The sequence below is a fragment of the Herbaspirillum aquaticum genome (genome assembly GCF_002213425.1).
GTDB lineage: Bacteria > Pseudomonadota > Gammaproteobacteria > Burkholderiales > Burkholderiaceae_D > Herbaspirillum > Herbaspirillum aquaticum.
The window spans coordinates 1-56,551 of record NZ_NJGV01000015.1 but is presented as its reverse complement, the minus strand read 5'-3'; the positions used below and the strand labels follow the sequence as shown (position 1 = coordinate 56,551).

At 63.0% G+C, this 56,551-nt stretch carries 48 protein-coding genes (1 of these 48 cut by a window edge); 25 read left to right on the top strand and 23 right to left on the bottom strand.

Annotated features, from left to right (window positions below; all coding sequences use genetic code 11):
- Together istA and CEJ45_RS15825 are read right to left on the bottom strand one after the other, a co-directional pair.
- Positions 1-294, bottom strand: partial view of an IS21 family transposase gene (gene istA, locus CEJ45_RS15830; protein WP_158214919.1) — the beginning only. Its footprint begins 1,269 nt before the window's first position; 294 of the gene's 1,563 nt are visible here — the first part of the coding sequence; its start codon is at positions 292-294; its stop codon lies off the left edge, out of view.
- A gap of 241 nt (positions 295-535) precedes the next feature.
- On the bottom strand, positions 536-802 hold the full coding sequence (locus CEJ45_RS15825; protein ID WP_088756037.1) for a hypothetical protein: 267 nt from the start codon (positions 800-802) through the stop codon (positions 536-538).
- A 295-nt stretch (positions 803-1,097) separates the two neighbouring features.
- On the opposite strand from CEJ45_RS15825, the gene CEJ45_RS15820 reads away from it, so the two are divergent.
- A complete protein-coding gene (locus CEJ45_RS15820) occupies positions 1,098-2,015 on the top strand; it encodes a hypothetical protein (RefSeq protein WP_088756031.1) in 918 nt (305 codons plus the stop codon).
- Positions 2,016-2,207: 192 nt separating this feature from the next.
- Here CEJ45_RS15820 and CEJ45_RS15815 read toward each other — a convergent pair whose 3' ends face one another.
- Entirely contained in the window at positions 2,208-2,411 is a 204-nt protein-coding gene (locus CEJ45_RS15815) for a hypothetical protein (RefSeq protein WP_241517356.1), read from the bottom strand.
- A gap of 430 nt (positions 2,412-2,841) precedes the next feature.
- Between CEJ45_RS15815 and CEJ45_RS15810 the strand changes: the two genes are divergently transcribed.
- Complete coding sequence (locus tag CEJ45_RS15810; RefSeq protein ID WP_088756030.1) at positions 2,842-4,563, top strand: methyl-accepting chemotaxis protein; 1,722 nt, start codon at positions 2,842-2,844, stop codon at positions 4,561-4,563.
- Between the two features lie 219 nt (positions 4,564-4,782).
- Here the strand turns inward: CEJ45_RS15810 and CEJ45_RS15805 are convergent, their stop codons facing one another.
- Positions 4,783-5,796, bottom strand: coding sequence for a MerR family transcriptional regulator (locus CEJ45_RS15805; RefSeq protein ID WP_088756029.1), 1,014 nt, complete (start codon positions 5,794-5,796; stop codon positions 4,783-4,785).
- A gap of 251 nt (positions 5,797-6,047) precedes the next feature.
- On the opposite strand from CEJ45_RS15805, the gene CEJ45_RS15800 reads away from it, so the two are divergent.
- From CEJ45_RS15800 to CEJ45_RS15790, 3 genes are all read left to right on the top strand, one after another.
- Positions 6,048-7,793, top strand: a complete 1,746-nt coding sequence (locus CEJ45_RS15800; RefSeq protein ID WP_088756028.1) for a methyl-accepting chemotaxis protein — start codon at positions 6,048-6,050, stop codon at positions 7,791-7,793.
- A gap of 13 nt (positions 7,794-7,806) precedes the next feature.
- Entirely contained in the window at positions 7,807-9,627 is a 1,821-nt protein-coding gene (locus CEJ45_RS15795; protein ID WP_088756027.1) for a sensor domain-containing phosphodiesterase, read from the top strand.
- A 124-nt stretch (positions 9,628-9,751) separates the two neighbouring features.
- Positions 9,752-9,979 carry a hypothetical protein gene (locus tag CEJ45_RS15790; RefSeq protein WP_088756026.1) on the top strand — a complete coding sequence of 76 codons (228 nt, stop codon included), beginning with the start codon at positions 9,752-9,754 and terminating at the stop codon, positions 9,977-9,979.
- Between the two features lie 18 nt (positions 9,980-9,997).
- On the opposite strand, the gene CEJ45_RS15785 is transcribed toward CEJ45_RS15790, so the two are convergent.
- The 4 genes from CEJ45_RS15785 to CEJ45_RS15770 form a co-directional block, all read right to left on the bottom strand.
- Entirely contained in the window at positions 9,998-10,324 is a 327-nt protein-coding gene (locus tag CEJ45_RS15785; protein ID WP_088756025.1) for a type II toxin-antitoxin system HicB family antitoxin, read from the bottom strand.
- Positions 10,312-10,593 (bottom strand): type II toxin-antitoxin system HicA family toxin, encoded by a 282-nt coding sequence (locus CEJ45_RS15780; protein WP_088756024.1) that lies wholly within the window; start codon positions 10,591-10,593, stop codon positions 10,312-10,314. The genes CEJ45_RS15785 and CEJ45_RS15780 overlap by 13 nt, the downstream gene beginning before the upstream one ends.
- A gap of 177 nt (positions 10,594-10,770) precedes the next feature.
- Positions 10,771-13,491, bottom strand: coding sequence for a hybrid sensor histidine kinase/response regulator (locus CEJ45_RS15775; RefSeq protein ID WP_088756023.1), 2,721 nt, complete (start codon positions 13,489-13,491; stop codon positions 10,771-10,773).
- 10 nt (positions 13,492-13,501) lie between these two features.
- A complete protein-coding gene (locus CEJ45_RS15770; RefSeq protein WP_088756022.1) occupies positions 13,502-14,296 on the bottom strand; it encodes a response regulator transcription factor in 795 nt (264 codons plus the stop codon).
- Positions 14,297-14,824: 528 nt separating this feature from the next.
- Here CEJ45_RS15770 and CEJ45_RS15765 point away from each other — a divergent pair.
- Positions 14,825-15,466: a response regulator transcription factor gene (locus CEJ45_RS15765; protein WP_229296866.1), complete on the top strand. Its 642-nt coding sequence runs from the start codon at positions 14,825-14,827 to the stop codon at positions 15,464-15,466.
- Positions 15,467-15,483: 17 nt separating this feature from the next.
- Here CEJ45_RS15765 and CEJ45_RS15760 read toward each other — a convergent pair whose 3' ends face one another.
- The 3 genes from CEJ45_RS15760 to CEJ45_RS15750 form a co-directional block, all read right to left on the bottom strand.
- Positions 15,484-16,086: a flavin reductase family protein gene (locus tag CEJ45_RS15760; protein WP_088756020.1), complete on the bottom strand. Its 603-nt coding sequence runs from the start codon at positions 16,084-16,086 to the stop codon at positions 15,484-15,486.
- 96 nt (positions 16,087-16,182) lie between these two features.
- A complete protein-coding gene (locus CEJ45_RS15755) occupies positions 16,183-16,896 on the bottom strand; it encodes an Imm52 family immunity protein (protein ID WP_141107010.1) in 714 nt (237 codons plus the stop codon).
- Positions 16,897-17,145: 249 nt separating this feature from the next.
- Positions 17,146-18,066, bottom strand: a complete 921-nt coding sequence (locus CEJ45_RS15750; RefSeq protein ID WP_088756018.1) for a dihydrodipicolinate synthase family protein — start codon at positions 18,064-18,066, stop codon at positions 17,146-17,148.
- 129 nt (positions 18,067-18,195) lie between these two features.
- On the opposite strand from CEJ45_RS15750, the gene CEJ45_RS15745 reads away from it, so the two are divergent.
- The 6 genes from CEJ45_RS15745 to CEJ45_RS15720 all read left to right on the top strand — a co-directional run bounded on the left by CEJ45_RS15745 (position 18,196) and on the right by CEJ45_RS15720 (position 25,300).
- Entirely contained in the window at positions 18,196-19,146 is a 951-nt protein-coding gene (locus tag CEJ45_RS15745) for a LysR family transcriptional regulator (RefSeq protein WP_088756017.1), read from the top strand.
- A 469-nt stretch (positions 19,147-19,615) separates the two neighbouring features.
- On the top strand, positions 19,616-20,953 hold the full coding sequence (locus tag CEJ45_RS15740) for an MFS transporter (protein WP_088756016.1): 1,338 nt from the start codon (positions 19,616-19,618) through the stop codon (positions 20,951-20,953).
- Positions 20,954-21,023: 70 nt separating this feature from the next.
- Complete coding sequence (locus CEJ45_RS15735; RefSeq protein WP_088756015.1) at positions 21,024-21,854, top strand: phosphogluconate dehydrogenase C-terminal domain-containing protein; 831 nt, start codon at positions 21,024-21,026, stop codon at positions 21,852-21,854.
- 12 nt (positions 21,855-21,866) lie between these two features.
- A complete protein-coding gene (locus CEJ45_RS15730; protein ID WP_088756014.1) occupies positions 21,867-23,111 on the top strand; it encodes a ribulose-bisphosphate carboxylase large subunit family protein in 1,245 nt (414 codons plus the stop codon).
- Positions 23,108-24,496: a 3-oxo-isoapionate kinase OiaK gene (gene oiaK / locus CEJ45_RS15725; RefSeq protein ID WP_088756013.1), complete on the top strand. Its 1,389-nt coding sequence runs from the start codon at positions 23,108-23,110 to the stop codon at positions 24,494-24,496. Before CEJ45_RS15730 ends, oiaK begins: the two co-directional genes overlap by 4 nt.
- Positions 24,497-24,592: 96 nt before the next feature.
- Complete coding sequence (locus CEJ45_RS15720; protein ID WP_088756012.1) at positions 24,593-25,300, top strand: transcriptional regulator NanR; 708 nt, start codon at positions 24,593-24,595, stop codon at positions 25,298-25,300.
- A 20-nt stretch (positions 25,301-25,320) separates the two neighbouring features.
- On the opposite strand, the gene CEJ45_RS15715 is transcribed toward CEJ45_RS15720, so the two are convergent.
- Positions 25,321-26,178, bottom strand: a complete 858-nt coding sequence (locus CEJ45_RS15715; protein WP_088756011.1) for a hypothetical protein — start codon at positions 26,176-26,178, stop codon at positions 25,321-25,323.
- Between the two features lie 122 nt (positions 26,179-26,300).
- The gene (locus CEJ45_RS15710; RefSeq protein ID WP_088756010.1) at positions 26,301-26,966 is read right to left on the bottom strand and encodes a helix-turn-helix transcriptional regulator; all 666 of its coding nucleotides are present in this window, start codon (positions 26,964-26,966) and stop codon (positions 26,301-26,303) included.
- Between the two features lie 159 nt (positions 26,967-27,125).
- On the opposite strand from CEJ45_RS15710, the gene CEJ45_RS15705 reads away from it, so the two are divergent.
- On the top strand, positions 27,126-28,565 hold the full coding sequence (locus tag CEJ45_RS15705) for an MFS transporter (protein ID WP_088756009.1): 1,440 nt from the start codon (positions 27,126-27,128) through the stop codon (positions 28,563-28,565).
- Positions 28,566-28,679: 114 nt separating this feature from the next.
- On the opposite strand, the gene CEJ45_RS15695 is transcribed toward CEJ45_RS15705, so the two are convergent.
- Positions 28,680-29,270, bottom strand: a complete 591-nt coding sequence (locus CEJ45_RS15695) for an IMPACT family protein (RefSeq protein ID WP_088756007.1) — start codon at positions 29,268-29,270, stop codon at positions 28,680-28,682.
- Between the two features lie 13 nt (positions 29,271-29,283).
- Positions 29,284-30,183 (bottom strand): ParB N-terminal domain-containing protein, encoded by a 900-nt coding sequence (locus CEJ45_RS15690; RefSeq protein WP_088756006.1) that lies wholly within the window; start codon positions 30,181-30,183, stop codon positions 29,284-29,286.
- A gap of 156 nt (positions 30,184-30,339) precedes the next feature.
- Here CEJ45_RS15690 and CEJ45_RS15685 point away from each other — a divergent pair, with 156 nt between their 5' ends.
- Positions 30,340-31,314 carry a patatin-like phospholipase family protein gene (locus tag CEJ45_RS15685; protein WP_088756036.1) on the top strand — a complete coding sequence of 325 codons (975 nt, stop codon included), beginning with the start codon at positions 30,340-30,342 and terminating at the stop codon, positions 31,312-31,314.
- Positions 31,315-31,405: 91 nt separating this feature from the next.
- Here the strand turns inward: CEJ45_RS15685 and CEJ45_RS15680 are convergent, their stop codons facing one another.
- A complete protein-coding gene (locus CEJ45_RS15680) occupies positions 31,406-32,008 on the bottom strand; it encodes a C40 family peptidase (protein WP_088756005.1) in 603 nt (200 codons plus the stop codon).
- Positions 32,009-32,359: 351 nt separating this feature from the next.
- On the opposite strand from CEJ45_RS15680, the gene CEJ45_RS15675 reads away from it, so the two are divergent.
- From CEJ45_RS15675 to greA, 4 genes are all read left to right on the top strand, one after another.
- Positions 32,360-32,767, top strand: a complete 408-nt coding sequence (locus tag CEJ45_RS15675; protein ID WP_008326828.1) for a GlcG/HbpS family heme-binding protein — start codon at positions 32,360-32,362, stop codon at positions 32,765-32,767.
- Between the two features lie 321 nt (positions 32,768-33,088).
- Positions 33,089-34,252 carry a glutamine-hydrolyzing carbamoyl-phosphate synthase small subunit gene (carA, locus tag CEJ45_RS15670; protein WP_058894666.1) on the top strand — a complete coding sequence of 388 codons (1,164 nt, stop codon included), beginning with the start codon at positions 33,089-33,091 and terminating at the stop codon, positions 34,250-34,252.
- Complete coding sequence (gene carB / locus CEJ45_RS15665) at positions 34,245-37,478, top strand: carbamoyl-phosphate synthase large subunit (RefSeq protein WP_088756004.1); 3,234 nt, start codon at positions 34,245-34,247, stop codon at positions 37,476-37,478. The genes carA and carB overlap by 8 nt, the downstream gene beginning before the upstream one ends.
- Before the next feature lie 407 nt (positions 37,479-37,885).
- The gene (greA, locus tag CEJ45_RS15660; RefSeq protein ID WP_013233401.1) at positions 37,886-38,362 is read left to right on the top strand and encodes a transcription elongation factor GreA; all 477 of its coding nucleotides are present in this window, start codon (positions 37,886-37,888) and stop codon (positions 38,360-38,362) included.
- Positions 38,363-38,517: 155 nt separating this feature from the next.
- Here the strand turns inward: greA and yhbY are convergent, their stop codons facing one another.
- Positions 38,518-38,976: a ribosome assembly RNA-binding protein YhbY gene (gene yhbY, locus CEJ45_RS15655; RefSeq protein WP_034340366.1), complete on the bottom strand. Its 459-nt coding sequence runs from the start codon at positions 38,974-38,976 to the stop codon at positions 38,518-38,520.
- Between the two features lie 76 nt (positions 38,977-39,052).
- On the opposite strand from yhbY, the gene CEJ45_RS15650 reads away from it, so the two are divergent.
- From CEJ45_RS15650 to CEJ45_RS15630, 5 genes are all read left to right on the top strand, one after another.
- Positions 39,053-39,700 carry an RlmE family RNA methyltransferase gene (locus CEJ45_RS15650; RefSeq protein ID WP_088756003.1) on the top strand — a complete coding sequence of 216 codons (648 nt, stop codon included), beginning with the start codon at positions 39,053-39,055 and terminating at the stop codon, positions 39,698-39,700.
- Between the two features lie 379 nt (positions 39,701-40,079).
- Positions 40,080-41,969, top strand: a complete 1,890-nt coding sequence (gene ftsH, locus CEJ45_RS15645) for an ATP-dependent zinc metalloprotease FtsH (RefSeq protein ID WP_088756002.1) — start codon at positions 40,080-40,082, stop codon at positions 41,967-41,969.
- A 255-nt stretch (positions 41,970-42,224) separates the two neighbouring features.
- On the top strand, positions 42,225-43,073 hold the full coding sequence (folP, locus tag CEJ45_RS15640; RefSeq protein ID WP_088756001.1) for a dihydropteroate synthase: 849 nt from the start codon (positions 42,225-42,227) through the stop codon (positions 43,071-43,073).
- Between the two features lie 147 nt (positions 43,074-43,220).
- Complete coding sequence (gene glmM / locus CEJ45_RS15635; RefSeq protein WP_088756000.1) at positions 43,221-44,555, top strand: phosphoglucosamine mutase; 1,335 nt, start codon at positions 43,221-43,223, stop codon at positions 44,553-44,555.
- Positions 44,556-44,580: 25 nt separating this feature from the next.
- Positions 44,581-45,273 (top strand): winged helix-turn-helix domain-containing protein, encoded by a 693-nt coding sequence (locus tag CEJ45_RS15630; protein ID WP_088755999.1) that lies wholly within the window; start codon positions 44,581-44,583, stop codon positions 45,271-45,273.
- A gap of 68 nt (positions 45,274-45,341) precedes the next feature.
- Here the strand turns inward: CEJ45_RS15630 and CEJ45_RS15625 are convergent, their stop codons facing one another.
- The 3 genes from CEJ45_RS15625 to CEJ45_RS15615 all read right to left on the bottom strand — a co-directional run bounded on the left by CEJ45_RS15625 (position 45,342) and on the right by CEJ45_RS15615 (position 50,362).
- Positions 45,342-46,643 (bottom strand): c-type cytochrome, encoded by a 1,302-nt coding sequence (locus tag CEJ45_RS15625; protein WP_088755998.1) that lies wholly within the window; start codon positions 46,641-46,643, stop codon positions 45,342-45,344.
- Positions 46,640-47,374, bottom strand: a complete 735-nt coding sequence (locus CEJ45_RS15620) for a c-type cytochrome (RefSeq protein ID WP_420913301.1) — start codon at positions 47,372-47,374, stop codon at positions 46,640-46,642. Before CEJ45_RS15620 ends, CEJ45_RS15625 begins: the two co-directional genes overlap by 4 nt.
- Positions 47,375-47,887: 513 nt before the next feature.
- Positions 47,888-50,362, bottom strand: a complete 2,475-nt coding sequence (locus CEJ45_RS15615) for a penicillin-binding protein 1A (protein WP_088755996.1) — start codon at positions 50,360-50,362, stop codon at positions 47,888-47,890.
- Between the two features lie 327 nt (positions 50,363-50,689).
- Between CEJ45_RS15615 and CEJ45_RS15610 the strand changes: the two genes are divergently transcribed.
- A complete protein-coding gene (locus CEJ45_RS15610; protein ID WP_088755995.1) occupies positions 50,690-52,612 on the top strand; it encodes an ATP-binding cassette domain-containing protein in 1,923 nt (640 codons plus the stop codon).
- Positions 52,613-52,627: 15 nt separating this feature from the next.
- Here CEJ45_RS15610 and CEJ45_RS15605 read toward each other — a convergent pair whose 3' ends face one another.
- The gene (locus CEJ45_RS15605; RefSeq protein ID WP_088756035.1) at positions 52,628-53,476 is read right to left on the bottom strand and encodes a SirB1 family protein; all 849 of its coding nucleotides are present in this window, start codon (positions 53,474-53,476) and stop codon (positions 52,628-52,630) included.
- Between the two features lie 111 nt (positions 53,477-53,587).
- On the bottom strand, positions 53,588-55,141 hold the full coding sequence (murJ, locus tag CEJ45_RS15600) for a murein biosynthesis integral membrane protein MurJ (protein WP_088755994.1): 1,554 nt from the start codon (positions 55,139-55,141) through the stop codon (positions 53,588-53,590).
- 374 nt (positions 55,142-55,515) lie between these two features.
- Here murJ and rpsT point away from each other — a divergent pair, with 374 nt between their 5' ends.
- Positions 55,516-55,782: a 30S ribosomal protein S20 gene (gene rpsT / locus CEJ45_RS15595; protein WP_006463174.1), complete on the top strand. Its 267-nt coding sequence runs from the start codon at positions 55,516-55,518 to the stop codon at positions 55,780-55,782.
- Between the two features lie 165 nt (positions 55,783-55,947).
- On the opposite strand, the gene CEJ45_RS15590 is transcribed toward rpsT, so the two are convergent.
- A complete protein-coding gene (locus tag CEJ45_RS15590; protein ID WP_088755993.1) occupies positions 55,948-56,430 on the bottom strand; it encodes a DUF192 domain-containing protein in 483 nt (160 codons plus the stop codon).
- Positions 56,431-56,551: the final 121 nt, after the last annotated feature.

Here is a 56,551-nt window from a genome sequence, read left to right as displayed (position 1 = left end):
TACCCATTCCTGATGAAGGATTGCAAGAGTGGCTCCTGCCTTCTTCATTTCAAGATCAATATGGGCGAAATCGATCGTTCCGTAGGCGGATCGGTCTCGCCTTTTCGGGTAGATCAGTCCATCAAGCTTCTTATCGTCAATGTCGGCAGGCATTGGCCAGCTCAGACCTTGCTTGTCGAACTGTTTCAGAATGCGGTCGATTGCCTTCCTACTCAAGCCAGTCATGGTGGCAATCCGCCGCTGAGAATAGTTCATGTCGAACGTATATCTCAGGACGTCACGTACGATGCGCACGTTGGTTCTCCTTTTAACCATAGTCATATCCAGCGCGGCAATGCGCGCAGAAAAGAGGCTTCAGGCGCGGGGAGATGTACGGGCGTACAACTTCCCCTCGGCCAAAGCAAGGTGTTGACACGGATGGTATGAAAGGGGGATACTGGGCGCGGAGAAACCAATTTTCCAGCGCTGTTGAAAAGGCTAGTGACTGCAATCACTGGCCTTTTTTGTGTCCCCTTTGCATGTCGAATGAACTAGCTCATGGGACGGCTCCTTTCTCGGTTTCACTCTTCTGTGCGGCCTTCGTCCGCTCCTGAACCAACCAGCGCGCAACGTCGATGGTTAGTGCGAATTTTCCTCTTCTGTTTTCGATCTCGAATACAAGCACCGGCAAGGTCTTGCGTGCCATCGCCTGACGGTAGGCTTCTTTAGTCGAATATCCCAACACTACTCTCAAGCGATCACCGGATAGCAGTGGGCCATATTGGCGCGTGAGTTCGCGAGCCATCAGGACGTCTAGATCCATGTCGGTTTCAGAGGGCTCGAATTCGTTTGTCACAGCTAGTTACTCATTCAAAGGGGGTATATGCGTATCTCGCGAGAATAGCGACGGCTGTGCCTACTGACTACCCGACAGAATAGGCGGGAAATCCGAGTTTTCTCGAAACACCGTTCGCCGGCAACGGTAATTCCAGACGTACTTTGAGTACGCTCGGCTTTGCGACCGTACTGGTTAAAATGTCTGGTTCTTCTAAAGCAATATTTCCCGAAGAAATTGCGCCAAACGCAATTTGGACGGTCTTTTTCGTTGAAAATGAGATATGACGGCAGAACGGCAACCGCGCAAAGACATCGAGGTTGATCGCATTCGATCAATTTCCTGGTTCTATTTGATCGCTGACGCAGTCGGCTCAGACAAGGCTACGGAAGTGCGCAAGGCACTTGAGCCCCACAAGAACACCGTTAATCGCCTCGGGCAAGACGATAAAAATGAGAAATTTGCGCACTACCGCAGCGGCAAGCGGATGCCCAATGCTACTTTGATCGAGTACGCAAACAGACGAGTGCCTGGGACGCAGGCCTACGTTGAACACACCGTGTGGCGAGTGTTACGTTATCGCGGGCCTATTCAAAGTGAGGCGATAGTTTGGATAGGATCACTCTCCAGCCGCGCTCAGAACTTGATGCTGTCAAGCAAAAGGGAAGTTGTTGCGTCCGCACCGCCCCTCCAGCTAGAAGCCCTGATAAAGGACAGAACGCTCGATGGCTTGGCCGCGCTCACGATTCTTCTCAGGTTGGCGCTGGATCGCGATGACGGAATCGTGGCATGGAAATGCGCAATCGCTATCTTCCAGGCACTGGTGTTGATGAGGAATGAGTTAGTGGCATTGAATGTGGGGCAACTGCTCTATGAGCTATACGCCCGTCGATACCTATCAAGTGCCTCAAAATACAGTTACGTAAGAGCGTGGGATGCGTTCCGATTTGACCTTGGGTCTGAGGTCATCCATCTCTACGCGGAATTGTCTCGAAAAAAGATCAATGGACGAATGCGCCATCCTGATTTTTACCTTATCCAAGCCATGAGTGAATCTGAGCCGCGGCATCAAGATGAATTTTTACCAATGCTCATTCCTGATCTTGAAGTTGGCCCTCCTACCGAAGTAGGTTGCCAGATGCTCCAAGAACGCTCTGAACTGAGGCTGCGTCTCGGTATGGCATCGTCTGGTGCCTCTTAAGAATATTGGGTGGTGCTACTTAGAGATAATGGCTGGCCTCGATGGCGAGATGGCACTTGCACCATTTGGAGAGATCGGCTGGTCCGTCTAATTGATATCGGGTGGTGCCAACTAATGCCGCCAGATGGCTCCCGTCGTGGATAGTGCCTGGTTCCTATTAAATCGGCGAGGTGGTGCTTTGACGGAGAATACTCAGTCGGCCGCGCGAAAGCTCAGGTTGACCTGGGTCGACAAGCCCGTGGCGATGTTGAGGGTGGCGGTTTCCCCGCTTTTGAGGGCCGCTTCCCTGCTGGTCAGGCTGCCATTGAGCAGCGCATAGCCAAACAGTGCGCTGCCGAGGATGGCCAGCACCAGCGAAGTGATCCTGACCTTGTTGTTGAGACGTTTGAGGGGCATGGCTTACTCCGGGCTGACTTCTGGTGAGTCATGTCAATCTGGAATCAAATTAATCAAATTCACCATTTGTATTTTACTGCAGATGTATTTTGATTTCCTTTTTTGCAATACAAATTGATCCGGAAAGCATGTGAAGTTTGATGTACGTTAAGCCCGGTGTTGCTTTTGGGGGAAGTCCGGCTTGTTGCTTTGCACCAGTATTTTCCCTGCGGAACGGGGTTTTCCGCGCGTCAATCCTCACCGTTGATCACGCTTGAATAATCGGCTTGGCAACTCTGCCGTGAAAAAGCCACGAAAAATCGCCCTAAAAACATTTTTGTCGAATCCGTTAAATAAATCGTTTATAGTCAACTCGTTTCGGTGCCGACAGGCGTGCCGGGACCAGGGGTTTCTTGGGATGGCTCAGGTGTAAAACGATCAAGGGGGTAGTATGAAAATTTCGGATATCAAGATCAGTGTTCGGCTCGGCGCGGCCTTTGCTGGACTCATCGTGGTGATGTGCGTGATCGGGTTTGTGGCGGTGAAGAATCTGTGGGCGGTCAGCGCCATCACCGACGAAATCGTCAATGACCGCTACGTCAAGGTGGCGCTGGTGAACCAGATCAACGACAAGGTCAATACGGCCGCTCGCGCCTTGCGCAACGCCATCATCGCCCCTGACCAGGCAAACGTGGATAAATATGTGGAGCGCGCATTGAACAATACGCGCGAGGTCAGCGAACACATGGCGGAGCTGGAGAAGCGCCTCAATACGCCGCGCGGCAAGGAGCTGTTCGCCAAGCTCAGGGATGTGCGTGCCGAGTATGCAAAACCGCGTGACCGGATGCTTGAATTGCTGCGCCAGCAAAAGAAAGCCGAGGCGGGAGATTTCCTCTTCAAGGAATTGATCCCGGCGCAGGATAAATACTTGGCCGCACTGAAGGAATTGATCGCCTTCCAGGTGTCGATCATGGATCAGAGCGTGGTCAAGGGTGTGGATGTCTCGTCCAATGCCGTCAATACGGTGATCGTGTTGTCTGCTGTAGCGATCTTTATCTCGGTGCTGTGCGCTGTAATGATCACGCGCTCCATCACCCGTCCGCTCAACGAGGCGGTGCACGTAGCCACGGCGGTGGCCGCCGGCGACTTGACGGTGCAGATCAACGATACCGCCAAGGATGAAACCGGCGCACTGCTGGCGGCGCTCAAGGCCATGAATGACAACCTGCATCGCATCGTGACCGAAGTGCGCCAGGGCAGCGATACCATCAACACGGCCTCCGCCGAAATCGCCACCGGCAACCTGGACCTGTCTTCGCGTACCGAGCAGCAGGCCGGCGCCCTGGAAGAGACCGCCTCGGCCATGGAGGAACTTACCTCCACCGTCAAGCAGAATGCCGACAATGCCCGTCAAGCCAATACCCTGGCCGCGACCGCTTCGCAGGTCGCGATGCAAGGTGGCAGCGTGGTCGGTGAAGTGGTGCAGACGATGGGCCAGATCAATGATGCCTCGCGCAAGATCGTGGACATCATCAGCGTCATCGACGGCATCGCCTTCCAGACCAATATCCTGGCCCTCAATGCGGCCGTGGAAGCGGCACGGGCCGGCGAGCAGGGTCGCGGCTTTGCGGTGGTGGCTTCCGAAGTGCGCACGCTGGCCCAGCGCAGCGCGGCCGCAGCCAAGGAAATCAAGTCCCTGATCGATGCGTCGGTGGAGCGCGTCGATAGCGGCAGCCGGCTGGTCGAGCAGGCCGGCACGACCATGGATGAAGTGGTGGCCAGCGTCAAGCGCGTCACCGATGTGGTGGCCGAGATCACCGCCGCCAGCAGCGAGCAGAGCGATGGCATCGAACAGATCAACCAGGCCATCGTGCAAATGGATGAAGTGACCCAGCAGAATGCCGCGCTGGTGGAAGAGGCGGCAGCGGCGGCGCAATCGCTGCAGGAACAGTCCGGCCGCCTGGTGCAAACGGTCAGCATCTTCAAGCTGAGCAGCCATGAAGGGCATCGTGCGGCACCCGTGAGTGCGCCGCGCACGGTGGATGTCACGCCGCGTGCGGCGGCCTTGCCGCGCAAACCTGCACCCAAGGCGAGTGCCCCCGCCAAGGTCTTGCCGGCGGCGCAACCGGCCTTGAAGCCGGCGGCAGCGGAGGGAGATTGGGAGCAGTTCTGAGCTTGCGCTAGCCCGGTAGCACAGTGTGAACAAGCAGCGCGTCCATTGGGCGCGCTGTTTTTTTACGTCTTCGCGGCCCAATGGTGGCCGGCATCAAGGCCAGGATTCAGGCGTGAATTGAGCGCAGAATTCGGGGCCGAATTCAGGTGTCAATTAGCGCGTCTGTTCGGACCGGAATTGGGGACGTGATTTCTTCGACGCCTCTTTCCGCATTCCTGCCTAGCCCAGTGCAATCCCCTTGAAGCGGACCAGCTTCTGCAAGGCATCTTCCAGGGGCAGCCGCGCGCGTCCGGCGGCGATGCGCAGTTCGCGGTGCAGTTCGGCTTCTTCTGCGGTGTCATCCTCGCATTGCCGGCTGTAGCGCTCGAAGCCGGCCAATGCCGTCAGCAGTTCCGCCAGATGGCGCGGACATTCGCATTGCATGCGATCGGACTGCTCCGACACAGAGGCCAGGGTGCTCTCGCTGAAGCGCGGCTCCGGCAAGGCGTCCTCCTCGCCCCCGGCGTGGCCGGTGGCCGGCTCCATGCGTCGGATCATCTCGCACAGCCATTCCACATCGATTCCTTCCACGGCCTTGCGCACGACCCGATGCCCGGCCTCGGTCAGGCGCGTCACCATGTCTGGCGAGCCAAAACGATACAGGATCAGCATGGGCAGCTTGACGGAGTCGCTGTAGAGGCGCTCAAGACGCAGGTCGAGATCGCTGTCGAGGACCGTGCTTTCCAGCACGAGCAGCTCGGCGTCGACCTGTGCAAGGTCGAGTTCATCAAGACTTTCGACGGCAGCCGCTACGCGCAGTTGCCGATGCTCCAGTGCCTGCGCCACCGCCTTGACGGCCATCCACGGGCCGACCAGCACCAGCCGCGTGGGCGGGTGCGAAGGGTGCTCGCCATGACCTGCGCCTGCCGTCGCGTAAGCCTCTGCGGGCAGGGCCTGTGCCAGCGCCTGCAGGTCTTGCGGGGCCAGGGTGGCCAGCTTGCCGATGCGATGGCCGGCATCCACCAGGGCCTTGATCCACACCAGGCGTTGCAGGTCTTCCTGCGAATACAGGCGCTGCCCCCCGCCGCTGTGCTGCGATGAGGTGATGCCGTAACGATGTTCCCAGGCGCGCAGGGTCTCGACAGACATGCCCAGCTGGCGCGCTACCGCGCCAGGGCGCAGCAGCGGCAGGTCGGACAGCTCCATCGTCTCGGCGGCTGCCGGGGGAGGAGAGGGGGCTTGTTTGTTCGTCATTGTCATGTTTTTAACGAAAATATTTTCAAAATGTACGGATATTTTTTAAATATATCTGTTCAGAGTCGTTGCAAAGCAAATTTGTTGCAAGAGATTGGTAAATATTTCTGTTTGTTTTTGTGATTTTTGCCAGTATGTCACGCTTTTGCTTGGATGTGAAACATCGTGATCAACAACAAGAATCGGCCCGCTCCCCGTGGACACGTGTCGATCCATTCGAGAAACCTTGCAGTCCCCCTGAAAGAACCATCATGAAACTATCGGACCTGAAAATCGGCACCCGCCTTCATATCGGCTTCGGCATGATTTCCGCCATCCTGGTCATCCTGGTCAGTGTGGCGTATGCCAATTTCGCGCGGCTGGGTGCAGCCAATGACTGGAACGTGCATACCTATGACGTGCGCGACCAGCTGCAGGGCATGATCGAGAGCCTCATCAACATCGAGACCGGCCAGCGTGGATTTTCGCTCACCGGCAATGAGGCCTCGCTGGAGCCGTACCAGCTGGGCAACGCCAACTTCAAGAAATACCTGGAAAGAGCCCGTGAGCTGACCGCCGACAATCCGGCCCAGCAGCAGCGACTGCAGCTGATCACGGAGGCCGAACAGCGCTGGCTCAATACCGCCATCGAGCCGGCCATCACCCTGCGCCGTGCGGTGCGTGAGGGGCGCGAGCAGATGGCGGCCGTGAGCACGCTGGAGCAGGCCGGAAAGGGCAAGACCGAGATGGACAACATGCGCCGCCTGTTGGGCGAGATGGACAATGCCGAGTCCTCGCTGATGGCAGCCCGCGCTGAGGAAGCCGCCGCCCTCAAATCGGTGACCGGCAATACGCTCATCATCGGCGGCATCATTTCGGTGGCGCTGGCCATGCTGCTGGCCTGGTGGCTGGCCAACAACATCACCCGTCCGCTGGCGCTGGCCGTACGCCTGGCCCGCCAGGTGGCCGGCGGTGACCTGACCGCGCGCATCGAGGTGCGTTCGCGTGATGAGACCGGTGAACTCCTGGGCGCCCTCAAGGACATGAATGCCAGCCTGGTGCATATCGTTTCCGGCGTGCGCCGTGGCACCGACATGATTGCCACTGCCTCTTCGCAGATCGCCAGCGGCAACCTGGACCTGTCCTCGCGTACCGAGCAGCAGGCCAGCTCCCTGGAGGAAACCGCCTCCTCGATGGAAGAGCTGACCTCCACCGTGCAGCAGAACAGCGCCAATGCCCGTGAAGCCAACCGCATGGCGCAGGCCGCTTCCGACATCGCCAGCAGCGGTGGCGGCGTGGTCAGCCGCGTGGTGGAAACGATGGAAGAAATCAATGCGTCCTCGCGCAAGATCGTGGACATCATCAGCGTCATCGACGGCATTGCTTTCCAGACCAACATCCTGGCGTTGAATGCCGCCGTGGAAGCGGCGCGCGCCGGCGAGCAGGGCCGTGGCTTTGCGGTGGTGGCCACCGAAGTGCGCAGCCTGGCGCAGCGCTCGGCGGCCGCTGCCAAGGAAATCAAGTCCCTCATCAGCGACTCCGTGGCCAAAGTGGAGTCCGGCAGCGTGCTGGTCAACGAAGCCGGCGACACCATGCGCGAGATCGTCGAGAGCGTGCAGCGTGTGACCGGCATGATCAACGAGATCAGTGCTGCAGGCGAAGAGCAGCGTTCCGGCATCGAACAGGTCAGCCAGGCGGTGGGGCAGATGGACCAGGTCACGCAGCAGAACGCAGCCCTGGTGGAAGAAGCCGCTGCCGCCTCGCAAGCGCTGCAGGAACAGGCACAGGAACTGGCGCAGGCCGTCAGTGTGTTCCGCCTGGATGGCCATGCTGAGCAGGACCTCGCCGTGGATGCGGTCGCTGCTGCACCAGCGCCGGCCAGCGTGCCCGCCAAGCCGGCTGCGCTTGCCGTGACCCCGCGTGCACCGGTGCGGGAGCCGCGCCTGGGCAAGCCGCTGGCACCCGTCCTGGCGAGCCGCCACGCGGCCGGCGCCTCTGACGAATGGGTCACTTTCTGAACAGGGCGACCACATGCACGCAGACCTCCTCCGCCTGTCGCCCGCGCTGACGGCGACCCTCCAGCAGGACGCGCCAACGCCGCATGAGCAGCAGCGCCTTGCGGTACTGGATAGCTACTGTGTGCTGGACACGCAGCCCGATGTGCTCTGCGATCTTGTGACGGAACTGGCTTGTTCGCTCTTCGGGACCGAGATTGCGCTGGTCTCGCTGGTGGCCGAGCAGCGTCAGTGGTTCAAGTCCCGGCGCGGCCTGGAGGCACCCGGCACGCCGCGCTCGCAATCCTTTTGCAGCCACGCCATCGAGCAGGACGAAGTGATGGTGGTGCCGGATGCCTGCCAGGATGCGCGATTTGCCGCCAATCCGCTGGTGACCGGTGCACCTGGCATCCGCTTCTATGCCGGTGCCCCGCTGCAGACGGCCGACGGCGTCAGGCTGGGTACGCTGTGCGTGATCAGCACCTCCCCGCGTACGGAATTCACCCGGGCCGAGCGGCTGACGCTGCGGCAGCTGGCGGCCGTGGTGATGGCTCGCCTGGATACGCTGCGGGCAGCCAGCTACATGGATAGCCTGACTGCGCTGCCCAACCGCAGCCGCCTGGATGCGGACCTGCAGGAGCTGGCCGCGTTCGGGCCGGAAGGCGGGAGGCAGTCGGGCAAGCTCACGGCGGTGGCGGTCGACATCTGTGACCGGATCTACCTGCGCGACATGATCAAGGCGCTTGGCTGGGACTATGTCGAGGGCTTCCTGATCCAGGCCATGGACCAACTGCGGCAGGCGCTCGGGGAGGTTGCGCTCTATCGCATCGGCACCACCACCTTCGCCTACCTGGAGCGCAGGGATCGCTGGCAGCCCCAGGTCGAGCGTGTAGAGCGCGCCTTTGCCGGCACGGTGGAGCACCAGGGCATTCCGCATCGGCTGCAGATTTCAGTCGGGATCGTGCCCCTGGCCCAGTGCGGTGAAGTCGGTGAACTGGTGCCTTCCCTGCTGACGGCCGCCGACATGGCCCGCGAGTCCGGCGTGCTGCACTGCAGTTACGAGCAGCCGCTGGGACGCCAGCAGAAACATTCCTTCGAATTGCTCTCGGCCATTCCGGGAGCATTGCTGTCGGCAGACCAGCTGTGGCTGGAATTCCAGCCCAAGATTGCGCTGTCCTCGGGCCAGTGCGCCGGGGTGGAAGCGCTGCTGCGCTGGCGCCATCCTGTACATGGCGTGGTCTCGCCGGCGCTCTTCATTCCACTGGCCGAGAAGACCGCGCTGATTCGCCAGGTCACCTTGTGGGTGCTGCAGCATGGCATCGAACAGGCCGCGGCCTGGGCTCGCCAGGGGCGGGCCATTCCAGTGGCCATCAACGTCTCGGCGCGCGACTTCGACAACGATGACCTGGTGCAGACGCTGGCAGTGCAGTTGCGTCGCCATCGCATTCCGGCTGGCCTGATCGAGATCGAGTTCACCGAAAGCGCGATGAGCAAGAACCCGGAGAAACTCTACGGCCGCATCCAGGAGATCAAGCGCCTGGGCGTAAAGGTAGCCATCGATGACTTCGGTGCCGGATTCAGCAACCTCAGTTATCTCAAGAACATTCCTGCGGATTACCTGAAGATCGACCAGTCCTTCATTCGCAGCATGGAAAGCAATTATTCGGACCAGCAGATCGTGCCCTCGATGATCCACCTGGGCCAGAAGCTCGGGTTTGCGGTGGTGGCCGAAGGCGTGGAGACCGAGAAATGCCGCCGCATCCTCCATCATCTCGGTTGCGAATTCGGTCAGGGCTATGGCATCGCGCGCCCGATGACGGCGGCCGATACCTGGGACTGGATCGCGGCCCGGGATTGAGCGCCTGGGCCTCCCTCCCGCGGTGACGGGCCCGCTGAGCGCCAGCAGCGCCGGAACAGAGACTTGCAGTGAGTATTTGTGAGGGGTATATTGCCGGATAGAAATATAAATTTGGAGACTATCCGTGACAATCCAACCGGCCCCCCTCCCGTTGGCGTCGATCGCCGTCCTGGTCCTGGCTGTGTTGCTGCCCTTGACGCTGGGGGCATGCAGCCGTTCGCCCAAGGAGCAACTGGCCTTCCAGCATGCCGAGGAGCAGTACCAGATCAACCAGCGCAATGCGGAACTGGCGCGCAGCCGTCCCGAGGGCGAATCATCGCGGATGGATGAACGCAGCCGGGAGCGGGATTGATTTTCCGCCCGGGTCTTGTCAGCGATAGAGCGCGAGTGCTTGTGCCGCCCAAGCGTTCAGGCTCATGCCGCGTGCCTCCGCCATCGTGGCTGCGTGCGCGTGGATTTCAGGTGTGACGCGCACCATGAACTTTCCCGAAAACGGTTTCTGCGGGGCCCTGCCCACCTTGGCGCAGGCTTCCAGATAATCGTCGACCGCCTCTTCGAACGCCGCCTTCAATGTGACAACAGAGTCACCGTGGAATCCGACGACATCCTGAATTCCGGCGATACGGCCGATGAAACTTTCGTCTTCATCGCTGTATTCGATTCGGGCCGCGTAGCCCTTGTAGATCATTGTTCCCATTCCCTCATTCCTTTCTCCGGGTCGAATCCTGCGTTGCGCAGGAAGGTACGGGCATCTCGGATCTGGTAAGGCTTTGCATCCTTGGCCGGATGTGGACGGTGAAATGTCCCCATGGCGTCACCGAGCATGAAGCGCACGCGCGATCCGCGTCCCTCTACCAGCTGCGCACCGATGGCCAGGAAAAGCATTTCGATCTGGCGCCACTGGAGCGAACGTGCCATCGGATCGCTGAAGATGGCCAGAAGAGTTCGTCGATGGATGCTTTTCATGGCTTGGGTTGATATCAAAAAATGATATCATATTTGTTCTTCAGGGATAAGCCCTGCGATCCCCGCAATTCATCATCCAATCTTCATTTTTTTCGATCAAGTTACTTTGCTGTCCCATTGGCGGACTGCCCCGGCAGTATCTGGATGGGCGTTAGCGGCCATCGCATCGCGCTCCCCTCATTCATCGACGGATTGCACCGGCTGATCCGTCTGGCACAGCGCCTCCAGCGTGCTCAGGTCCGCATCCATGACCAGTTGCCGCGCCATGGTCACAAAACCCGTCCAGACCGGGTTCCTTCGTTGCAGCGTATCGCACCAGTCCAGCAAATCCGACACCGCCCCCATCTCGATGAGCGCCAGCGCCTCCTGCAGGTCGGCCGGAGCGGGGCGCTGCAAGGGCGGGGCGGTACCGTCCTCGCAGAAGGGCTCCTGTTTCTGCAGGCCCAGCAGCCGGCCGATGGTCTCCTGCAGTTCCAGGAAATTGACCGGCTTGAGCAGGCAGGCATCGAACTGTCCACCGTCCTCCTGGCCGCGTTCGGGCTGCAGCGTGGCTGACAGCAGCAGGACCGGTATGCCGGGCAGCAGTCGCCGCGCCGCCTCCAGCACGGCATCGCCATGCAGGCCCGGCAACTGGAAATCGGTCATCACCAGCGCCACGGCGGGCGCATCGGGCGCGGCCATGCGGGCGATGGCGCGCTCGGCATCGGCATACAGCTCCACCGCGAAGCCGACGCTGCCAAGCTGGTCGCCCAGCAACTGGGCGATGTCGGCATGGTCTTCCACCACCAGCACCAGGCGCCCCTCGCCATCGATCAGGAGGCGGCCGCTGGCGTCTTCCGGGGCGTCATGGCGGGCCACGTCGTGCTCGCTGCCGATGGCCGCCGGCAGGCGCAGCGTCATCGTGGTGCCTTCGCCGGGCCGGCTCGACAGTGCCACCTGCCCGCCCATCTGCTGGATCCACTGGCGCACGATGGCCAGGCCCATGCCGATGCCCGGCTGCGAGCGGTCCGCATGGGCGCGTTCGAAGGGTTCGAACACCCGTTTCTGGAAATGCAGCGGAATGCCGCAGCCGGTGTCGCGCACCTGCATTTCCATGACCCCCATGCCGGATTGCGCCGAGGCAGGATGCCATTGCACCTGCAGCACGATGCGGCCATCGCGGGTGTACTTGGCGGCGTTGTCCAGCAGGTTGCCGAGGATACGCCGCACGCGGCGCGCATCGAGCGTGAGTACCGGCGGTAGCGTCGGCGCCACCTGCAGGCGGAAGGCGTTGTGCTGGCGCTGGGCCAGCAGGCTGGCTTCCTGGCCGATCTCCTGCAGCAGGGCGTGGACGTAGACCGGGGCCGGGTGCGGCAGGTCGGGCCGGTCGCCGCGTGCATAGTCGATCAGGTCATTGACCATGGCCAGCATGTGCCGCGCGCTGCGCACGATGATGCGGCCGTGGCGCGCGCGCTCGTCGCCGCCGGTCTGCAGCATGTCGGCAAAGCCCAGGATCGAAGTCAGCGGCGTGCGCAGGTCATGGCTGATGCGGGTGAGGAAGCCGGTCTTGGCGCGGTTGGCCTGGTCGGCCGCCTCCAGCGCTTCGCGCAGTTCGCGGGTGCGCGCGGCCACGGCTTGTTCCAGCTTCAGTTGCTCACGTACCCGCAGGTAGAGCATCGCCCATTGCATCTGGTCATGCTTGCGGTGCAGTTCCAGCGCGCGGCCGATGATCACCAGGGCCGTCATGCACAACAGTCCGATCTGGAACAGCGCCGCGAAATGCCAGTCCGGCAGCAGGCTGCGATCAACCAGCCCGTTCAGTTCCAGCAGCTTGACCGACATGCCCAGCCAGGCCAGGGCGAAGGACAGCGTCAATACCCGGGCATGGGGCAGGCCAGCGCGCCAGGCGTGCAGCAGCGAGGCCAGCCACATCACATAGGCTAGTGCAGCGGTGGCGTTGGCCAGCGGGGCGGTGACGCGATAGTTGCCCAGTGCGGTTGCGCCGATCACCGCGATCAGCAGCGCCTGGATGACGGCATAGACGCTGTTCCAGGGGCGCAGGCGCTGCAGCCCGACCAGCACATAGCTCATGCGCACGTACAGCAGTGTGGCCAGGCAGCCCAGGGTGGCCGGTGTGCGCACCAGCCAGGCGCCGCCTTGCGGAAACAGATACAGCTGCAGATACCCCTGGAAGGTCCAGATGTACGCCAGCGCCGTCACGATCCACGCGGCCATGAGCACGAAGCCGCGGTCGTGCCAGGCCATGCCCTGGATCAGCGCATAGGTCACCAGCAACACCGACACGCCCAGCACGAAGGCCTGGATGGACAGTTCGCGTCCTTCATCCTGCCGGAACGCGGCGCTTTCCCAGAGCGCCACATTGAGATCGATGGCTGAATCGCCGGCCACCCGCAGCACCCACTGGCGTTCTTCACCCGGGGCCAGCGTCAGCGGGAACAGGGGAGTGCGGCTGGCGATTTCACGCCGGGCGATCGGATGCAGGGTACCGGCGTAGCGCGGGATGAGCTCATCGACCGTGTTCGCGGACGATGAGGGTAGAGCGGGCAGCCAGTACAGCCGCACGTCCTGCAAGCGTGCCGACCCCATCGCCAGCCAGCGCGTGACATGCTCGCTGCTGTCGTTGCGGACCTGTCCGCGCAGCCAGAAGGCGCCGGTGCTGTAGCCCTCCTGCAGCATGGGTATGTGGATGGCTTCCCATGGACCGCTGGCCAGCGCGGTCGAGAGCAGCTCGCTGGCGCGGGCGTCGCGCAGCACCTGCAATTGCGGCGTGATGACCTGGTGGGTGGCGATGCTGGCCAGCTCGATGGAGGGCGGTGCGGGTGAGGCCAGCACCAGGGGCGACAGCAGGCTGCACAGCAGCAGCCAAGACCACAGCAGTGCTGCGCGCAAGCGTGACATCGTCCTCTCGTCAGCGCCGGAACTGGCTGGGCGGCATGCCGAAGCGTTCGCGGAAGGCCGTGGAAAAGTTGGCCGTGTTGCTGTAGCCCAGCGCCAGCGCAATGGCGCCGATGTCGAGGGTACTTTCAGAGAGCAGGCGGCGGGCTTCCTTCATCCGCTCTTCGCGCAGGAAGTCGAAGACGGTCACTCCGGCACAATGCTTGAAGGCGCTCGACAGCCGCCGCGCATTGGTGCCCACCGCCGCCGCCAGGGCATTGAGGCCCAGCGGCTGGTCGAGCTTGTCCATCATGAGGCGGCGCGCTGCCTGGAACAGCACCATGTCGAAGGTACTGGAGCCGCCTTGTGGCGCCGGACCGACGGGCGTCTGGGTGACCGGTGGCAGGTCCACATGCACGGGTGAGCGCAGGTGCACGCATAGCCGCAGCCGCACTTCCTCGAAATCGAAGGGTTTGGTGATGTAGTCCACGGCACCGACGCTCAGGCCATTGACCTTTTCCTCGGTGGCCGCAGCCGCCGAGAGGAAGATCAGCGGAATGTTGCGCGTGGAGGAATTGGCCTTGAGCAGGCGCGCGCTGGTGAGTCCGTCATAGACCGGCATGCGGATGTCCATCAGGATCAGGTCCGGCCGCACCGTCTGCGCCTTGCGATAGCCATCCTGTCCATCGCGTGCCACGTACAGCCGCGCACCATGGCGCAGCAGGAAGTCGGAGAGCAGCATGCGATCTTCCTCGGCGTCGTCGACGACCAGGATGCGCTGCCCCGCCAAAGGCCCGGCGTACACCGGGTGTATCGATTTGTAGACCATGTTCGCCTCATCTTGAATGAGCGGGAAGTTACCGCGAAATGTTCGAGACACGAAGCGAAAATGGCCTGGCAGGAAATATTTTTCCTGCGATCAAAACTATGCGGTCGATGGGCAAAACATCGTCGAGGAAATTGTCGAAAAAATTCGATATCGATGAACTGCCATCTTGTGATTTTCAGGCAGTGGCCGGCTCAGCAGATGCTAGGGCCTGTTCACATTAAATCTGCGCACTCGCAGATTTAATGTGAACAGGCCCTAATTGGTACTGCCAAATATTCTTCCCTGAAGCAAACCCAGTCGGCGACCCCGCAAAAACCTGGAGAGAAAATCACGGGCTTCTTGCGCTAGATTGCCTCTCCGTGGTGAGCATGGCATCGCTGCCGCTGCCGGGACCGATCCCTGCAACTGCGATGGCGTCCCTTCTCACCATCAGAACGGACCGGTGTCCAAGGTCCGCCATCGAACATGCGTCGCTATGAGATCAGGGAGAGACAAATGGCCAGCATATTGTTGGTAGAAGATATTTTGATGAACTATCGCAACCGCAATCTTTGCACTTTTCTGGAAGAGCAGGGGCACAGTGTTAGCCGGGTACGCGCCGAGGGTGAGCAGTTGCTGATGCCGATACGCAAGAGCGATATCGCCATCATCCACGTCGGATGCGCCAGCGCGGCGGGCTACCAGCTCACGCAGCAATTGCGCAGCGCCGATGCCCGCATGGGCATCCTGCTGCTGGCAGCCACGCATGAGAGTGCGACGGTGCGCATCACGGGACTTGAGCGCGGTGCCGACTTCTGCGAAGTGTTGCCGCACCGGCTCGAACTGCTCAACGCCTACCTCGATGCCATGCTGCGGCGGGTCATGCCGCAGGCGTGGCAACTGGATGTGGGCGCACGCACGCTGCGCGCGCCACGGCATGACGCGGTGGGCATCAATTCGCGTGAAGTGGCGTTGTTGAAGGCCTTGGCCGAGAGCTCCCGGCATGCTGCCGACCGCTGCGCCATCGCGCATGCCTTCGGGATGGAGTGGGTCAGCTTCGACGAGCGCATCCTGGAAAAGACCGTCAGCCGGCTGCGCCGCAAATGGCGCGACAGCACCATGTGTGACCTGCCGCTGCGCACCCTGCATGGCGTGGGCTACTGCTTCACCGAAGCGATCCAGGCCTGCTGAGGCTGCTGCCCGACTCCTCAGTCCTGGCGTGCCTGGAGCTGGTTGCCGGCCACCACGAACTTGCCCGCGCCCAGGTGGTGCAGGGTGTGGAGGTCGGCGTTGTCTTCGGTGAAGTTCCAGTGGCCGTTCTCGAAGATGCGCACATCGGCAGCGGCACTGACGACTTCACCGAACAGGGTGTCGTAGGCATCTTCGGTCTGGCCCTGCGGCAGCCAGCGGCATTCCAGCCAGGCCGCACAGCCTTGTTCCAGGACCGGCATGCCCAGCACCGGGCCGGTGCGGGCAGCAATCTGGTGGCGGGCGAACTTGTCTTCGTCGCGTCCGCTGGCGCTGCCGACCGCGTAGGTCAGGTCCATCCGGGCCGCACCGGGAACGATGATGCCGAAGCTGCCTGACTGCTTGACCAGTTCACGCGTCCACGTGCTCTTGTCGATCACCACGGCGATGCGCGGGGGAGTGAATTCGACCGGCATCGACCAGGCGGCTGCCATGATGTTGCGATGCGCGCCATGGGCGCTGCTGATGAGCACCGTCGGGCCGTGGTTGATGAGGCGGCTGGCGTGTTCCAGGGCGACCGGACGGAAGTGCTCGGAAGCGGTAGCGGCAAGGGGCTGCGACATGAATTTTCCTCTGCAGGGATAAAGGGCAAGCATGCCACAGAACCGCCTGCTGCGTGCTTGCCCGCCCTGTTGCAAGTTGTCCTGCGCGGGCTGCATTCATTGCCACGCGGCGAGTTCGCGGGCGGCTTGGCGGTGCGCCTCATTGGCGGGATCAAACCTGTCCGTATCCACCGCCAGGACCAGCGTTCCCAGCCGGCTGCCATCGGCCGCATGAACCGCATGCAGGCGGTTGCTGCCAGGGACTTCAGACGCATCGATCACCCGCGGAAGATAGCGCATCCAGATCGCACCGAGGGGATCATCGAGGAGGGCATTCTCATCGTGCCCCGCGTCCTCTTCTTGCGGACTGCTGATGCCGATCTCCACCCGGGACGCCGGCCACCATTGCACCAGGGCGCTGACCAGGGCGAGCAGCGTATCCTGCTGTTCCAGTTGCGGGAGGAACTGGCTTTGCAACAGCAGGTGGCATGGCTCGCCGTAGCGCTGCGTGCCCAGGGTATGCAGCAGGAAGGCACCGGCGCCGTCTTCTTCACCGCTCCACAAGGCCAGCGGGCGCAAACGGTCGTCGTCCCGCATCGCGTCCTCATCATGCAGGACCGCGATGGCGGCGGCTGTGGGCGCATGTCCGGCGAAGGCGGGCGGGCAGGCCGGGTATTCCGGCGAGCCGGCTTCCGCGGCCGGCGCATACCAGTTTTCCACGGCGAGTCCTTGCAGTGCCAGCCAGTCAAGCAGCGGCAGCAACTGGCGCAGATGATCGGCCACGCCGGGTAGCGTGGCATGCGGCGAGGGGTAGCTCAATTCGAGATCCATGGTCTTCACAGGGGAGCAGTTCAGGAAATCCGGAGGCAAGCCAGGAGAGGGCGTCCGGTGTGAAGGCGCGATGATGGGGGAGAGGACGGCCGTTGTTGGAAATGACGGCAATGTTTTGGGGAAACTACAAACTATTTTGATGCACGTGAAGTCTTTGCACCCATGTGGCCGCCCAATGAACAACGGGAGCCGCAGCTCCCGTTGTTCATGATGCAGATCGCCTCCTGCGCATGGCAGGCGTGAGCGCTCTTACTTGCCCCAGCTCAGGACCATCGGGTCCAGGCGGCGCGCCACGCGCAGCAGGCCTTCGCGCACCTTGGGATGCATCGGGGCTTGCGGATGGCGCAGCATGTCGGACTTGATCACGCCGCCTTCAAGCATGAGCGCCTTGCACGCCGCCAGGCCGCATTGGCGGTTCTCGTAGTTGATCAGCGGCAGCCACTGCATGTACAGCTCGGCGGCCTTCTCGGTGTCGCCCGCGAAATACGCGTCGACGATCTTGCGGATGCCGTCCGGATAGCCGCCACCGGTCATGGCACCGGTCGCACCGCCATCCAGGTCGGGGATCAGGGTGATGGCTTCTTCGCCATCCCACGGGCCGACCACGGCGTCGCCGCCCAGCTCGATCAGTTCGCGCAGCTTGGAGGCGGCACCGGCGGTCTCGATCTTGAAGTAGGAGACGTTCTCGATCTCCTTGGCCATGCGGGCCAGGAACGGCGCCGACAGGGGCGTACCGGCCACCGGCGCATCCTGGATCATGATGGGGATGTCGATGGCGTCGGAGACGCGGCCAAAGAACTCGTAAATCTGTTTTTCCGACACGCGGAAGGTGGCGCCATGATACGGCGGCATCACCATCACCATGGCCGCACCGGCATCTTGCGCCGCACGGCTGCGCTCGGCACAGATCTGGCTGCCGAAGTGGGTGGTGGTGACGATCACGGGGATGCGGCCGGCCACGTGCTTCAAGACCGTGTCCTGCACCAGCACGCGCTCTTCGTCGGAGAGCACGAACTGCTCCGAGAAGTTGGCCAGGATGCAGATGCCGTTGGAGCCGGCATCGATCATGAAGTCGATGGCGCGCTTCTGGCCTTCCAGGTCCAGCTTGCCGTTTTCGTCAAAGATGGTCGGGGCGACCGGGAATACGCCGCGGTAAATGGGGGTGCTCATGGAGTCTCCGTCTTGGTTGTCGTGGGCCATCACAGCGATGGCGGTGTGCGATGGCGTTGAATATACGTGGGGCCCGATGGACTGTATAGTGAAGACTTTCCATCATGTGATCGCTTTTTGGAATCACCCATGAAACCCGCGCCCAGCCAGCAAAGCCTCCACAGTCTCCTGTCCCGCCTGCGCATGAAGCAGCTGCAGTTGCTCATCGCCCTGGATGATCACCAGTCCCTGCACAAGGCCTCCAGCGCCCTGGCCATGACGCAGTCGGCGGCCAGCAAGTCGCTGGCCGAGCTCGAATCGATGCTGGATGCGCAATTGTTCGAGCGCACCAAATCCGGCCTGATCCCCAACCAGTTCGGCCACTGCGTGATCCGCTACGCGCGGCTGATGGCCACCGATCTCGGGTCGCTCTGCGAAGAAATGGCGCAGATCCGCTCCGGACGCGGCGGACGCCTGGCCATCGGGGCGGTCATGGGGGCCTTGCCGGAGCTGGTGGTGCCGGCCGTGGATGCCTTGCAGCGACGCCATCCCGAGCTTTCCATCGATATCGTGGAAGAGACCAGCGTGCAGCTGCTGAGCCTCCTGGACGAAGGCCATCTCGATTTGCTGGTGGCGCGTGCCAGCGTCTCGGACAATCCTGGCAAGTATCACTACCAGCCCTTGTCGGAAGAGCCGCTCTCGGTGGTGGTCTCGGGCGAACATCCCCGAGTGCGCGGCAAGCAGATGAGCCTGGCGGCGCTGGCAGGCTATCGCTGGGTCACCTATCCCAGCCACATGCCGCTGCATGCGGTGCTGGAGCGCGAGATGGACCTGGCCGGGGTGAGCATGCCCGGCAATGCGATTTCCACCGCCTCCACCTTCGTGACGGTGGCCCTGCTGCAGCAGGGCACTGACATGGTCTCCATCCTGCCCACGGCGGTGGCCGAGATGTTCGTCAAGCGCGGCATGCTGCGCATCCTGCCGGTGACGCTGCGGTCGATGTCGCAGACCATCGGCATCGTTACGCGCAAGGGTGGGCAGTTGTCCAGGGCGGGGGAGGCCTTCGTGGGCTTGCTGCGCCAGGGCGCCAAGGCTGCCTGAACCTGTCCGGGTGCCCGGCCGTCGCTGCACGTAGCGGCCAGGGAGGGGTGGTCTCCATCCGGCCCCGTATTTCTCTGTCCTCTCGCTGAGGCGCAGTGCTTCACCTGCGCCGTCCAGGCGGCCGTTGCCGGCCGCGCTCGTTCGCCCTTGTCCCATGCCCTGTTCGAATACTGCCACGTCGCAAACCGCCGTGCGACGGCAGATGCAGGGCGAGGTGAAAGGATATTCACCTCATCCATGCAAATAATTCGGGTAGCCTGTTCTAGTGTAATGGTATAGTGATTATACCAGTTGGGCTTCTCAGAGTTGATCTGTGTGTTGCCTTCTGGAAAAACAAAGAAATAACAAAGAAGCAACCAAGGCAGCCAGGCGACCGCGAGGCGCACAGCCCCCGCTTTTCCTGGCCTCACCCGCAGAGGTTGTCGTTGAACAGGCACAGCCTCTCAACCCGACAGGAGACAAGACAACAATGGAGACGCCCCAAAGCGCCGTCGAAAGATCGGCCATCCGCAAGGTCGCAATGCGGCTCGTGCCCTTCGTGGGCCTGATGTTTTTCATCAACTTCCTGGATCGCACGGCGATCTCGTTCGCCGGCCCCAATGGCATGAGCCGTGACCTGGCCCTGACCGCCGCCCAGTTCGGGTTTGCGGCCGGGGTCTTCTTCATCGGCTACGTGCTGCTGGAGATCCCCAGCAACCTGGCCCTGCACAAATACGGCGCGCGCCGCTGGCTGGCCCGCATCATGGTGACCTGGGGCATCGTGGCGTTGCTCTTTACCTGGGTCAGCAGCGTGGAGGGCCTGTACGTGCTGCGCTTCCTGCTGGGCGTGGCCGAGGCCGGCTTCTTCCCCGGTGCCATCCTCTACCTGAGCCTGTGGGTCCCTGCACGACACCGCAGCCATATCCTGGCCCTGTTCTACCTGGCCCAGCCGCTGACCATCGTCATCGGGGCACCGGTGGCGGCCCTGCTGATCGAGGCACACGGCCTGTTCGGCCTGGAAGGCTGGCGCGTGATGTTTGCCGGGGTGGCGCTGCCGGCCATCGTGGTGGGCGTGATCGCCTGGTTCTACCTGGCTGACCGCCCGGCCGACGCCAAATGGCTGGAGCCGGCCGAGCGCCAATGGTTGACCGCCGCCCTGCAAGCCGAACAGAGCAGCAAGCGCGTCGAGCACGTGGCCCATGCCGGGGCGGCGCTGATGAATCCGCGCGTGTGGCTGCTGGCACTGGTGTATTTCGGGCTGATCTATGGCCTCTATGCCCTGGCCTTCTTCCTGCCGACCATCATCGGCGGCTTCGAGGCGCAGTTCGGCAGCAAATTCAATGTCTTCCAGAAGGGCCTGATCACGGCCATCCCCTACCTGCCGGCCGCTGTCGCGCTGTTCCTGTGGAGCCGCGACGCCACCCGGCGCGGGGTGCGCAGCTGGCACGTCGGCCTGCCCGCCTTGATGGGCGCCATCAGCATCCCGGCCGCACTCTACATGGAAAGCCCGGCCACGACCGTGCTGGCCATTACCGTGACCGCCTGCGCCATCTTCTCGGCCTTGCCGGCCTTCTGGTCGATTCCGGCGCGCTTCCTCTCGGGGGCAGCTGCGGCGGCGGGCATTGCGCTGATCAACACCGTGGGCAACGCCGCCGGCTTCATGGCGCCCTTCATCACCGGCGCCATCAAGGATGCCACCGGCAACTACCAGGCGCCGATGTTCGTGGTAGGTGCGCTCATGGCGGTATCGGCCCTGGTGATCTTCGCCATCGGTGCCGGGGCAAGGCAAGAGGCCAGCGAGTTGCAGGGACGCGTGATCGCCGAGTGAGATCGGTACGTGGAAACAATCGGCCCGCTCAACGAAGGAGCGGGCCGCCAACGATGACAGGAGAAATGATATGAAGGAAAAAATTGCACTCTTCGGCGCAGGCGGCAAGATGGGCGTGCGCCTGGCGAAGAACCTGAAGAAATCCGACTACCGCGTGGCCCATGTGGAAGTCAGCGCGGCCGGCCAGCAGCGCCTGCGCGATGAAGTCGGCGTGGAGTGCGTCGGCATCGACGCCGCGCTGGACAATGTGGACGTGGTCATCCTGGCCGTGCCCGATACCCTGATCGGCAGGATCGCCGCCGAGATCTCGCCCAAGCTGCGTGCCGGCGTGATGGTGATGACGCTGGACGCCGCCGCGCCCTTCGCCGGCCACCTGCCGGACCGGCCGGACCTGGTCTACTTCGTGGCGCACCCATGCCATCCACCCATCTTCAACGATGAAACCACGGCCGAAGGCCGACGCGATTTCTTCGGCGGTGGTGCGGCCCGGCAATCGATCACCAGCGCCCTGATGCAGGGGCCGGAGTCGGCCTTCGATCTCGGGGAAGACGTGGCCAAGGTCATCTACCAGCCCATCCTGCGCAGCTATCGCCTGACCGTGGAGCAGATGGCCATCCTCGAACCGGGGTTGTCGGAGACGGTCTGCGCCACGCTGCTCTACGCGATGAAGCAGGCCATGGACGAGACCGTGCGCCGCGGTGTGCCGGAAGAGGCGGCACGCGACTTCCTGCTGGGCCACATGAATATCCTGGGCGCGGTGATCTTCAAGGAGATCCCGGGCGCGTTTTCGGATGCCTGCAACAAGGCCATACAGAACGGCTTGCCACGTCTCTTGCGCGATGACTGGCTCAAGGTCTTCGACCACGACGAGATCGCGGAGAGCATCCGCCGCATCACCTGACCGGGAGCGCGCATGGAACGCATCTACGCCAGCTACTGGCTGGAAACGGGTGATGATCCGGCCCGCGCGGCCGAGGTCATCGCCGGCGAACAATCCAGCGGCACCTTCGTGGCCCTGGCCACCGAAACGCCCGCCCTGAAGGAGCGCTCCGGGGCGCGGGTGGAAAAGCTGGAGATCCTCGGCCACAGCACCACGCCCAGCCTGCCGGGCGGCATGCCCGCTGCGCGCTATACGCAATGCCGGCTGGAACTGTCATGGCCCCTGGAAAACACCGGCGCCTCGCTGCCCAACCTGATGTCCACGGTGGCCGGCAACCTGTTCGAATTGCGCCAGGTCTCGGGCCTGCGGCTGACCGGGCTACGCTTGCCGCGCGCCTTCGTGGAGGCCTATCCCGGCCCCGCCTTCGGCATCGCCGGCACCCGCAAGCTGACCGGCGTGACCCACGGCCCGCTGATCGGCACCATCATCAAGCCCAGCATCGGCTTGTCGGTCGAGGAGACGGTTGAGCAGGTGCGTGAACTGGTGGCCGGTGGCATCGACTTCATCAAGGACGATGAATTGCAGGCCGATGGTGGCCGCTGTCCCTTCGATGAACGGGTGCGTGCGGTGATGCGGGTGGTCAACGAGCACGCCGAGCGTACCGGAAAGAAGGTGATGGTGGCCTTCAACCTGACCGGCGACCTCGACCAGATGCGCCGTCGCCACGACCTGGTGCTGGCCGAAGGCGGTACCTGCGTGATGGCGGTCCTGAATTCCATCGGCCTGGTCGGCTTGCAGGAATTGCGTCGCCATGCGCAGTTGCCGATCCACGCGCACCGCGCCGGCTGGGGCTATCTCACGCGCAGCCCGCAACTGGGCTGGGACTACGCGCCCTGGCAGCAGCTGTGGCGACTGGCCGGGGCTGACCACATGCATGTCAATGGCTTGCGCAACAAATTCAGCGAACCGGACGACAGCGTGATCACCGCGGCGCGTTCGGTACTGCAGCCAGTGGTCCCCGGTGTCGAGATGGTCAGTACCATGCCGGTGTTCAGCTCGGGCCAGACCGGGCTGCAGGCCGCTGATACTTACGCGGCCATCGGCTGCGCCGACCTAATCCACACGGCTGGCGGCGGCATCTTCGGCCATCCGCAAGGCGTGGCCGCCGGTGTGCAGGCCCTGCGCGAGGCTTGGGTGGCGGCCATCGAAGGCGTGCCGCTGCAGCAGCATGCGGGCAAGCATCCGGCCCTGCAGGCAGCACTGGAGTTCTGGAAATGAGTCTGCTGACCGATCCTGACGGCCTGCCACCGGGTTTGCTGCTGGCGTATTACGGTGACGACTTCACCGGCTCCACCGATGCCATGGAGGTGATGAGCGCGGCCGGCTTGTCGAGCGTACTGTTTTTGCGTACGCCCGATGCGGCACTGCTGGCGCGGTTCCCCGAGGCGCGCTGCATCGGCATCGCGGGTGCCTCGCGCGGACGTTCGCCACAGTGGATGGATGAACACCTGGGCGCGCCCTTTGCCGCGCTGGCCTCGCTGCGTGCTCCGCTGATGCAGTACAAGGTGTGCTCCACCTTTGACTCTTCGCCCGCCATCGGCTCCATCGGTCGTGCCATCGACCTGGGTGTGCGCCACATGCCCGGCGACTTCTCCCCCATGATCGTGGGGGCGCCACGGCTGAAGCGCTATCAGGTCTTCGGCCATCTCTTTGCGGCCGTCGACGGTGAAGGCTACCGGCTTGATCGCCACCCCACCATGGCCCGTCATCCCGTCACGCCCATGGACGAGTCCGATCTGCGCCGCCACCTGCGGCGCCAGACGGCGCGCCGCATCGAACTGGTAAACATGTTGCAGTTGCGCGAGGGCGCGGAGGCTGCGCATGCCCGCTTGCCATCCTTGCGTGGCAAGGATGTACCGGTGGTGATGATCGACGTGCTCGATGAGGAGACCCTGCGCGAAGCCGGGCGGCTGGTCTGGGAAGGGCGCGGGGCGGGCGTCTTCACGGCCTCTTCATCGGGGTTGCAATATGCGCTCACGGCCTATTGGCGTGCCCGTGGCTGGATCTCGCCCGAGTCCGGGTTGCCGCAGGCTGGCCCGGTGCCGGTGATCGCGGCCGTCAGCGGCAGTTGTTCGCCGGTCACAGCAGGGCAGATCGGCTGGGCGCGCGAGCATGGCTTCGTCTGCTTGCGCATGGACCTGCCGGCGGTCTTGTCCGAGGCCACGCGCGAGACCGAACTGGCGCGGCTGGTCTCGGCCGCCGTGGCGGCACTGCGGGAAGGCCGCAGTCCGTTGGTGTTTTCAGCGGAAGGGCCGGATGACCCGCAGGTGACCGGCTTTGATGCGATGGCCGCTGCTGCCGGGCTGGCGCGCCAGGAGGCAGCGCAGAAGGTAGGCTTGGCACTGGCCGCCACGATGCGCCGGCTGCTCGATGCGAAGCCCTTGCAGCGCATCGCCATTGCCGGCGGCGACAGCTCGGGCGAGGTGGCCAGTGCGCTGGACATTGCGGCGCTGTCGGTCTGCGCCGGGCTGGCACCCGGGGCGCCCTTGTGCCGGGCGTGCTCGGACCATCCGGGGCGTGATGGCCTGCAGCTGGTGCTCAAGGGCGGGCAGGTCGGTGCACGCAGCTTCTTCGGCGATGTACTGGAGGGACGGCGCAGCTGAAACAAGAGGATCGACGGGCGGCCGCAATCACAGTCCTGGCGCGGGATTGTGATAGAGTGCGCGTCCAACGAAACCTACAATTGAGACAGTGCTGCCATGCCGGAACCGATACAGCGACGCAAGCTATACCAGGAAGTCCTGGAGCGCCTGATGGCGCGCATTCATCAAGGGGAATTTCCGCCGGGGTCCCAATTGCCTTCCGAACGCGACCTCATGGACCAGTACGGCGTCGGCCGCCCGGCCGTGCGTGAAGCGCTGCAGGCCATGGAGCGCTCGGGTTTCGTGGAGATTGCCCATGGTGAACGGGCGCGTGTGGTCGACCCCACGGCCGACCGCCTGATCGCCCAGATCGCGGCTGGTGCGCAGCATCTCTTGCGCACCAAGCCGGACATGCTCAGGCATATGAAGGAAGCGCGCGTGTTCCTGGAAACCAGCACCGCCCGCATGGCGGCCGAACGCGCCACCGAAGAGCAGGTCGCACGCCTGCGCGAGGCCATCGCCGCGCACCGCGCTTCGATGGTCAACCTGGAAGAATTCATTGAACGCGACATGGCGTTTCACCGCGAGATCGCCGACGTCAGCGGCAATCCGATCTTTCCCTCGGTGGTGGAATCGATGTTCCGCTGGGCCAGCGAGTTCTACACCACCCTGGTGCGCGCGCCCGGCGCCGAGGAACTGACCCTGGCCGAGCACCAGCGCATCGTCGACGCCATCGCCGCGCATGACGGCGATGCCGCCGCCGAAGCCATGCGCGCGCACCTGATGCGGGCCAATGACCTGTACCGGGAACTGGGCCAGCAGTAAAGCAGCGCAGTGAACAGGCGCTAGCGCAACATGCCGTGCCAGGTCGGCTGTTTTTCTTCGTGATAATAAGGGCGGGTCAGCGGTGCCGACATCACCGCCGCATCGGCCAGCACCGTGACCGTGAACAGGCCGGGCGGACCGTCATAGCGGCGGCAGGCCTGGGCTGAATTGCGGTTGTTGTGCATGTCCACCACCAGCAGGCGTTTCTCCTGTTCGCTCATGCCAGGCAGGGGCGGCGGCGCCATGCGCTTGGGCGGGATCACCAGGGCGTCGCCCGGTTCCACCCACAGGTCGGCCAGGCTGATTTCATTGACGTAAGGACGCCAGCGCGCCACCGTGATCACCAGCGGCTCGGGTCCGCGCGAAAAGAAGATGTGCGCGAAATCGTGATACTCCAGGTCGGTGGCGTTCCAGGTCAGCAGCTCGCGGCTGCGGCCATCGCCCAGGTAGGGCGATTCATAACCGGCCCACTTGCCGTAGGTGTATTCGGCCATGACCAGGCCCTCGTAGGGAAAGTACAGGCACTGGCCGTCGCGCAGCAGGGTCGCGCCGAAAGCCTGGGCGTTCTCCGGGGTCGCGGGCAGCGGCTCGTAGCGCACCTCGGGAACACGGAAATCGAATTCGGTAATCTCGTAAGGGGGCCAGTCCTTGGGCGTGACGGTGCGCTGCCAATGGGCGATGTCGCGGTAGGTCGCACCGCGTTCCAGGTCCGGCGCTTCCGGTGCCAGCGTGATGGGCACGCCGACAGGGGTCTCGATCTGGCTGCCCACGCCCCTGTCATTGAGCATGTAAGGATATTGCTTGGGATCGCGCAAGGGCGTTGACGGCCCATCCTTGATGAAGAGAACGGGATCGAAATCACTCTGGTCTGGCGGCATGGCTTCCCCTGGCGGTGGTGCGTTGGTGCGGTGGCGTGGTGACGATGGCCGTCCGGCCTCCCCCGAGGCGGTGCGGCGAGCGCGATCTTCGCACATTTCCGGCCGTGCCGGCAGTCCCCCGCTCAACGTGCGGGCAAGCGCCGGATGCGATAAACGCAGCGCCTGCCCCCTGCGGGCAGGTGTTCCTCGCGGGTGATGGCGAACTCCTTGCCCAGCACCTCGCCAAAGAGCTGCAACTCCGAACGGCAAAACCCCTGGCAAGTGCTGGCGGCGGCGCAGATGGGGCAGTGGTCTTCGACCAGCAACCAATCCCTTCCATCCTTTTCCACCCTTGCCATGTAGCCCTCGGCGGTGCGCAGCTCGGCCAGTCGCTGCAGGCGCTTGGCGGGCGCCGTGATCCCGTCGCACTGCAGCAGGTAGTCCGCGCGCATGTCCTGCTCGCGCTGGTCGATCAGCTTGTTCAGGCCGGGCTCGCCAAAGAGCTGGCGGATCGAGCCGATCAATTGCACCGTCAGCTGGGCGTGGGTGTCCGGGAAGCGGCGATGGCCGGCACCGGTCAACTCCCAATCCTGGCGCGGCCTTCCGGCTCGCACCGTGGTCTGGACCTGGCGCGGACAGATCAGGCCTTCGGCCGCCAGCTTCTGCAATTGCTGGCGCGCCGCCTCGGGCGTGACCTGCAGCTCGCCTGCCAGTTCGGCGGTGGATGCCGGCCCACGTGTCTTCAGGCGCAGCAGGAGACGTTCGGCCGTGCTGGGGCCGGTGTCGGCAGCAGAGCTTTCTTCGCGCATGTTATTTTCCAAGTGTTTACTTGTTTAATTAAAAAAATGCTCTTACCATCTGGGGTAATTAAGCAAGGAATGGCTTGCATAATATCCCGGTGCCTCGTCCTTGTCGATGCGGTCCCGGGCCACGCATCGTGTTTGCTGCATAAAGAAAGGTTTGTTGCCATGACCCGTTCTTCCACCTCGTCCCTTTCCCCAGGCGCCGCAACGGCTGCGGCCGGCTGGGGTGAACTGCTGGGGCCGCACCGCTGGCGCGCCGTCGCGCTGACCGGCGGGGTCGCCCTGTATGCGATCAACGTGCACATCGTCACCACCATCCTGCCTTCGGTGGTAAGGGATATCGGTGGCCTGGCTTACTACGCCTGGAACGTGACGCTCTTCGTGGCCGCCTCCATCGCCGGTTCTGCCTTGACCGGCAAGCTCATGGGCGCAATCGGCGCACGCGCCACCTATTTGCTGGCACTGGCACTGTTCGGCTGCGGTGCCTTGCTGTGTGGCAGCGCTGCCAGCATGGCATGGATGCTGGCCGGGCGGGCGGTGCAGGGTGTGGGCGGCGGTCTGCTGGCAGCGTTGGCGTATGCCCTGATCCCGCTGGTATTCGAGCCGCGTTTTTGGCCGCGTGCCATCGCGCTGGTGTCCGGCATGTGGGGTGTCTCGACCTTGCTGGGCCCCGCCGTCGGTGGCCTGTTTGCCGCTGGCGGCCATTGGCGGGTGGCGTTCTTTGCCTTGTTGCCCTTGCTGGCCGCACAGGCCTGGCTGGTGTGGCGGCAATTGGGACCGGCGACGGTACGCAGCGTGAGCGGCCCGGCACAGGCCGTACCGCTGGGACGCATCGCCCTGCTGGCCGCATCGGTCTTGCTGGTGGCGCTGGCCGCACAGACCGAAGACGACTGGCTGGCCGCCGCCTGCGTCCTGGCGGGGCTGCTGCTGGCCGGGTGGATGGCCCGCATTGACCTGCGTCATCGTGTGAACCTGTTGCCGCACGCGGCTTACCGGCCGAACACAATCATGGGTGGCGTGATGGCCTGCATCGGCTTGCTGGTCATTGGCACGTGTGTGGAAATCTTCCTGCCGTATTTCCTGCAGAATTTGCATGGCTACGATCCGCTGGGCGCCGGGTATGCGACGGCGGCCATGGCAGCGGGCTGGAGCCTGGGCTCGCTGGGCGGCTCGGGGCTGGGCGGACGGGCGGCATTGCGCATGATCCGTCTCGGGCCTTGGGTGATGACGCTGGGCATGGCCCTGCTGGCGCTGCTGATGCCAGCGCAGTGGCTGCCCGCAGGCCTGCTGGCCGATGGCCTGGTCGTGCTGGCGCTGGCGGCCACGGGCCTGGGCATCGGCATGGGCTGGCCGCATCTGGTGGCACGTGCGCTGCATGCGGCGCAGCCTGGCGAAGAGAACCTGACCTCTTCAGCCATCACGACCGTGCAATTGTTTGCCATGGCGCTGGGGGCGGCACTGGCCGGGCTGGTCGCCAATCAGGCAGGGCTGGGGGAGGGCGGCACGCAGGCGACGGCGCATGCCGCGCGAGTCCTGCTGGCGCTGTTCACGCTGGCGCCGGCATGGGCCATCGTGGTGGCGCGCAGTGTGGCGCGGGACCGGTGAGGCGGGCATGAAGGCTTCAACACCGTTGACCGAAATCGACTACCACCTGCTGGTGGCCGAGTTCGACATGCTGTGGGCGCGGCCACCGGAGGCGGCCCTGCGCGCGCGGATGGATCAGATGATGCGCTTGATCTCGGCGTTCGAAGAGAGCCGGCGGATCGCTTCTTCAGCCTGTGACAGCGCCGCTTCGGGCAGGCGCAGGTGAAGATGGGCCAGGGTGTCGTGGCGGCTGTCCAGCAATTCGTATTTCTGCTGGGCCAGCCAGTGGCGCAGCTGCGGTTCGGCCGAATAGACCACGCCGATCTCGATCTCGGCCTGGGGCACGCGTTCGGTACGCTCGCTGCTCTTGAGTGCGGTGGCAATCGCATCGGTATAGGCGCGCACCAGGCCGCCGGCGCCGAGTTTGACGCCACCGTAGTAACGCACCACCATGGCCAGCACGCCATCGAGTTCGTGATGGCGCAGCACTTCCAGCATCGGGCGTCCGGCCGTCCCTGAGGGTTCGCCGTCATCGGACATGCCGGACTGGCCACCGGCCATCAATGCCCAGCAGACGTGGGTGGCGCTGCGATGGGTGTCGCGCATGCGGGCGATTTCCTGCATGGCAGCCTCGCGGCCGGGGACCGGCATGACGATGCCGATGAAGCGGCTCTTGCGGATCTCCAGTTCGATCTCGGCGCGCTGGGCGATGGTGAAGGTGGCCATGCGGGAGGGCGCTTCAGTCTTGCGGGGCAGTGCCGCCCTTGAGCAGGGCCAGCTCGGCGCGCAGGCCCTGGTTCTCTTCCGACAGGCGGCTCACGCGCGCCTGCAGCGAGGCAATTTCACGGCGCAGGGTGGCGGTGAGTTCGTTTTCCTGGCCGTCCACCAGCGGGATGGCGTTTTCCGTCATCGCCTCATCGGCCTTGGGCGCGCGCGGGGTGCGGGTGGCGGCTTTCTGCTCGCGCACCTTCTTGGCGGCTTCGCGCAATTCCTTCTTGCCCCCGGCCACGGCACTGACCTGCGCCTCGCTGGGCAGGGTCGCCACGGCGGCTGCGGCGTTGATGGAAATGGCACCGCTGCGTACGGCTTCCACCAGTTCAGGGGCGGCAGTCTTGCGGATGCGGTCGATCTGGCCGATGGTGGCACTGCTGATGCCGGCGGCGCGGGCGATGTCTTCGCGGGTCTTGATGCGACCGGTGTTGTCGTCGGCGTGCCAGGGATCGTCGCTGGCCGCAGGCGCATCGCTGGCAGCCATGCCTGCGCCTTCGCTCTCTTCCGTGGCGGTGCTTTTGGCCGGCGTGGCCTCGGCCTTGGTGCGGGCGGCGATGATGTCGCGCTTGCGCAGGGCCAGCATGCCGCGCTGGAAGTCGGAGACGCTGCGGCGGCCGAGCTGGTTGTCGATCATCCAGAGCAGCACGTCTTCCAGCGAGCCGAAGCTGTCGTTCTGGATGGTCTTGAAGGGCAGGTCGTACTTGCTGCAGATTTCGTAACGGTTGTGACCATCGATGAGCACATCGCCCCACAGCACCAGCGCATCGCGGCAGCCTTCGGCCAGGAGGCTGCGTTCCAGCGCCGCGTATTCGTTGGGGGTGAGGGGATCGATGTACTGTTTCAGTTCTTCGTTGATGACGATATTCATGTGCCTGTGCTGCCTGGGATGCCTGTGATGCCTGGATGGGCTGGAGCGGATCGTAAAGCCAGGGGCCGCATTCTACACCACCGCCTCCCGCACCCGCCGGACGGGCAGGGCGCTTGCAGTACAATGTCGGGCTTCGTCACTGCTTTTCCTCGCGTCATGCGCCTCTCCTCTCGCTTGATGGCTGCGGCCATCGCTTCGGTGTTCCTTCTTTCTGCCTGTGGTACCACCTCATTGCTGCCGGGCGGCGCTTCGTCCAAGCCGGTCGAGGCCAGCGCTTCCACGCCTGCCGTCACGCCCATCGCGCCCAGCGCCACGGCCGCGCCCACCCCGCGCAAGATCAAGATCGGCCTGGCATTGGGCGGCGGCGCAGCACGCGGCTTTGCCCACATCGGCGTGATCAAGGCGCTGGAAGCCCAGGGCATCACCGTCGATGTGGTGGCCGGTACCAGTGCCGGCAGCCTGGTCGGGGCGCTTTATGCGGCCGGCAATGATGGCTTCGCGCTGCAGAAGCTGGCGCTGGCCATGGACGAGGCGGCCATCTCGGACTGGTCGGTGCCGCTGTTCTCCAAGGTCAGCGGCGTGCTCAAGGGTGAAGGCGTGCAGAACTACGTCAACAAGGCCGTGCACAACGTCCCCATCGAGAAATTCAAGATTCCCTTCGGGGCGGTGGCCACCGACCTGCGTACCGGCCAGCCCATCCTGTTCCAGCGCGGCAATGCCGGCACGGCCGTACGGGCGTCGTCGGCCGTGCCGGGCGTGTTCCAGTCGGTCAGGATCGGCGACCACACCTATGTGGATGGCGGGCTGGTGTCGCCGGTGCCGGTACGCTTTGCGCGGCAGATGGGGGCGGACTTCGTGATTGCGGTCAACATCTCGGCCAATCCCGAGGCGCAGGCGGCCTCCAGCAGCTCCATCGACGTGCTGCTGCAGACCTTTGCCATCATGGGCCAGACCATCAACCAGTATGAGTTGAAGAATGCTGACATCGTCCTCCAGCCGGGCTTGGGTTCGATGAAGGGTAGCGACTTCGCCAGCCGCAACGTGGCCATCCTGGCCGGCGAACAGGCTGCCACGGCCGCCATGCCGGACATCAAGCGCAAGCTCAAGTTGATGGCGACTGGCGGCAATTGAGGGCTCGGCCGTTGTTGGCCGTGATATGAACGAAAAAAAAGGCCGCTGTCTCCAGCGGCCTTTTGCCATGCGGTCTGCACCGCGATGGTGATCATTTCTGTTCGTCTTCGCCTGCGATGATGCGGCGTGCACCATTGAAGCGCTTCTTCCAGTAGGACTCGTCCATGCTCTCGATACGCACCTGGCCACCGGCCGAGGGGGAGTGGATGAACTTGCCGTCGCCCAGGTAGATGCCCACGTGCGAGAAACCACGGCGCAGGGTGTTGTAGAACACCAGGTCACCCGGCTGCAGGTTATCGCTGCCGATCTTCTCGCCCACGCGGCTGATTTCCAGCGAGGTGCGCGGCAGGTCGGTGCCCCATGCTTCCTTGAAGACGTAGCGCACCAGTCCGCTGCAATCCAGGCCGGTATCGGGCGAATTGCCGCCGTAGCGGTAATTGATGCCCAGCATGGCCAGGGCCTGGGTAGCCAGTTCGGAGGCGCGGTTGGTGATGTCTTGCAGGCGGGCGATCGCGAGATTGGTCTTGCTGATCAGCTGCTGGGCTTGCGGGGAGGTGGCTTGGGGAGGGGGAAGATCCTGCGCTGCCAGGGAAAGGTCAGCGGAATAGGCCGATGCACTGATCCAGATGCCGGCTGCGAGCGCGCACGCACGAGCGGTTTGTCGTCGGATTCGTTCAGATCGGCGTAGGGTCATCGGGATCCTCTCAGAATAGGATTGCGGGACTGTAAGGTAAATCTTACGGCTTGTCAAAAGCTGGATTCGTGCCAGCTTGTCAAATTGAAATCAATTACGGGGCAAAAGCGGCGATTTTGCTGCCTTCTCCCAGTCAGTGTTTTTCCTACACGGGGTAGGAAAATATTTCGGCTAAATGATTTACGTTTTTGCGGAAAGTTTCCTCGATGCATGAGAAAAGAGATTGGCAGGGCCGGGATGATGCAAAAATCTTCATCTAACGGACAAGGATGAGTTGGCCGCGCGGGATGTCAAAAAAGATATTCTGGCCGTACAATCAGCGTTCAATTTTTTCTGCCTATCGGAGCAAACATGCAAACCAAACCGTTCCTGTCGCTGGACGACGTCAAGAAGATCGCTGCCGGCGCTGAAGCCGAAGCCCGTGCCAACAACTGGAACGTGGCCATCTCGGTGGTCGATGACGGCGGCCACCTGCTGTGGCTGCAGCGCATGGACGGCGCCGCCCCGATCTCCTCGCAGATCGCCCCGGCCAAGGCGCGCACCGCTGCCCTGGGTCGCCGCGAAAGCAAGATCTATGAAGACATGATCAACAACGGCCGCGTCTCCTTCCTGAGCGCTCCTGGCCTGGACGGCCTGCTCGAAGGCGGCGTGCCGGTGGTGGTCGATGGCCATTACGTGGGCGCCGTCGGCGTCTCGGGCGTGAAGTCCTCGGAAGACGTGCAGATCGCCAAGGCCGGTATCGCTGCCCTGGGCCTGTAATTCCCCTCGACGCCGGCGGCCTTGGCGGCCGGCGTTCCCGCCTTGCTTGCACCCCGTTTCGGTCCCAATTCGGTGCGGTGCCGGTGCTATTGGCGCCAACTTTCGGCAATCTACGATTTGCCGGAGGGAGGCTTTTGCGCTATAATCGAGCGGTTTAGCCAATTTTATCCGCCGTAGCGCATACCCATTCCTCTTCCTCGTTCCCAACAGGCCCAGCCACGCTTCCGTACCGAATGAGTCGGGGTGTTCGCGCCGGTCAGTTTGGCGCGCAAAGGTCTACCGGTCATCCAGCCGCGGCGGTAACAATCTCAGGAGTTACCCTTGCTGCCTCTTCTTTCCGGTCCCGCGATTCCGGCCGTCCTCGCGCTCGCAGACGGGTCTGTCTTCCAAGGTTTTTCCATCGGCGCCGCAGGCAACACCACCGGTGAGGTCGTGTTCAATACCGCGATGACCGGCTACCAGGAAATCCTGACCGACCCCAGCTACAGCCGCCAGATCGTCACCCTTACCTATCCGCACATCGGCAACACGGGCGTGAACCGTGAAGACGTCGAAGCGTCGCAGATCCACGCCGCCGGCCTCATCATCAAGGACCTGCCGCGCCTGCTGTCGAACTTCCGCAGCCAGCAATCGCTGTCGGATTACCTGAAAGAAGGCAACATCGTCTCCATCGCCGGCATCGACACCCGCAAGCTGACCCGCATCCTGCGCGAGAAGGGTGCCCAGAACGGCGCCATCGTCGCCGGTGAAGCCGACATCGCGGCCGCCACCGCCAAGGCACTGGAACTGGCGCGCGCCTTCCCCGGCCTGGCCGGCATGGATCTGGCCAAGGTGGTCTCCACCAAGAAGGCCTACAACTGGACCGAGACCGAATGGCGCCTGGGCCGCGGCTATGGCCAGCAGATCACCCCGAAATTCCACGTGGTCGCCTTCGACTACGGCGTCAAGTACAACATCTTGCGCATGCTGGCCGAGCGCGGCTGCAAGGTCACCGTGCTGCCGGCGCAAGCCACTGCGGCCGAAGCGTTGGCCCTGAACCCGGACGGCATCTTCCTCTCCAACGGTCCTGGCGATCCGGAACCCTGTGATTACGCCATTGCCGCTTCCAAGGAGCTGATCGAGCGCGGTATCCCGACTTTCGGCATCTGCCTGGGTCACCAGATCATGGCCCTGGCTTCCGGTGCCAAGACCTTGAAGATGAAGTTCGGCCACCACGGTGCCAACCACCCGGTGCAGGACCTGGATTCCAAGCAGGTGATGATCACCTCGCAGAACCACGGTTTCGCCGTGGACCAGGCGACCCTGCCGGCCAATTGCCGCGTGACCCACGTGTCGCTCTTCGACGGTTCGCTGCAAGGCTTCGAGCGTACCGACAAACCTGCTTTCTGCTTCCAGGGCCACCCCGAAGCATCCCCTGGACCGCATGACATCGCTCCCCTGTTCGACAAGTTCGTGGCGATGATGGAGAAGAAACAAAATGCCTAAGCGTACTGACATCAAAAGCATCCTGATCATTGGCGCTGGCCCGATCATCATCGGCCAGGCCTGCGAATTCGACTATTCCGGCGCCCAGGCCTGCAAGGCCCTGCGTGAAGAAGGTTTCAAGGTCATCCTGGTCAACAGCAACCCGGCCACCATCATGACCGACCCGGAAATGGCTGATGCCACCTACATCGAGCCGATCACCTGGCAAGCTGTCGAGCGCATCATCGCCAAGGAAAAGCCGGACGCCATCCTGCCGACCATGGGCGGCCAGACCGCGCTGAACTGCGCGCTGGACCTGCATCGCAATGGCGTGCTGGAGAAGTACAAGGTCGAGCTGATCGGCGCGACCCCGGAAGCCATCGACAAGGCCGAAGACCGCTCCAAGTTCAAGCAGGCCATGACCAAGATCGGCCTGGGTTCGGCCCGTTCGGGCGTGTCGCACACGATGGAAGAATCGTGGGCGGTGCAGAAGACCATCGGCTTCCCGGTCATCATCCGTCCGTCCTTCACCATGGGCGGCACCGGCGGCGGTATCGCCTACAACGCCGAGGAATTCGAAACCATCTGCAAGCGCGGCCTGGAGGCTTCGCCGACGTCCGAACTGCTGATCGAAGAATCGCTGATCGGCTGGAAGGAATACGAAATGGAAGTGGTCCGCGACAAGGCGGACAACTGCATCATTGTCTGTTCCATCGAAAACCTGGACCCGATGGGCGTGCACACCGGCGACTCCATCACCGTGGCGCCGGCCCAGACGCTGACCGACAAGGAATACCAGATCATGCGTAACGCCTCGCTGGCGGTGCTGCGTGAAATCGGCGTGGATACCGGCGGCTCCAACGTGCAGTTCTCGGTCAACCCGGCCGATGGCCGCATGATCGTCATCGAAATGAACCCGCGCGTCTCGCGTTCCTCGGCACTGGCCTCCAAGGCCACCGGCTTCCCGATCGCCAAGATCGCCGCCAAGCTGGCCGTGGGCTTCACGCTCGATGAACTGCGCAACGAGATCACCGGCGGCGCGACCCCGGCGTCCTTCGAGCCGTCCATCGACTACGTCGTGACCAAGATCCCGCGCTTCACCTTCGAGAAATTCCCGCAGGCCGACAAGCACCTGACCACCCAGATGAAGTCCGTGGGTGAAGTGATGGCCATCGGTCGTAACTTCCAGGAGTCCTTCCAGAAAGCCCTGCGCGGCCTGGAAGTGGGCGTGGACGGCATGAACGAAAAGACCACCGACCGCGAACTGATCGAGAAGGAACTGGGCGAACCCGGTCCGGACCGCATCTGGTACGTGGGCGACGCCTTCGCGCAAGGCTTCTCGCTGGAAGAAGTGCATGGCCTGACCCACATCGACCCGTGGTTCCTGTCGCAGATCAAGGAGATCGTCGACATCGAACTGTGGCTGGAAAAGGATGTGGCGCTGGAGTCGCTGGACAAGGCGACCCTGTTCCAGCTGAAGCAGAAGGGCTTCTCGGATCGCCGCCTGGCCAAGCTGTTGAAGACCACCGACACCGCCGTGCGCGAGCAGCGCAAGAAGCTTAACGTGCGCCCGGTCTTCAAGCGCGTCGATACCTGCGCGGGCGAGTTCTCGACCGATACCGCCTACATGTATTCGACCTATGACGAAGAGTGCGAATCCAACCCGACCGACAAGAAGAAGATCATGGTGCTGGGCGGTGGCCCGAACCGTATCGGCCAGGGCATCGAGTTCGACTACTGCTGCGTGCACGCGGCCCTGGCGATGCGCGATGACGGTTACGAAACCATCATGGTCAACTGCAACCCGGAAACCGTCTCGACCGACTACGACACTTCCGATCGCCTGTACTTCGAGCCGGTGACGCTGGAAGACGTGCTGGAAATCGTCGACAAGGAAAAGCCGGTTGGCGTGATCGTCCAGTACGGCGGCCAGACCCCGCTGAAGCTGGCGCTGGACCTGGAAGCCAATGGCGTGCCCATCGTCGGCACCTCGCCTGACATGATCGACGCCGCTGAAGACCGCGAGCGCTTCCAGAAGCTGCTGCAGGACCTCGGCCTGCGCCAGCCGCCCAACCGTACCGCCCGTACCGAAGCCGACGCGCTGCAACTGGCGCAGGAAATCGGTTATCCGCTGGTGGTGCGCCCGTCCTACGTGCTGGGTGGCCGCGCCATGGAAATCGTCCACGAGCAGCGTGACCTGGAGCGCTACATGCGCGAAGCCGTCAAGGTTTCGCATGATTCGCCGGTGCTGCTGGACCGCTTCCTGAACGACGCCATCGAAGTGGACGTGGATTGCCTCTCCGACGGTGAACGTACCTTCATCGGCGGCGTGATGGAGCACATCGAACAGGCTGGCGTGCACTCGGGCGACTCGGCTTGCTCGCTGCCGCCGTATTCTCTGTCCAAGGAAACGATTGAAGAACTGAAGCGCCAGACCGCACTGATGGCCAAGGGCCTGAACGTGGTCGGCCTGATGAACGTGCAGTTCGCCATCCAGCAAAGTGAAGTCGATGGCAAGACCGTCGATACCGTCTTCGTGCTGGAAGTGAACCCGCGTGCATCGCGTACCGTGCCCTTCGTCTCCAAGGCGACCGGCCTGCAGCTGGCCAAGATCGCTGCACGCTGCATGGTCGGCCAGTCGCTGGACAGCCAGGGCATCAAGAACGAAGTCGTGCCGCCTTACTACAGCGTCAAGGAAGCCGTGTTCCCGTTCGTCAAGTTCCCGGGCGTGGACACCATCCTCGGCCCTGAAATGAAGTCCACCGGCGAAGTCATGGGCGTGGGCAAGACCTTCGGTGAAGCCTTCGTGAAGTCGCAGATGGGTGCTGGCGTGAAGCTGCCGAAGTCCGGCAAGGTCTTCCTGTCGGTGAAGAACAGCGACAAGCCCCGTGCCGTGCAAGTGGCGCGCGACCTGGTCGCCCTGGGCTTCTCGATTGTGGCCACCAAGGGTACGGCCGCTGCCATCAGCGCTGCCGGCATCCCCGTGGCGACCGTCAACAAGGTGGTGGAAGGCCGTCCGCACATCGTGGACATGGTCAAGAACAACGAGATCACCCTGGTGGTGAACACCGTTGAAGAAAAGCGCAACGCCATTGCCGACTCCGGAGCGATCCGTACTTCGGCGCTGGCCGCCCGCGTGACCACCTTCACCACCATCGCCGGTGCCGAAGCGGCAGTGGAAGGCATGCGCCATCTGGACGCGCTGGACGTCTACGATTTACAAGGCCTGCATAAAGCTATACACTAAACCCACAACACGTTACTTTTGCCGGCTTTAGCTTGATTGACGCCGGCAGGCAAAGAGGGCATCTGAGCAATCGATGCCCTCTCTGACTTTTGGACGACACCCTGCGGCCACAACATGTTCAATGTTGCAGGGCAGATCCGTCCGGGGACGCTAAGGACATGACGCCATCGGGCCACATGCATGTGGATTTGCGCGTGGCGTCATGTCCTTAGCGGCTCTGAGTCAGAGCGCGTGTTGTTGAAGAGCTGACGGAATCCTGCAGCAACGGTCCGTTCACCAGCCAGACTGTTCCCGTAAAAACAAGGCTTGTCCGCCAGGTTGGCGGCGCGGCTCTCTTTTTGCGTATTCAGCGGCCGGCGGACCTTGGATGCGTCTTCCGTGTAACCCTAACCTTGAGCAAGAGACTTATGAGCACAGTTCCCCTTACCAAGCGTGGCGCCGAACTTCTGAAGGAAGAATTGCACCGTTTGAAAACCAAAGACCGTCCGGAAGTCATCAATGCGATCGCCGAAGCGCGCGCGCAGGGCGACTTGTCCGAAAACGCCGAATACGAGTCCGCCAAGGAGCGCCAGGCCTTCATCGAAGGCCGTATCGCTGACCTGGAAGGCAAGCTGGGCGCGGCCCAGATCGTGGACCCGGCGGAACTGAACGCCGAAGGCCGCGTGGTCTTCGCCTCCACCGTGGACCTGGAAAACCTGGACAGCGGCGAGAAGGTGACCTACCAGATCGTAGGCCTGGACGAAGCCGACATCAAGGAATCGAAGGTCTCGGTGACTTCGCCCATCGCCCGTGCTCTGATCGGCAAGAGCGCCGGTGACGTGGTGGCCGTGGAGGCCCCCTCGGGCCTGAAGGAATACGAAATCCTGGAAGTGCGCTACGTCTGACGTAGCCTGCCGCATCCGTCTCGCTCAAGCCTGGCGGATGCGGCATTGATCCTGCCGCAATACCGACGCCGGAAATGAAAAATGCCCGCATCAGCGGGCATTCTGTTTTGTGGGCAGCAGCAAGCTGCAGCCCGGTGCGTCCAGCGACCGAAGGATCAGCCGAGCGACTTCTTGGTGCTGCGCTGGCGCGGCTTGGCTTTCTTGACCAGGCCACCGGCGGTGATGCGTTCATTGCCCTTGAGCATGACCTTGCTCACCGAAGGACGCTTGGTGGCGTGCGACTTGACGATGGTCACTTCGCGCAGGCCGCCCTTGGCACCGGCAGCGGCTTTCTTGCCTTCGTCCTTTTGCGGGCGATACAGCACCAGCAGCTTGCCGATGTGTTGTACCGGGGCCGCCTTGAGCTCGGCGCAGATGGTTTCGTAGATCGCGATGCGGGCTTCACGGTCGTCGCCGAAGACACGGACCTTGATGAGGCCGTGGGCGTTCAGGCTCTTGTCGATTTCCTTCATGACGGATTCGGTCAGGCCACTTTCGCCTACCATCACGACGGGGTTCAAGCCATGGGCCTGGGCGCGCAGTTCGCTGCGCTCGGCGGGAGTCAGATTCAACATGGGAGTGCAGGTTCGGGACGAGGTCTCGGCGATGCCAAGTTGTCCCTCAATGAGATAAAACCAGTATTCTACGCGAATGGCAAAGAACAAACTGAACAAAAACTGGTTACACGACCATATCAACGACCCTTATGTGAAGTTGGCACAGAAGGAAGGCTATCGCGCGCGTGCCGCCTACAAGCTCAAGGAAATCGATGAGGAAGAACGTCTCATCAAGCCCGGGCAGGTGATCGTCGACCTTGGCTGCACCCCGGGCAGCTGGTGCCAGTACGCCCGCAACAAGCTGGCCGGCGCTGAAGGCGGCGGCATCCATGGGACCATCATCGGTCTGGACATCCTGCCCATGGACCCGATTGCCGACGTGCACTACATCCAGGGCGATTTCCGCGAAGACGAGCCGGTACGCCAGCTCGAAGCCGTCCTGGCCGGCCGCAAGGCCGACCTGGTGCTGTCGGACATGGCGCCCAACCTGTCGGGCGTGGCCATCGCCGATGCCGCGCGGGTGGAGTACCTGATCGACCTGGCCATCGATTTTGCGCAGCTGCACATGAAACCTGGCGGCTCATTGCTGGTCAAGTGTTTCAACGGGACCGGCTACAACGAACTGGTGCACAAATTCAGGGCCGAATTCAAGACAGTGATGTCCAAGAAGCCCAAGGCCAGCCGCGACAAGTCTTCCGAAATCTTTCTGCTAGGGAAAATCCTTAAAAATCCTCGCAGCTAAATCGGTTAAAGTTGACACAGAGCGGTTCCGTTTTCTGCAATCTGGCGCAAAATCTGCTGGAAACCCGGCAATTTAGTGAATTTTCCTGCCTTGTTTTGCCTGATTTCAGCCTTATATCGATTTTTGTAAATCGTTAGTCTGGCTGAATCGCAGGCAAACGCTGGCAAGGATGTCTCCCCGCCAATCGCAATGATCATGTTCGAATGGCAAGCAATTGGCGGCTGCCGCCGTGCGTGACGCGTGTTTGTGCGTTGCGTGGTGGCACAGCGGGGCAGGGCGAGGCCAGGCGGACGGCGGTTTTCCGTGTAAGGGTGGTTGAATCCGGGTAAAATCGGACGATACAAAGGCAACGTGGCGCGCAGGCGTCGGAGGAGTTCCAGTGAACAATATGTTTTCCAAGGCTGCCATCTGGGTAGTCATCGCGCTCGTGCTGTTTATGGTCTTTAAACAGTTCGACAACCGCAGCCTGGCGACCAACGCCAAGTCGATCGCGTATTCGGACTTCATCTCCGAGGTCAAGGCCGGACACATCAAGGATGCGACCATCGAGGATCGCACCATCGTGGCGACCACCCAGGACGGCACCAAGGTCAAGACCGCGACCACCATCCTGGACCGCGGCCTGGTCGGCGACCTGCTCAACAATGGCGTGAAGTTCGACGTGCGCCAGCCGGAAGAGCAGTCCTTCCTGTCGCAAATCTTCATTTCCTGGTTCCCGATGCTGCTGTTGATCGGCGTCTGGATCTTCTTCATGCGCCAGATGCAGGGCGGCGGCAAGGGCGGCGCGTTCTCCTTCGGCAAGTCCAAGGCGCGCATGCTGGATGAAAACAGCAACTCGGTCACCTTCGCCGACGTCGCCGGTTGCGACGAAGCCAAGGAAGAAGTCCAGGAGCTGGTCGAATTCCTGCGTGACCCGACCAAGTTCCAGAAGCTGGGCGGCCGCATCCCCCACGGTGTGTTGATGGTCGGTCCCCCGGGTACCGGTAAAACCCTGCTGGCCCGTGCCATCGCTGGCGAAGCCAAGGTGCCGTTCTTCACCATTTCGGGTTCGGACTTCGTGGAAATGTTCGTCGGTGTCGGTGCCTCCCGTGTGCGCGACATGTTCGAGAACGCCAAGAAGCACGCTCCCTGCATCATCTTCATCGACGAAATCGACGCCGTCGGCCGCCATCGTGGTGCCGGCATGGGCGGCGGCAACGACGAACGCGAACAGACCCTGAACCAGATGCTGGTGGAGATGGACGGTTTCGAAGCCAACTCCGGCGTCATCGTCATCGCCGCTACCAACCGCGCCGACGTGCTGGACAAGGCGCTGCTGCGTCCGGGCCGTTTCGACCGCCAGGTGATGGTCGGCCTGCCCGACATCCGTGGCCGCGAACAGATCCTCTACGTCCACATGCGCAAGGTGCCCATCGCCCCGGACGTCAAGGCCGACATCCTGGCCCGTGGCACCCCAGGCTTCTCCGGTGCTGACCTGGCCAACCTGGTCAACGAAGCGGCCCTGTTCGCTGCGCGCCGCAACAAGCGCCTGGTGGAAATGCAGGACTTCGAGGATGCCAAGGACAAGATCGTCATGGGCCCGGAACGCAAGTCGGCCGTGATGCGCGAAGAAGAACGCCGCAACACCGCCTACCACGAGTCCGGCCACGCCGTGGTCGCCAAGCTGCTGCCCAAGGCCGATCCGGTCCACAAGGTCACCATCATGCCGCGTGGCTATGCCCTGGGCCTGACCTGGCAGCTGCCGGAACATGACCGCGTGAACATGTACAAGGACAAGATGCTGGAAGAGATCTCGATCCTCTTCGGTGGCCGTATCGCTGAAGAAATCTTCATGCACCAGATGTCCACCGGCGCCTCCAACGACTTCGAGCGCGCGACCAAGCTGGCTCGCGCCATGGTCACCCGCTACGGCATGTCCGTGACCCTGGGCACCATGGTGTATGAAGATTCGGAGCAGGATGCCTACTTCGGCCGCATGTCCTCCAAGACCGTCTCCGAAGCCACCCAGCAAAAGGTGGACGCTGAAATCCGCAGCATCCTGGACGAGCAATACGCCCTGGCTCGCCGCCTGCTGGAAGAGAACCGCGAGAAGGTCGACGTCATGGCCAAGGCCCTGCTGGAATGGGAAACGCTGGACGCCGACCAGGTCAACGACATCATGAATGGCGACGAACCGCGTCCGCCGCGCAATGGTGTTCCGGCCAAGAAGTCGTCCTCGGACAACAACCGCTCCGGCGACGTGTCGCCCAACGCCACGGCCCCGGCCTGAAGCGCGCAGCGTGAGGCGCAAGGCGTGAATGCCTGAAGCCGCAGTCCCGATGAAGGTGAGGAGAAATCCTCACCTTTTTTATTTGGCCAATGAATTTGGCAGGTGAAAAACGGTACAGCCGATGACGTCCTTGCCGGACAAAAGTGTAAAGGCGGTCCATCGGCGGTGTATCATGCTGCCGCACAGCGATGGTGCGCGGCGCAGCAGGCACATGGCCGCCCCTCGGGCAATTCATCCGCATCACCCACCACAACGATGACGCAAGCTTTCCTCAAATGCGGCAGGTTCCGCCTGCCGGTCCAGTACGGCCGCCGGCCGCTGGTCATGGGCATCCTCAACGTGACGCCCGACTCCTTCTCCGATGGTGGCCGCCATCATTCGCTGGAACTGGCCCTGACCCATGCCGAGCAGATGATTGCCGACGGTGTCGACATCATCGACATCGGTGGTGAATCCACCCGCCCGGGCATTGCACCGCTGTCGCTGCAGGAAGAGCTGGAGCGCGTCATGCCCGTGATCTACGCCCTGCGCGACTGCGGCAAGCCGCTGTCCCTGGATACCTACAAACCGGCCGTCATGCGCGAAGCGCTGGCCGCCGAGGTGGACATGATCAACGACATCAATGGTTTTCGCGCCGAGGGTGCCATCGATGCCGTCAAGGACAGCGAAGCCGGCCTGTGCGTGATGCACATGCAAGGCCAGCCCCAGACCATGCAGCAAGAACCCCGATATGACGATGTGGTCACGGAGGTGGAGCAATTCCTGCAGACCCAGGTCGACCTGATGAAGGCGGCCGGTATCGGACGTGAACGAATCTGCATCGACCCCGGTTTTGGTTTCGGCAAGACTGTAGAGCATAATCTGGCTTTGCTCAGGAATACGCGGCGACTCATCGATTCGCTGGACCTGCCGCTGTTGGCAGGCATGTCGCGCAAGTCCATGATCGGCGCGGTTACCGGCAAGCCGCTGGAGCGCCGCATGGCCGGCAGCATCGGCGCGGCGCTGGCGGCGGCACAGCAGGGCGCGATGATCATCCGCGTGCACGATGTGGCCGAAACGGTCGACGCGCTGGCCATGTGGCAGGCTGGACGCGGCGACCTGTAATGCGGGGCGCCGTACGCGTGCGAACGTGACCAAAACTTAAGCACGACAACAGATTTCATGAGAAGCAGGCCGGTATGCTCGCCGGCCCGCAAGACATCAACAAGCAACAAGCGATAAGCGATAAGCGATAAGCGATAAGGGACCAACATGGCAGGGAAATATTTCGGCACCGATGGCGTGCGCGGTCGCGTGGGCGTGGCGCCCATCACTCCTGATTTCGTCATGCGCCTGGGCTATGCTGCCGGCAAGGTGCTGGCCAAGTCCAAGGACGGCGTGGCTCGACCCACGGTACTCATCGGCAAGGACACCCGCATCTCCGGCTACATGCTCGAAGCCGCGCTGGAAGCCGGATTCGCCGCCGCCGGCGTGGACGTCTGGCTGGCCGGTCCGCTGCCCACGCCGGCCGTGGCCTACCTGACCCGCGCCCAACGCCTCTCGGCTGGTGTGGTGATTTCGGCGTCGCACAATCCCTACCACGACAACGGCATCAAGTTCTTCTCGGCCAGGGGCAACAAGCTGCCTGACCAGGTCGAGGCCGACATCGAAGCAGCGCTGGAGCAGCCCATGGAGTGCGTTCCCTCCGAGAAGCTGGGCAAGGCGCGCCGCCTGTCGGACGCGGCTGGCCGCTACATCGAATTCTGCAAGAGCACCTTCCCCAGCGCCATGGACCTGCGCGGCATGCGCCTGGTGGTGGACTGCGCCAACGGCGCGGCCTACAACATCGCACCGCATGTGTTCCACGAGCTGGGTGCGGAAGTCATCACCATCGGCAACCAGCCCGATGGCCTGAACATCAACGAGGATTGCGGCGCTACGGCCCCCAAGTCGCTGGTGGCGTCGGTGCGCGAATACCGCGCCGACCTCGGCATTGCCCTGGACGGCGATGCCGACCGTCTCATCATGGTCGATGGCAGCGGCCGCATCTACAACGGTGATGAGCTGCTCTACCTGATGGTCAAGGATCGCCTGGCCACCGGCCCGGTCGATGGCGCGGTCGGCACCCTCATGACCAACATGGCCCTGGAAGTGGCCTTCAAGAAAATGGGAGTGCCCTTCGCGCGCGCCAAAGTGGGCGACCGCTACGTGCTCGAAGTGCTGCAGGAAAAGGGCTGGCTGCTCGGCGGCGAAGGCTCCGGCCACCTGCTGGCGCTGGACAAGCACACCACCGGTGACGGCATCGTTTCGGCCCTGCAGGTGCTGTGTGCCTTGAAGCGCGCCGGCCAGACCCTGGCCCAGATGACCGGCGACATCACCCTGTATCCGCAGTCGCTGATCAATGTGAAGATTCCTGCCGGCTATGACTGGAAGTCCAATACCGCCCTGCAAGCCGAGCAGGCTGCCGTTGAAGCAGAACTGGGCGAGCGCGGCCGCGTTCTGCTGCGTCCTTCCGGCACCGAACCGCTGATTCGCGTGATGGTGGAGGCGCAGGAAGCCGAGCTGGCGCGCAGCATGGCCCAGCGCATCGCGGCCAAGGTGCTCTGAGTCAGTTGTTGCGGATCCAAGGACGATGTCAAAAGAGCTCCCTCACATCCTGATGGTCGAAGACGAACCCAGCATCGCGGAGCTGTTGCGCTTCACGATGCAGGGGGCGGGCTTTGCCACCACTATCGCCACCGACGTGGCCCAGGCACGCAAGCTGATTGCCGAGTCGCTGCCGCACGTGGTGCTGCTGGACTGGATGCTGCCCGACAGCTCCGGCCTGGTGCTGCTCTCGGAGCTGCGGCGCGACCAGCGCACGGCGGCGCTGCCGGTCATCATGCTGACCGCCAAGGGCATGGAAGAAGACAAGGTCAAGGGCTTGAATGAAGGTGCGGATGACTACGTCACCAAGCCGTTCTCGCCCAAGGAACTGGTGGCGCGCGTGCAGGCCCTGCTGCGCCGCAAGGCACCGGAAATCGGCAGCCAGGCGCTCAAATATCGCGACATCAGCATCGACGTCGAACGCCGCCAGGTGGAGGTGGCCGGCCGGCAGGTCGCGCTGGACCAGGCCGAATTCAAGCTGCTGCGTTACCTGGTGGCGCATCCGGAGCGCATCTTCTCGCGCGCCCAGTTGCTCGACAAGGTCTGGGGTGACCACACCTTCATCGAGGAACGTACCGTGGATGTGCACATCATGCGCTTGCGCAAGTCGCTGGGCGATCTGGCGCATTATGTCCAGACCGTACGCGGGATGGGTTACAAGCTCAGCGCCGAGCAGTGAGGCAGGCGGCAATTGGGCTGGACCATGAATGAAAAAGGCGATCTTCGGATCGCCTTTTTTGCGCCTGTTCAGTCCAGCGGTACGCTGCGATACCGGTTCACGTCTGATGCCGAGACGAAGCCCCCTTGGTTGCCCCAGCTGTTGCGCACATAGGAGACCAATGCCGCCACTTCCTGGTCACTCAATTGCGGACCGAAGGGCGGCATGCCGAAGGGATAGGGATTGCCTGTCGTCGAGGGCGGGAAGCCGCCATTGAGTACCGCGCGGATGGCATTGACCGGCTGCGGTCCGCCGATGGCGTGATTGCCCGCCAGCGGCGGATAGTCCGGGGCACTGCCTTGTCCCTTGCCGCCGTGGCAGTCCACGCACAACTCCCCATAGAGCTTCTTGCCCTGCTTGAGGATGCGTTCGGCCTCGGCGGGTTCCGGCTGCGCAGCGGCGCTGGCGCCCGGCAGGGGCTGCGCCGGCAGCGACTTCAGGTAGACCGCCATGGCATTGATGTCCTCATCGTCCAGATACTGCAGGCTGCGCCCGACGATTTCCGACATCGGCCCCAGCGAGGTGCCGCGCGGCGAGACGCCAGTCCTGAGCAGGGCGGTGATGTCAGCCTCGCTCCAGCTGCCCAGGCCGTGTTCGCCGCCATGCAGGGGCGGGGCATACCAGTCCAGCGCCGGGATCATGCCGCCGGCCAGGTCCAGCGGTGCGATGCTGGCCGCCACCAGGTTGCGGGCGCTGTGGCAGGCGCTGCAATGGCCGGCGCCGCGCACCAGATAGGCACCGCGATTCCATTGGGCGGAGCGCGCCGGATCAGGCTGGTAAACAGCTGGTGTGAAGAAAAATGCGCGCCATAGACCCAGCAGCGGACGCTGGTCGTAAGGGAAGCGCAACTCATGTGAACGATTGGCCTGATTCACGGGGGGCAGCGTGCGCAGCCATGCGAACAAGGCGTCACTGTCCTCGCGGCTGAGCTGGGTGAAGCTGGTGTAGGGGAAAGCCGGAAAGAGGAACCGGCCATCGCGTCCTCGTCCATGATGCAGGGCGCGCCAGAAATCGTCGGCGCTCCAGTCGCCGATGCCGGTGACTCGATCGGGCGTGATGTTGTTGGTGTAGATCGTGCCGAAGGGCGTCGCAAGGGCGCGTCCACCGGCATAGGCCGCGCCGCCGCGCGCTGTGTGGCAGGCCATGCAGTTGCCGGCCCGCGCCAGGTATTGGCCTTTGGCCAGCTGTGCCTGGCGGTCGGTCACCGGGACGATCACGCCAGGATCTTCGCTGCGCAGGCTTTGCCAGGCGATCACGCCGCCGGCCAGCGCTACCACGGCCAGCACGCTGCCCAGCAGGATGCCGACTCCCAGGCGCAAGGTCCGGTTCATCGTGTCGCTCCCGGGCTGGCAGAGGAACCCGGCATGCTGCCGCAGGCCACCGGCAGGGGCTTGGGCAGCACGCCTTGAGGTGCATAGTCGGCCGGGACCGGCTGGGAGGACAACCAGCTGCTGGCCGCATTGATTTCTTCCGGGCTCAACGCCTTGGCGATCTCGCCCATGCAATCCGGGGCCCGGGCGGTGCGTTCGCCATTGCGCCAGGCACCCAGTTGCGCATTGATGTAGTCGCGCGGCAGGCCCAGCAAGCCCGGAATGGCCGGCTGCACGCCGGTCAATCCGGCCCCGTGGCAACTGGCGCAGGCCGGGATGCCTTGGGCGGGCTTGCCCTGGCTGACCAGCAGGCGTCCGCGCTCCAGTACCGTAGCGCCCACATCGGCCGGCACCGGGGGCGGGTAGGGTGGATGCTGGTCGGCGAAGAAGAGGGCGATCTGCTGCAGGTAATCGTCAGAAAGATGGCCCAGCAGATAATTCATCATCGGATAGCGGCGCCGGCCATCGCGGAAACTCTGCAGCTGGTTCAGCAGATAGCCCTCCGGCTTGCCGGCAATGCGTGGATAGTAGCCATCGGCCGTGGCACGCCCTTCCTTGCCGTGGCAGGCGATGCAGGCGGCCATGCGTTCGGCCATGCCCGGCACGGCGCGCGGTTTCTCCGCGGGCGTCTGGGCCATGGCAGCGCCGCCCGTGATCAGTGTCCCCACGACGGCGGCTACAAGCTTCTTCATATTTTTTGTGGGCGAGCGCATCGGCCTATTGTAGTCCATGCGGGCAGCACGCTTGCGGCTTTGCAAGGCCGGGCGCAGCGGATACAATAGCGGCCTTGTTTGCCCCCGTAGCTCAGTGGATAGAGCGATCCCCTCCTAAGTCAAATTGGGCAGCGGATGCCGAAAGGCGCCGCCTGAATGGAGTCAAAGTCGGTGAACCCTGACAGCGCATGCATGGTTGTGCAGCGGCTGCTGGCAATACCGAGCCAAGCCGGTTTCTTCGGAAGCCGGAAGGTGTAGAGACTAGACGGCTCCGGCCTTCCGACCCGCCCTCCCGGGCAGGGTCCATGGCCAAGGTATAGTCCGGACTACAAACATCCGGTTACACGACGTTCATGTATCTGATGGTGGCGAAAGCCATAGTGGTATGAAGGGATAGGTCACACGTTCGATCCGTGTCGGGGGCGCCAGACAAAAGGAAACGGGCACTTCTTCGGAAGTGCCCGTTTTTTTTGTGCTGCTGCTGGCGTGGCCTCAATGTCCCTGGTTGGTATTGTCCAGGAAGCGTCGGGCGTTCTCATTTTGCGGCCGGTTTGCAGCGCCGCCAGGCGCTGCCCCCGGCGTCCCCTGCGACGTGCCCGGTACGTTCGGCGCCGCTGGCGTACTGCCCGGTGCGGCCGGGGACTGGCTGGGTGTCCAGCCGAAGAAGTTCGAGATCGCATCCACTACGGTCACGCCCACATTGGTCACCAGGCCGTTGTTGGGAGTGAAGTTGTCGTAGTAGGGCTCGCCATCGATGAAGCGGATGCCCTCCGGTACCGGCAGGTCGAACTGCGGCACACCCTTGAGTGCCTTGGCCATGTAGTCGACCCAGATCGGCAGCGCCAGCTGTGCACCGAATTCCTTGCTGCCCAGGCTCTTGGGCTGGTCATAGCCCATCCAGGCCACGGTGGCCAGGGTACGCTGGTAGCCGGCGAACCAACCATCGACGGCGTCATTGGTGGTACCGGTCTTGCCGGCCAGGTCGGTGCGGCCGATGCTGTTGCTGCGCGCGCCGGTACCGCCCTGGGCCACCGCCTTGAGCATGCTGGTCATCATGTAGCTGTTGCGCTCCGAGACGACGCGCGGTGCGCCATTGCCCACGATCAGCGGTTCCGCCTTGGACAGCACCTTGCCGCGTGCATCGGTGATCTGCGAGATCAGGTAGGGCTGGATCTTGTAGCCGCCGTTGGCAAACACCGAGTAGGCCGCCGAGAGCTGCAGCGGATTGGTCTGGCCCGCACCCAGTGCCATGGGCAGGTAGGGCGGGACCTTGTCGGCATCGAAACCATAGGTGCCGGTGATGAAGTCCTTGGCGTAAGGGACGCCGATATAGTCCAGCGTGCGGATGGCCACCAGGTTCACCGACTTCTGCAGGGCAGTGCGTACCGTGATGGGGCCGGCCGGGGTTTCGTCATCCTTGGGTTCCCAGTTCGGCTGGCCGGGGCCGGCCGGATAGGAAACCGGGGCATCGTTGACGATGGAGGCCGGTGCAAAACCCTTCTCCAATGCAGCCGAATAGATGAAGGGCTTGAAGGTCGAACCCGGCTGGCGCCAGGCTTGCGTGACGTGGTTGAAATTGTTCTGGGTGAAGTCGAAGCCACCGACCAGGGCGCGGATGGCACCATCCTGCGGCACCACCGAGACCAGCGCCGCTTCCACCTGCGGCAGTTGTACCACCTGCCAGTTCTGCTTGGCATCCTGCATCACGCGGATCAGGGCACCGGGCGCGATGCGGATCTCCTTCTTGGCCTTCTCCGACAGGGCCGATGCCACGAAGCGCAGGGCTTCGCCCTTGATGCTGATCTTGTCGCCGCTGCGCAGCACCGCATCGATCTGCTTGGGGCTGGCGGCCACCACCACGGCGGCCAGGATGTCGTCGTTGTCGGGGTGGTCGTCCATGACGTCGTCGATGGCCGAGGCGCGGTCTTCGGCATTGGCCGGCAGTTCGATGGTTTCTTCCGGGCCGCGATAGCCGTGGCGGCGGTCGTAATCCATCACGCCCTTGCGCACGGCCTGGTAGGCTGCCTGCTGGTCGGCCGCATTGACGGTGGTGTAGACGTTGAAGCCTTGGGTGTAGGTGTCTTCCTTGTACTGGGCGTACACCATCTGGCGCACCATTTCGTTCACGTATTCGGCGTGAATGCTGTACTGGCTGCCCGGGGCGCGTACCTTCAGTTCTTCCTTGGCGGCCTTTTCATATTGCGCCTTGGTGATGAAACCCACCTCCATCATGCGCTGCAGGATGTATTGCTGGCGGATATGCGCACGCTTGGGGTTGACGATGGGGTTGTAGGCCGAGGGCGCCTTGGGCAGGCCGGCCAGCATGGCGGCTTCGGCCAGGGAGATGTCCTTGAGGTCCTTGCCGAAGTAGGTGCGGGCCGCGGCGGCGAAGCCGAAGGCGCGCTGGCCCAGGTAGATCTGGTTCATGTAGACCTCCAGGATCTGGTCCTTGGTCAGTGCATGTTCGATCTTGTTGGCCAGCAGCACTTCATAGAGCTTGCGGGAGAAGGTTTTTTCCTTGGTCAGGAAGACGTTGCGCGCCACCTGCATGGTGATGGTGCTGGCGCCCTGGGAGGCACTGCCGCGCAGCACGTCGGTGGCCAGTGCGCGGGCGATGCCGATCCAGTCGATGCCGCCGTGCTCGTAGAAGCGATAGTCCTCGATGGCCAGCACGGCATTCTTCATGTCGGCCGGGATGTCTTCCAGTTTGACCAGGCTGCGCTTTTCTTCACCAAATTCACCGAGCAGGACCTTGTCCTCGGACCAGATGCGCAGCGGTACCTTGGGCCGGTAATCGGTGATCAGGTCCAGTGAGGGGAGCCGCGGATTGATGAAGATCAGTGCATACACCACCAGCAGGGCACCGGCGACACCCAGGCCGAGGATGGAAAGACCGATGAACTTGGCGATGTTGGGATTGAGGAAGCCGCGCTGGCGGCGCAGGTCCGGCAAAGAGGAAAAAGGCATGGGATGAGCGGGAATCGGAATGCGCTATCTTACCGCATCGCACCGCCGGGCCGGGGGGCGGGGCACGGCCAATGCTTAACCAGTTGTAACATGGCTCCCGCACGACGAGGAATGTCGAGCTTTTGTCGTTATTTTTCATCATTCCCGTTGCCAAAGTGCAAGCCGGGACAGTTTCGGGCTATCGGAAGGCGGCGGTGGGCGCGTTAAACCAGCATTTGTGCGGCGCAGTCGGTACAATGCCGCTCTCGCGCTTTTTCCTGCATCAAGCGCCTTTCGCATTCATCCTGCGCGGCTTGGGCCGACGCATTCACGCAGATCACGCACGCTATGGCAGTCATTTCCCTCTCCGACGCACAACTGGCCTTCGGCCACGTCGCCCTCCTGGATCACGCCGAATTCTCGCTGGAGACCGGCGAACGCATCGGCCTGATCGGCCGCAACGGCACCGGCAAATCCTCGCTGCTGAAGATCATCGCCGGCCGCTCCAAGCTGGATGATGGCCTGCTGGTGATGCAGCAGAACCTGAAGATCGCCTACGTCGACCAGGAACCGCATTTCCCGGAAGAGATGACGGTCTTCGACGCCGTGGCCTCCGGCCTGGGCGAGCTGCCGGCGCTCTTGGCCGAATACGAAGCCATCACCGGCCAGTTCGGCGGCGACAATGACGACGCCCTGCTGGAGCGCATGCACCAGATCCAGACCGTGCTGGATGCGGCCGATGCCTGGTCCATCGGCAACAAGGTCGAGACTACCCTGGACAAGCTGAACCTGAACCGCGAGGCCCGCATCGGCGAGCTCTCCGGCGGCATGAAGAAGCGCGTGGCGCTGGCCTGCGGGCTGGTGGGCAACCCCGACGTGCTGCTGCTGGACGAACCGACCAACCACCTCGACTTCGGCTCCATCCTGTGGCTGGAAGGCCTGCTGCGCGACTTCAAGGGCAGCATCCTCTTCATCACCCACGATCGCAGCTTCCTGGACAACGTCTCCACCCGCATCATCGAACTGGATCGCGGCAAGATTCTTTCCTTCCCCGGCAACTTCACCACCTACCAGGCCCGCAAGGCCGAGCTGCTGGCCAATGAGGAAGTGGAAAACGCCAAGTTCGACAAATTCCTGGCGCAGGAAGAAGTCTGGATCCGCAAGGGCGTGCAGGCCCGCCGCACCCGCGACGAAGGTCGCGTGCGCCGACTGGAGGCGCTGCGCGTGCAACGCAGCGAGCGCCGCGAGCGCCAGGGTCAGGTCAAGCTCGAAGTGGGGACGGGTGAACGTTCCGGCAAGATCGTGGCGGAACTGGAAAACGTCAACAAGGCCTACGGCCCCAAGACCATCGTGCGCGACTTCAGCAGCATCCTCATGCGCGGCGACAAGGTCGGCCTGATCGGCCAGAACGGCGCCGGCAAGACCACCTTGCTCAAGCTGATCCTGGGCGAGGAAGCGCCCGACAGCGGCACCGTCAAGCAGGGCACCAAGATGCAGGTCGCGTATTTCGACCAGATGCGCGCGCAGTTGAATGAAGAAACCACCCTGGCCGATACCATCGCGCCGGGCAGCGACTGGGTGGAAGTCAACGGCCAGCGCAAGCACGTGATGACCTACCTGTCGGACTTCCTGTTTGCCCCCGAACGCGCCCGTTCGCCGGTGCGCACGCTTTCCGGTGGCGAACGCAACCGCCTGCTGCTGGCGCGCCTGTTCGCCAAGCCGGCCAACGTGCTGGTGCTGGACGAACCGACCAACGACTTGGATATCGATACCCTCGAACTGCTGGAAGAACTGCTGGAAGAGTACGAAGGGACCGTCTTCCTGGTCAGCCACGACCGCATGTTCCTGGACAACGTGGTCACGCAGGTGATCGCCTCCGAAGGCAATGGCGTCTGGCGTGAATACGTGGGCGGTTACTCCGACTGGGAGCGCCAGCGTCCGGCCCAGTCTGCCACCTCCTCCAAGGCGGCAGCCAAGGCGGCCGACAAGAACGAGGTCAAGGCCGAATCGACCATGGCCGCCCCGGCCGCTGCCCCTGCACCGGCCAAGAAGAAGCTGAGCTACAAGGAACAGCGCGAGCTGGAAGAACTGCCCAAGCGCATCGCCGCGCTGGAAGCGGAGCAGAAGGAATTGTCGGCAAAACTGGCCGATCCGGACCTCTACAAGAAGGGGGCCGATGAAGCCGTCAAGCTGAACCAGCGCTTCGCCGAGATCGACGAAGAACTGCTGGTGAGCCTGGAGCGTTGGGAAGAAATCGAAGGCAAGCAGTAAGCCCGTGCGGGCTGTTCAGCTCGGCTTGCGCAGTGCTTCGCGCAGGTCGGGCAGCATCTCGCGCAGGTTGGGCGCGTCCTCGGCATGGGGACGCAGGGCCAGGTAGGCTTCCAGGTCTTCCAGCGCCGCCTGCGCCTGGCCGAGGTTGGCGTAGGCCAGGCCACGGTCGCGCTTCTCGGTGATTTCCTCGGGCAGCAGGATCACCAGTCTCTCCTGCACATCCAGCACTTGTTGCCAACGCTGGCTTTCCATGAAGATGGCCTTGAGGTTGCGCAGCATGCGCGCCAGGATCTCGCGCGGATGGGCCGCGCGCAGGTAGGCTGCCAGCGGCAGTTCATCACCGAAATCTTCCTCGGGCTGATGGGCCAGATAGGGTTCCAGCCGCTCTTCCAGTTCCTGTCGCGACAGGCTTGCGCCATTCATGGGATCGAGCACGATTTCACCGGATTGCACCGACAGCTTCATCAGGAAGTGACCCGGGAAGGAAACCCCCTTCATTTCCAGGCCGATGTGCTGGGCCAGTTCGATATAGACCACCGCCAGCGAGATCGGGATGCCGCGCCGCGTCGAGATGACGCGGTGGATGTAGCTGTTGTCGGGATCGTAGTAATTGTTGACGTTGCCGGCGAAGGCCATTTCCTGGAAGAAGAAATGGTTCAGCATGCGCAGCTTCTGGATCTGCGAGGCATCCGATGGGAGGCGCTGCTTGAGCTTGGCGGCCAGGGTGTCGAGCGCCATCTCTTCCTCGGCAAAATCCATTTCCGGATAAAAATCCTGTCCCAGCGTCAAGGCAGATTCGAACAGTGGAATCGAATCGTCCTGGCGCACCAGCGAAGCAAAATAGTCGAGGGAGGTGAGCGTCATGTCACCCATGCTATCAAAATATTGCGCGCTGCGTCAGGTCTGCCGGACAGGGAATGAAATTTCTTGTTCCAGGCCGCTCGTTGCTTGTGTTCAAGCGGCCTGCAAGGCGGCTCAGCGGCGCGCGATGCGCTTGAATTCACGCAGGCGGAAGCCCATCGCGAACAAGGGGCCGAAATAGGCCGCCGCACAGACAGCCAGCACCAGCAGCAGCGCCCCGATGCGCAGTACCGGATGGGCGCGCAGGGCGACCCAGTCGAAGTGGCCGGAAATCCACAGCGCCACACCGGCCATCACCAGCAGCGCGCCGGTCAGGCGCACCAGGAACATGCCCCAGCCCGGACGCGGAACGTAGATCTGGCGGCGGCGCAGGCCGATGTACAGGCACAGGGCATTGAGGCAGGCCCCCAGGCCGATCGACAAGGCCAGGCCGGCGTGCGAGAACATGGGCACGAAGACGCTGTTCATGAGCTGGGTGGCGATGAGCACGCCCACGGCGATGATGACGGGGGTGCGGATATCCTGCTTGGCATAGAAGCCGGGGGCCAGGATCTTCACCACGATCAAGCCGATCAGGCCCACGCCATAGGCCACCAGGGCGTGGCCGACCATGGTCACCGACAGCGCATCGAAGCGGCCATAGTGGAACAGGGTGGCCGTGAGCGGCTCGGAGAGCGTGGCCAGCCCCACGGCCGAGGGCATGGCCAGCATGAAGGTCAGGCGCAGGCCCCAGTCCAGCAGGGCGGAATATTCCTCCATGTCTTCGGCGGCATGGGCGTTGGACAAGCTGGGCAGCAGGATGGTACCCAGCGCCACGCCCAGCAGGGCGGTGGGGAATTCCATCAGGCGGTCGGCATAGCTGAGCCAGGAAACGCTGCCGTGCTCAAGACGAGAGGCGATATTGGTATTGATCATCAGGCTGATCTGCGCGGCCGAGACGGCAAAGACGGCGGGCCCCATTTTCTTGAGCACCCGTTTGACGCCATCGTCGCGCAGGCCCAGCAGCGGGTTCCAGTACAGGCGCGGCAGCATGCCGATCTTGATCAACGCCGGCACCTGGATGGCCACCTGCAGGATGCCGCCCACCAGCACCGCGAAAGCCATCGCATAGATGGGCTGTTCCATGAAGGGAGCCACGAAGAGCGATGCCACGATGAAGGAGATGTTGAGCAGCACCGAAGTGACCGCCGGGATCTTGAATTCCTTCCAGGTATTGAGGATGCCGCCGGCCAGCGCCACGAAGGCCATGAAGCCGATGTAGGGGAACATGATACGGGTCATCAGCACCGAGGCGTTGAAGGCGTCCGGGTTGTATTGCAGCCCGGTGGCGATGAAATAGACCACGAACGGGGTGGCGGCGATGCCGGCCACGCAGGTGATCAACATGACCCACATCAGGGCCGTGGCCACGTGGTCGACCAGGTGCTTGGTTTCCTCCAGGCCGCGGCGGTTCTTGTATTCAGCCAGGATGGGCACGAAGGCCTGCGAAAAGGCGCCTTCGGCGAAGAGCCGGCGCAGCAGGTTGGGGATGCGGAAGGCGATGTTGAAGGCGTCGGTGTAGGCGGACGCGCCAAAGGCGCGGGCGAACAGGATTTCCCGGGCCAGCCCGGTGATGCGCGAGAGCATCGTCATGCCGGAGATGGCGGCGAGGGTTTTATGCAGATTCATGGAGCGGCATTATAGCGGTGGGCAGCGGTGCTTTTGCTGCAATGGCAAGGATTGGTGCGGGAGCACGACAGGGGCGGGGCAGGCCCCGGATGCAGGTCCTTCGGAGACGATATGAAGGAAAGGACATGCCCCTGCTGCTCGGCGCGATAGACCCGATGTCGTGGCTACAGGTTCGGTAGCAGGCGTGAATTTCCTTGCGGAAATCCGGGCCGGTGCGGTGGCATCGCAACGGATGGCACAGTGTTTACAGCAGAAGCGGACAAGTTGATTGCCTTGTCACGGGAATCTCGTTATAATCCGATGCTTTACAGAATTTGGCATCGCGAGTCCTCGGGGTTTGCGGCGCAAACGACTCTCGATTTAGGATAATTTTCATGGCAAATACCGCACAGGCACGTAAGCGTGCTCGTCAAGCAGTCAAGCAAAACGCTCACAACTCGAGCCAGCGCTCGACCCTGCGCACCGCAATCAAGGCAGTTCGCAAGGCCATCGCCGCCGGCGACAAGGCTGCAGCAACCTCCGTGTTCCAATCTTCCGTGTCGACCATCGACAGCATCGCCGACAAGAAGATCATTCACAAGAACAAGGCCGCTCGCCACAAGAGCCGCCTGGCTGCTGCCCTGAAGGCCCTGGCTGCTTAATTGCTCCTGGCTTGAACTGAAGCGCGGCCTGGCCCGCTTCAGGCTGCAGTACAAGAAAACCGCTTGATTCCAAGCGGTTTTTTGCGTTTGGGGCGGCTTTTTGCCGCCTTCCCCAGCGTCATGGCCAGATAACGGGCCGGAGCCAGAGGCCGCAGCCCGGACGGCTTATTGGGGTAAGCCTTCAATCTTGGTGCCGGGTTTGATGTTCTTCTGCTTGAACCAGCCCTTGTTCATCTCCAGCGCATAGACCGCCGCACGTTTGGCACAGTGCGAATCCAGGGTCTGTTCCTTCATTTCCTCGATGTTGATGATCACGCCTTTTTCATCCATGAAGGCCACCGACAGCGGAATCAGCGTATTTTTCATCCACATGCAGACCCCGGCCGGCTGGCCGAAGAGGAACAGCATGCCCTCGTTGTCGCCCATCTTTTCGCGGAACATCAGGCCTTGCTCGCGCTCGGCCTCGGTCTGGGCCACTTCAGCCTTGATCAGGTGGATGCCGATGTTGAGCTGGGTGGTGGCAAACTTGCGCACCTGCGGCGTCTGCGCGCCGGCGGTGGACAGGCAGCCGACGGCCAGGAGGGCGACGGTGCCATGCATGAAGAAACGGGAAAGTCGGGAAAATCGGGAAAGTGAAGATTGGCGCATGTTGTTTATCAATCGGGATTCGGATCGGGCAGGATAGCAGCAGCGGGGCAGGGCGTGTGCAGCGGGAGTGCGCTGGCGGGCGTGGATGGCCATGGCGCGCCTCGCCTGAACCGTGCGGACA

What these genes read in the sequence shown, in the direction of transcription:
- CEJ45_RS15610 (WP_088755995.1), top strand. Translation starts at nt 50,690, where the DNA reads ATGGCAGTCATTTCCCTCTCCGACGCACAACTGGCCTTCGGCCACGTC.
- CEJ45_RS15755 (WP_141107010.1), bottom strand. Translation starts at nt 16,896, where the DNA reads ATGGATCTCGAATTGAGCTACCCCTCGCCGCATGCCACGCTACCCGGC.
- rpsT (WP_006463174.1), top strand. Translation starts at nt 55,516, where the DNA reads ATGGCAAATACCGCACAGGCACGTAAGCGTGCTCGTCAAGCAGTCAAG.
- CEJ45_RS15750 (WP_088756018.1), bottom strand. Translation starts at nt 18,066, where the DNA reads ATGAGCACCCCCATTTACCGCGGCGTATTCCCGGTCGCCCCGACCATC.
- CEJ45_RS15775 (WP_088756023.1), bottom strand. Translation starts at nt 13,491, where the DNA reads ATGTCACGCTTGCGCGCAGCACTGCTGTGGTCTTGGCTGCTGCTGTGC.
- CEJ45_RS15810 (WP_088756030.1), top strand. Translation starts at nt 2,842, where the DNA reads ATGAAAATTTCGGATATCAAGATCAGTGTTCGGCTCGGCGCGGCCTTT.
- CEJ45_RS15615 (WP_088755996.1), bottom strand. Translation starts at nt 50,362, where the DNA reads ATGCCTTTTTCCTCTTTGCCGGACCTGCGCCGCCAGCGCGGCTTCCTC.
- glmM (WP_088756000.1), top strand. Translation starts at nt 43,221, where the DNA reads ATGGCAGGGAAATATTTCGGCACCGATGGCGTGCGCGGTCGCGTGGGC.
- CEJ45_RS15740 (WP_088756016.1), top strand. Translation starts at nt 19,616, where the DNA reads ATGGAGACGCCCCAAAGCGCCGTCGAAAGATCGGCCATCCGCAAGGTC.
- CEJ45_RS15800 (WP_088756028.1), top strand. Translation starts at nt 6,048, where the DNA reads ATGAAACTATCGGACCTGAAAATCGGCACCCGCCTTCATATCGGCTTC.
- carB (WP_088756004.1), top strand. Translation starts at nt 34,245, where the DNA reads ATGCCTAAGCGTACTGACATCAAAAGCATCCTGATCATTGGCGCTGGC.
- CEJ45_RS15760 (WP_088756020.1), bottom strand. Translation starts at nt 16,086, where the DNA reads ATGTCGCAGCCCCTTGCCGCTACCGCTTCCGAGCACTTCCGTCCGGTC.
- CEJ45_RS15680 (WP_088756005.1), bottom strand. Translation starts at nt 32,008, where the DNA reads ATGACCCTACGCCGATCTGAACGAATCCGACGACAAACCGCTCGTGCG.
- murJ (WP_088755994.1), bottom strand. Translation starts at nt 55,141, where the DNA reads ATGAATCTGCATAAAACCCTCGCCGCCATCTCCGGCATGACGATGCTC.
- yhbY (WP_034340366.1), bottom strand. Translation starts at nt 38,976, where the DNA reads ATGTTGAATCTGACTCCCGCCGAGCGCAGCGAACTGCGCGCCCAGGCC.
- CEJ45_RS15805 (WP_088756029.1), bottom strand. Translation starts at nt 5,796, where the DNA reads ATGACGAACAAACAAGCCCCCTCTCCTCCCCCGGCAGCCGCCGAGACG.
- CEJ45_RS15625 (WP_088755998.1), bottom strand. Translation starts at nt 46,643, where the DNA reads ATGAACCGGACCTTGCGCCTGGGAGTCGGCATCCTGCTGGGCAGCGTG.
- CEJ45_RS15650 (WP_088756003.1), top strand. Translation starts at nt 39,053, where the DNA reads ATGGCAAAGAACAAACTGAACAAAAACTGGTTACACGACCATATCAAC.
- CEJ45_RS15695 (WP_088756007.1), bottom strand. Translation starts at nt 29,270, where the DNA reads ATGGCCACCTTCACCATCGCCCAGCGCGCCGAGATCGAACTGGAGATC.
- CEJ45_RS15770 (WP_088756022.1), bottom strand. Translation starts at nt 14,296, where the DNA reads ATGGTCTACAAATCGATACACCCGGTGTACGCCGGGCCTTTGGCGGGG.
- CEJ45_RS15685 (WP_088756036.1), top strand. Translation starts at nt 30,340, where the DNA reads ATGCGCCTCTCCTCTCGCTTGATGGCTGCGGCCATCGCTTCGGTGTTC.
- oiaK (WP_088756013.1), top strand. Translation starts at nt 23,108, where the DNA reads ATGAGTCTGCTGACCGATCCTGACGGCCTGCCACCGGGTTTGCTGCTG.
- CEJ45_RS15795 (WP_088756027.1), top strand. Translation starts at nt 7,807, where the DNA reads ATGCACGCAGACCTCCTCCGCCTGTCGCCCGCGCTGACGGCGACCCTC.
- CEJ45_RS15690 (WP_088756006.1), bottom strand. Translation starts at nt 30,183, where the DNA reads ATGAATATCGTCATCAACGAAGAACTGAAACAGTACATCGATCCCCTC.
- CEJ45_RS15675 (WP_008326828.1), top strand. Translation starts at nt 32,360, where the DNA reads ATGCAAACCAAACCGTTCCTGTCGCTGGACGACGTCAAGAAGATCGCT.
- CEJ45_RS15735 (WP_088756015.1), top strand. Translation starts at nt 21,024, where the DNA reads ATGAAGGAAAAAATTGCACTCTTCGGCGCAGGCGGCAAGATGGGCGTG.
- folP (WP_088756001.1), top strand. Translation starts at nt 42,225, where the DNA reads ATGACGCAAGCTTTCCTCAAATGCGGCAGGTTCCGCCTGCCGGTCCAG.
- CEJ45_RS15715 (WP_088756011.1), bottom strand. Translation starts at nt 26,178, where the DNA reads ATGCCGCCAGACCAGAGTGATTTCGATCCCGTTCTCTTCATCAAGGAT.
- CEJ45_RS15780 (WP_088756024.1), bottom strand. Translation starts at nt 10,593, where the DNA reads ATGAAAAGCATCCATCGACGAACTCTTCTGGCCATCTTCAGCGATCCG.
- CEJ45_RS15825 (WP_088756037.1), bottom strand. Translation starts at nt 802, where the DNA reads ATGGATCTAGACGTCCTGATGGCTCGCGAACTCACGCGCCAATATGGC.
- CEJ45_RS15720 (WP_088756012.1), top strand. Translation starts at nt 24,593, where the DNA reads ATGCCGGAACCGATACAGCGACGCAAGCTATACCAGGAAGTCCTGGAG.
- CEJ45_RS15820 (WP_088756031.1), top strand. Translation starts at nt 1,098, where the DNA reads ATGACGGCAGAACGGCAACCGCGCAAAGACATCGAGGTTGATCGCATT.
- CEJ45_RS15815 (WP_241517356.1), bottom strand. Translation starts at nt 2,411, where the DNA reads ATGCCCCTCAAACGTCTCAACAACAAGGTCAGGATCACTTCGCTGGTG.
- CEJ45_RS15620 (WP_420913301.1), bottom strand. Translation starts at nt 47,374, where the DNA reads ATGAAGAAGCTTGTAGCCGCCGTCGTGGGGACACTGATCACGGGCGGC.
- CEJ45_RS15765 (WP_229296866.1), top strand. Translation starts at nt 14,825, where the DNA reads ATGAACTATCGCAACCGCAATCTTTGCACTTTTCTGGAAGAGCAGGGG.
- CEJ45_RS15605 (WP_088756035.1), bottom strand. Translation starts at nt 53,476, where the DNA reads ATGACGCTCACCTCCCTCGACTATTTTGCTTCGCTGGTGCGCCAGGAC.
- CEJ45_RS15705 (WP_088756009.1), top strand. Translation starts at nt 27,126, where the DNA reads ATGACCCGTTCTTCCACCTCGTCCCTTTCCCCAGGCGCCGCAACGGCT.
- CEJ45_RS15710 (WP_088756010.1), bottom strand. Translation starts at nt 26,966, where the DNA reads ATGCGCGAAGAAAGCTCTGCTGCCGACACCGGCCCCAGCACGGCCGAA.
- CEJ45_RS15745 (WP_088756017.1), top strand. Translation starts at nt 18,196, where the DNA reads ATGAAACCCGCGCCCAGCCAGCAAAGCCTCCACAGTCTCCTGTCCCGC.
- CEJ45_RS15590 (WP_088755993.1), bottom strand. Translation starts at nt 56,430, where the DNA reads ATGCGCCAATCTTCACTTTCCCGATTTTCCCGACTTTCCCGTTTCTTC.
- greA (WP_013233401.1), top strand. Translation starts at nt 37,886, where the DNA reads ATGAGCACAGTTCCCCTTACCAAGCGTGGCGCCGAACTTCTGAAGGAA.
- CEJ45_RS15785 (WP_088756025.1), bottom strand. Translation starts at nt 10,324, where the DNA reads ATGGGAACAATGATCTACAAGGGCTACGCGGCCCGAATCGAATACAGC.
- CEJ45_RS15730 (WP_088756014.1), top strand. Translation starts at nt 21,867, where the DNA reads ATGGAACGCATCTACGCCAGCTACTGGCTGGAAACGGGTGATGATCCG.
- CEJ45_RS15630 (WP_088755999.1), top strand. Translation starts at nt 44,581, where the DNA reads ATGTCAAAAGAGCTCCCTCACATCCTGATGGTCGAAGACGAACCCAGC.